Origin of the sequence: Falsiroseomonas sp. HC035, from assembly GCF_050563525.1 — a bacterium.
Lineage (GTDB): Bacteria > Pseudomonadota > Alphaproteobacteria > Acetobacterales > Acetobacteraceae > Falsiroseomonas.
Genome location: NZ_JBNXUN010000007.1, coordinates 1 through 55258 on the forward strand (window position 1 = coordinate 1; position 55258 = coordinate 55258).

Annotated in this window: 54 protein-coding genes (1 of these 54 cut by a window edge); 32 read left to right on the forward strand and 22 right to left on the reverse strand. The window is 71.1% G+C overall.

The window, feature by feature from the left end; genetic code table 11:
• Positions 1 to 735: 735 nt before the first annotated feature.
• Positions 736 to 1032, reverse strand: a complete 297-nt coding sequence (locus ACLF3G_RS15960; RefSeq protein WP_430670384.1) for a hypothetical protein — start codon at positions 1030 to 1032, stop codon at positions 736 to 738.
• A 91-nt stretch (positions 1033 to 1123) separates the two neighbouring features.
• Complete coding sequence (locus ACLF3G_RS15965) at positions 1124 to 1969, reverse strand: YgfZ/GcvT domain-containing protein (protein ID WP_430670385.1); 846 nt, start codon at positions 1967 to 1969, stop codon at positions 1124 to 1126.
• An 84-nt stretch (positions 1970 to 2053) separates the two neighbouring features.
• Between ACLF3G_RS15965 and ACLF3G_RS15970 the strand changes: the two genes are divergently transcribed.
• The 5 genes from ACLF3G_RS15970 to ACLF3G_RS15990 all read left to right on the forward strand — a co-directional run bounded on the left by ACLF3G_RS15970 (position 2054) and on the right by ACLF3G_RS15990 (position 8811).
• Positions 2054 to 2968: a glycosyltransferase family 9 protein gene (locus ACLF3G_RS15970; protein ID WP_430670386.1), complete on the forward strand. Its 915-nt coding sequence runs from the start codon at positions 2054 to 2056 to the stop codon at positions 2966 to 2968.
• 14 nt (positions 2969 to 2982) lie between these two features.
• A complete protein-coding gene (locus ACLF3G_RS15975; protein ID WP_430670632.1) occupies positions 2983 to 4017 on the forward strand; it encodes a glycosyltransferase in 1035 nt (344 codons plus the stop codon).
• Entirely contained in the window at positions 4017 to 5780 is a 1764-nt protein-coding gene (gene asnB / locus ACLF3G_RS15980) for an asparagine synthase (glutamine-hydrolyzing) (protein ID WP_430670387.1), read from the forward strand. Before ACLF3G_RS15975 ends, asnB begins: the two co-directional genes overlap by 1 nt.
• 60 nt (positions 5781 to 5840) lie before the next feature.
• Entirely contained in the window at positions 5841 to 7163 is a 1323-nt protein-coding gene (locus tag ACLF3G_RS15985) for a dihydroorotase (RefSeq protein WP_430670388.1), read from the forward strand.
• Positions 7164 to 7236: 73 nt separating this feature from the next.
• Positions 7237 to 8811 (forward strand): hypothetical protein, encoded by a 1575-nt coding sequence (locus ACLF3G_RS15990; RefSeq protein ID WP_430670389.1) that lies wholly within the window; start codon positions 7237 to 7239, stop codon positions 8809 to 8811.
• A 132-nt stretch (positions 8812 to 8943) separates the two neighbouring features.
• Here the strand turns inward: ACLF3G_RS15990 and ACLF3G_RS15995 are convergent, their stop codons facing one another.
• A complete protein-coding gene (locus tag ACLF3G_RS15995; RefSeq protein WP_430670390.1) occupies positions 8944 to 9246 on the reverse strand; it encodes a hypothetical protein in 303 nt (100 codons plus the stop codon).
• Positions 9247 to 9410: 164 nt separating this feature from the next.
• Between ACLF3G_RS15995 and ACLF3G_RS16000 the strand changes: the two genes are divergently transcribed.
• The 3 genes from ACLF3G_RS16000 to der all read left to right on the forward strand — a co-directional run bounded on the left by ACLF3G_RS16000 (position 9411) and on the right by der (position 12796).
• Complete coding sequence (locus ACLF3G_RS16000; RefSeq protein ID WP_430670391.1) at positions 9411 to 10061, forward strand: tetratricopeptide repeat protein; 651 nt, start codon at positions 9411 to 9413, stop codon at positions 10059 to 10061.
• Positions 10058 to 11389 (forward strand): PQQ-binding-like beta-propeller repeat protein, encoded by a 1332-nt coding sequence (locus tag ACLF3G_RS16005; protein WP_430670392.1) that lies wholly within the window; start codon positions 10058 to 10060, stop codon positions 11387 to 11389. The genes ACLF3G_RS16000 and ACLF3G_RS16005 overlap by 4 nt, the downstream gene beginning before the upstream one ends.
• Positions 11390 to 11461: 72 nt before the next feature.
• On the forward strand, positions 11462 to 12796 hold the full coding sequence (gene der / locus ACLF3G_RS16010; RefSeq protein ID WP_430670393.1) for a ribosome biogenesis GTPase Der: 1335 nt from the start codon (positions 11462 to 11464) through the stop codon (positions 12794 to 12796).
• Positions 12797 to 12813: 17 nt separating this feature from the next.
• On the opposite strand, the gene ACLF3G_RS16015 is transcribed toward der, so the two are convergent.
• From ACLF3G_RS16015 to radA, 5 genes are read right to left on the reverse strand one after another with little or no spacing between them, the layout of a single operon-like run.
• Complete coding sequence (locus ACLF3G_RS16015; protein ID WP_430670394.1) at positions 12814 to 13554, reverse strand: hypothetical protein; 741 nt, start codon at positions 13552 to 13554, stop codon at positions 12814 to 12816.
• Positions 13555 to 13570: 16 nt separating this feature from the next.
• Entirely contained in the window at positions 13571 to 14299 is a 729-nt protein-coding gene (locus tag ACLF3G_RS16020; protein WP_430670395.1) for an SDR family NAD(P)-dependent oxidoreductase, read from the reverse strand.
• Positions 14300 to 14301: 2 nt separating this feature from the next.
• On the reverse strand, positions 14302 to 15765 hold the full coding sequence (gene purF, locus ACLF3G_RS16025; RefSeq protein ID WP_430670396.1) for an amidophosphoribosyltransferase: 1464 nt from the start codon (positions 15763 to 15765) through the stop codon (positions 14302 to 14304).
• A gap of 9 nt (positions 15766 to 15774) precedes the next feature.
• Entirely contained in the window at positions 15775 to 16335 is a 561-nt protein-coding gene (locus tag ACLF3G_RS16030; RefSeq protein WP_430670397.1) for a CvpA family protein, read from the reverse strand.
• Between the two features lie 33 nt (positions 16336 to 16368).
• Positions 16369 to 17808, reverse strand: coding sequence for a DNA repair protein RadA (gene radA, locus ACLF3G_RS16035; RefSeq protein ID WP_430670398.1), 1440 nt, complete (start codon positions 17806 to 17808; stop codon positions 16369 to 16371).
• A gap of 141 nt (positions 17809 to 17949) precedes the next feature.
• Between radA and ACLF3G_RS16040 the strand changes: the two genes are divergently transcribed.
• Entirely contained in the window at positions 17950 to 19140 is a 1191-nt protein-coding gene (locus tag ACLF3G_RS16040) for an MFS transporter (RefSeq protein WP_430670399.1), read from the forward strand.
• Positions 19141 to 19159: 19 nt separating this feature from the next.
• Here the strand turns inward: ACLF3G_RS16040 and ACLF3G_RS16045 are convergent, their stop codons facing one another.
• From ACLF3G_RS16045 to rpsF, 10 genes are all read right to left on the reverse strand, one after another.
• Entirely contained in the window at positions 19160 to 19498 is a 339-nt protein-coding gene (locus ACLF3G_RS16045) for a four-helix bundle copper-binding protein (protein ID WP_430670400.1), read from the reverse strand.
• Between the two features lie 53 nt (positions 19499 to 19551).
• A complete protein-coding gene (locus tag ACLF3G_RS16050; protein ID WP_430670401.1) occupies positions 19552 to 20325 on the reverse strand; it encodes an ABC transporter ATP-binding protein in 774 nt (257 codons plus the stop codon).
• The gene (locus ACLF3G_RS16055) at positions 20322 to 21107 is read right to left on the reverse strand and encodes an MlaE family ABC transporter permease (protein ID WP_430670402.1); all 786 of its coding nucleotides are present in this window, start codon (positions 21105 to 21107) and stop codon (positions 20322 to 20324) included. Before ACLF3G_RS16055 ends, ACLF3G_RS16050 begins: the two co-directional genes overlap by 4 nt.
• A gap of 4 nt (positions 21108 to 21111) precedes the next feature.
• Positions 21112 to 22194, reverse strand: coding sequence for an alanine racemase (alr, locus tag ACLF3G_RS16060; protein ID WP_430670403.1), 1083 nt, complete (start codon positions 22192 to 22194; stop codon positions 21112 to 21114).
• Complete coding sequence (locus tag ACLF3G_RS16065; RefSeq protein WP_430670404.1) at positions 22184 to 23710, reverse strand: replicative DNA helicase; 1527 nt, start codon at positions 23708 to 23710, stop codon at positions 22184 to 22186. The genes alr and ACLF3G_RS16065 overlap by 11 nt, the downstream gene beginning before the upstream one ends.
• 77 nt (positions 23711 to 23787) lie before the next feature.
• On the reverse strand, positions 23788 to 25023 hold the full coding sequence (locus tag ACLF3G_RS16070; protein WP_430670405.1) for a class I SAM-dependent methyltransferase: 1236 nt from the start codon (positions 25021 to 25023) through the stop codon (positions 23788 to 23790).
• A gap of 115 nt (positions 25024 to 25138) precedes the next feature.
• Positions 25139 to 25711 (reverse strand): 50S ribosomal protein L9, encoded by a 573-nt coding sequence (rplI, locus tag ACLF3G_RS16075; RefSeq protein WP_430670406.1) that lies wholly within the window; start codon positions 25709 to 25711, stop codon positions 25139 to 25141.
• An 11-nt stretch (positions 25712 to 25722) separates the two neighbouring features.
• Positions 25723 to 26658 carry a hypothetical protein gene (locus ACLF3G_RS16080; protein WP_430670407.1) on the reverse strand — a complete coding sequence of 312 codons (936 nt, stop codon included), beginning with the start codon at positions 26656 to 26658 and terminating at the stop codon, positions 25723 to 25725.
• A gap of 10 nt (positions 26659 to 26668) precedes the next feature.
• Positions 26669 to 26956, reverse strand: a complete 288-nt coding sequence (gene rpsR / locus ACLF3G_RS16085; RefSeq protein ID WP_430670408.1) for a 30S ribosomal protein S18 — start codon at positions 26954 to 26956, stop codon at positions 26669 to 26671.
• Positions 26957 to 26962: 6 nt separating this feature from the next.
• Positions 26963 to 27454 carry a 30S ribosomal protein S6 gene (rpsF, locus tag ACLF3G_RS16090; RefSeq protein ID WP_430670409.1) on the reverse strand — a complete coding sequence of 164 codons (492 nt, stop codon included), beginning with the start codon at positions 27452 to 27454 and terminating at the stop codon, positions 26963 to 26965.
• Positions 27455 to 27675: 221 nt separating this feature from the next.
• Here rpsF and fabD point away from each other — a divergent pair, with 221 nt between their 5' ends.
• The 7 genes from fabD to ACLF3G_RS16125 all read left to right on the forward strand — a co-directional run bounded on the left by fabD (position 27676) and on the right by ACLF3G_RS16125 (position 33959).
• On the forward strand, positions 27676 to 28635 hold the full coding sequence (gene fabD, locus ACLF3G_RS16095; RefSeq protein ID WP_430670410.1) for an ACP S-malonyltransferase: 960 nt from the start codon (positions 27676 to 27678) through the stop codon (positions 28633 to 28635).
• Positions 28632 to 29534, forward strand: a complete 903-nt coding sequence (locus tag ACLF3G_RS16100; protein ID WP_430670411.1) for a GNAT family N-acetyltransferase — start codon at positions 28632 to 28634, stop codon at positions 29532 to 29534. The genes fabD and ACLF3G_RS16100 overlap by 4 nt, the downstream gene beginning before the upstream one ends.
• On the forward strand, positions 29534 to 30271 hold the full coding sequence (gene fabG / locus ACLF3G_RS16105) for a 3-oxoacyl-[acyl-carrier-protein] reductase (protein ID WP_430670412.1): 738 nt from the start codon (positions 29534 to 29536) through the stop codon (positions 30269 to 30271). The genes ACLF3G_RS16100 and fabG overlap by 1 nt, the downstream gene beginning before the upstream one ends.
• Positions 30272 to 30487: 216 nt before the next feature.
• The gene (locus ACLF3G_RS16110; RefSeq protein WP_092963667.1) at positions 30488 to 30727 is read left to right on the forward strand and encodes an acyl carrier protein; all 240 of its coding nucleotides are present in this window, start codon (positions 30488 to 30490) and stop codon (positions 30725 to 30727) included.
• A 37-nt stretch (positions 30728 to 30764) separates the two neighbouring features.
• Complete coding sequence (fabF, locus tag ACLF3G_RS16115; RefSeq protein WP_430670413.1) at positions 30765 to 32054, forward strand: beta-ketoacyl-ACP synthase II; 1290 nt, start codon at positions 30765 to 30767, stop codon at positions 32052 to 32054.
• A 40-nt stretch (positions 32055 to 32094) separates the two neighbouring features.
• On the forward strand, positions 32095 to 33078 hold the full coding sequence (gene mltG, locus ACLF3G_RS16120; RefSeq protein ID WP_430670414.1) for an endolytic transglycosylase MltG: 984 nt from the start codon (positions 32095 to 32097) through the stop codon (positions 33076 to 33078).
• Positions 33075 to 33959 carry a DMT family transporter gene (locus ACLF3G_RS16125; RefSeq protein WP_430670415.1) on the forward strand — a complete coding sequence of 295 codons (885 nt, stop codon included), beginning with the start codon at positions 33075 to 33077 and terminating at the stop codon, positions 33957 to 33959. The genes mltG and ACLF3G_RS16125 overlap by 4 nt, the downstream gene beginning before the upstream one ends.
• A gap of 41 nt (positions 33960 to 34000) precedes the next feature.
• On the opposite strand, the gene ACLF3G_RS16130 is transcribed toward ACLF3G_RS16125, so the two are convergent.
• Positions 34001 to 34795 (reverse strand): SDR family NAD(P)-dependent oxidoreductase, encoded by a 795-nt coding sequence (locus ACLF3G_RS16130; RefSeq protein ID WP_430670416.1) that lies wholly within the window; start codon positions 34793 to 34795, stop codon positions 34001 to 34003.
• A gap of 38 nt (positions 34796 to 34833) precedes the next feature.
• Between ACLF3G_RS16130 and ACLF3G_RS16135 the strand changes: the two genes are divergently transcribed.
• From ACLF3G_RS16135 to ACLF3G_RS16160, 6 genes are all read left to right on the forward strand, one after another.
• Positions 34834 to 35739 carry a YicC/YloC family endoribonuclease gene (locus tag ACLF3G_RS16135; protein WP_430670417.1) on the forward strand — a complete coding sequence of 302 codons (906 nt, stop codon included), beginning with the start codon at positions 34834 to 34836 and terminating at the stop codon, positions 35737 to 35739.
• Positions 35729 to 36370 carry a guanylate kinase gene (gene gmk, locus ACLF3G_RS16140; protein WP_430670418.1) on the forward strand — a complete coding sequence of 214 codons (642 nt, stop codon included), beginning with the start codon at positions 35729 to 35731 and terminating at the stop codon, positions 36368 to 36370. The genes ACLF3G_RS16135 and gmk overlap by 11 nt, the downstream gene beginning before the upstream one ends.
• A 6-nt stretch (positions 36371 to 36376) precedes the next feature.
• A complete protein-coding gene (locus tag ACLF3G_RS16145; RefSeq protein ID WP_430670419.1) occupies positions 36377 to 37309 on the forward strand; it encodes an AEC family transporter in 933 nt (310 codons plus the stop codon).
• On the forward strand, positions 37306 to 38706 hold the full coding sequence (locus tag ACLF3G_RS16150; RefSeq protein ID WP_430670420.1) for an amidohydrolase family protein: 1401 nt from the start codon (positions 37306 to 37308) through the stop codon (positions 38704 to 38706). The genes ACLF3G_RS16145 and ACLF3G_RS16150 overlap by 4 nt, the downstream gene beginning before the upstream one ends.
• A gap of 47 nt (positions 38707 to 38753) precedes the next feature.
• The gene (locus ACLF3G_RS16155) at positions 38754 to 39743 is read left to right on the forward strand and encodes a Bug family tripartite tricarboxylate transporter substrate binding protein (protein WP_430670421.1); all 990 of its coding nucleotides are present in this window, start codon (positions 38754 to 38756) and stop codon (positions 39741 to 39743) included.
• A gap of 475 nt (positions 39744 to 40218) precedes the next feature.
• Positions 40219 to 42825 (forward strand): nucleoside hydrolase-like domain-containing protein, encoded by a 2607-nt coding sequence (locus ACLF3G_RS16160; RefSeq protein ID WP_430670422.1) that lies wholly within the window; start codon positions 40219 to 40221, stop codon positions 42823 to 42825.
• A 51-nt stretch (positions 42826 to 42876) separates the two neighbouring features.
• Here the strand turns inward: ACLF3G_RS16160 and ACLF3G_RS16165 are convergent, their stop codons facing one another.
• The gene (locus tag ACLF3G_RS16165) at positions 42877 to 43872 is read right to left on the reverse strand and encodes a Bug family tripartite tricarboxylate transporter substrate binding protein (RefSeq protein WP_430670423.1); all 996 of its coding nucleotides are present in this window, start codon (positions 43870 to 43872) and stop codon (positions 42877 to 42879) included.
• 148 nt (positions 43873 to 44020) lie between these two features.
• Between ACLF3G_RS16165 and ACLF3G_RS16170 the strand changes: the two genes are divergently transcribed.
• The 9 genes from ACLF3G_RS16170 to ACLF3G_RS16210 all read left to right on the forward strand — a co-directional run bounded on the left by ACLF3G_RS16170 (position 44021) and on the right by ACLF3G_RS16210 (position 52353).
• Entirely contained in the window at positions 44021 to 44767 is a 747-nt protein-coding gene (locus ACLF3G_RS16170) for a maleate cis-trans isomerase family protein (protein WP_430670424.1), read from the forward strand.
• Complete coding sequence (locus ACLF3G_RS16175) at positions 44768 to 45205, forward strand: CoA-binding protein (RefSeq protein ID WP_430670425.1); 438 nt, start codon at positions 44768 to 44770, stop codon at positions 45203 to 45205.
• A 108-nt stretch (positions 45206 to 45313) separates the two neighbouring features.
• Positions 45314 to 46042: a DUF2076 domain-containing protein gene (locus tag ACLF3G_RS16180; protein ID WP_430670426.1), complete on the forward strand. Its 729-nt coding sequence runs from the start codon at positions 45314 to 45316 to the stop codon at positions 46040 to 46042.
• 76 nt (positions 46043 to 46118) lie between these two features.
• Positions 46119 to 46988: a LysR substrate-binding domain-containing protein gene (locus ACLF3G_RS16185; RefSeq protein ID WP_430670427.1), complete on the forward strand. Its 870-nt coding sequence runs from the start codon at positions 46119 to 46121 to the stop codon at positions 46986 to 46988.
• Positions 46985 to 48106, forward strand: coding sequence for a non-hydrolyzing UDP-N-acetylglucosamine 2-epimerase (wecB, locus tag ACLF3G_RS16190; protein WP_430670428.1), 1122 nt, complete (start codon positions 46985 to 46987; stop codon positions 48104 to 48106). Before ACLF3G_RS16185 ends, wecB begins: the two co-directional genes overlap by 4 nt.
• Entirely contained in the window at positions 48103 to 49368 is a 1266-nt protein-coding gene (gene wecC / locus ACLF3G_RS16195) for a UDP-N-acetyl-D-mannosamine dehydrogenase (protein ID WP_430670429.1), read from the forward strand. Before wecB ends, wecC begins: the two co-directional genes overlap by 4 nt.
• Before the next feature lie 25 nt (positions 49369 to 49393).
• Positions 49394 to 50389 (forward strand): calcium/sodium antiporter, encoded by a 996-nt coding sequence (locus ACLF3G_RS16200; RefSeq protein WP_430670430.1) that lies wholly within the window; start codon positions 49394 to 49396, stop codon positions 50387 to 50389.
• Positions 50390 to 50462: 73 nt separating this feature from the next.
• Positions 50463 to 51704 carry an MFS transporter gene (locus tag ACLF3G_RS16205; protein WP_430670431.1) on the forward strand — a complete coding sequence of 414 codons (1242 nt, stop codon included), beginning with the start codon at positions 50463 to 50465 and terminating at the stop codon, positions 51702 to 51704.
• Position 51705: 1 nt separating this feature from the next.
• Positions 51706 to 52353, forward strand: coding sequence for a trimeric intracellular cation channel family protein (locus tag ACLF3G_RS16210; RefSeq protein WP_430670432.1), 648 nt, complete (start codon positions 51706 to 51708; stop codon positions 52351 to 52353).
• A 54-nt stretch (positions 52354 to 52407) separates the two neighbouring features.
• Here the strand turns inward: ACLF3G_RS16210 and ACLF3G_RS16215 are convergent, their stop codons facing one another.
• Both ACLF3G_RS16215 and ACLF3G_RS16220 read right to left on the reverse strand, forming a co-directional pair.
• Complete coding sequence (locus ACLF3G_RS16215) at positions 52408 to 53508, reverse strand: alanine racemase (protein WP_430670433.1); 1101 nt, start codon at positions 53506 to 53508, stop codon at positions 52408 to 52410.
• Entirely contained in the window at positions 53505 to 54623 is a 1119-nt protein-coding gene (locus tag ACLF3G_RS16220) for a pyridoxal-phosphate dependent enzyme (RefSeq protein ID WP_430670434.1), read from the reverse strand. Before ACLF3G_RS16220 ends, ACLF3G_RS16215 begins: the two co-directional genes overlap by 4 nt.
• 51 nt (positions 54624 to 54674) lie before the next feature.
• On the opposite strand from ACLF3G_RS16220, the gene ACLF3G_RS16225 reads away from it, so the two are divergent.
• Positions 54675 to 55258, forward strand: partial view of a M20/M25/M40 family metallo-hydrolase gene (locus ACLF3G_RS16225; RefSeq protein WP_430670435.1) — the 5' portion only. The gene runs 523 nt beyond the window's last position; 584 of the gene's 1107 nt are visible here — the first part of the coding sequence; its start codon is at positions 54675 to 54677; its stop codon lies off the right edge, out of view.

Consider the following 55258-nt stretch of genomic DNA (forward strand, 5'->3'; position numbering starts at 1 on the left):
GCATGACATAGCCGAAGCTCTGCCCTGCGATGCCTTTCGATCAGGCTCCGCTCACCACTCTCGATGCTTACAGCACTTCAGGCCAAGCAAACCCAATGCTTCCTTACGGAAACCAGGCTTGATCGTCTGAAAGCGCCTATCTGCTTCCAAAAGACAGATGCAATTGTCAAAGACCGAAGCTCTCCGAACCCACATTGCTGTGGATCCGGAACACTGATGCCCAAGGACACAGTGCTTGATCACATGGCCGGATGAACCGGCCCGCTCGCCTTCCCAGTTCATCATCCAGCCACCCGAGGGCGCTGGTTCAAAACCCTGAAGACCCTCCCCGAAGGGACCACCTTGCGGCGGAGCGGGTAGATAACACTCAGAGGCTCCGGCTGCAAGACCCTATCGCCAAATTCGAGAAGCTAACCTGCCTTCGACATGGCATTCAGAGCGTTTGGCAACCGCCGGTCAAAATCCGCAAGTCTGGATTTCAACCATCCTTAGACAAACCCGGATGGTACCTCGCGGTCACCATCGCACCGCCGGCAATCTGGGTCTTCAACCCTCGTTGGGACTGCGCCAGCCCAAGTAAAATGCCAACGGCATCTTGCCAAGACCTTGCGCCCGAACACCAGGCCGACGACCCGCCTCGCGGCGGGCCGGCTACCTAGCCTAGCTTCAAGCCTGCTTCAAGAGGCTTCTTCTCGGCCAGCGGAGCTTGTCCGGCACATTTGCCTGGCGCCCCCCTCAGCGCAGTCCGAACCGGCTCGCCCAGGATGGCTTCGTCGGCGCCGCGGCCTCGCGCTGTACGGCCTGGAACCGCTTCGCCACATCCTCCGGCATCGCCACCGGACCGAAATAGCGTTCACCGGACATGTCGGATGGCGCGCAGATCACCACGCCGTCCTGCCATTCGCGCCGATCGACCGGCTCCGGCCAGTCATCGCCACGCCAGAGCAGCGGGCGCAGCCCGGCCGCATCCTCCACCCAGTGCCAGCCACTGGCCTCGGCCCGGACCGGCACGCCGTCCCAGAGGTTGTTCATGCGAGCTGCTCCAGGGTCCCGCGGACCATATGGCCCCTCATGCATGAAGGCGGTCGCGCGGGCAACAATATTGAAATCGGGTGAAACGGGCTCAGGACACCGCGACGCTTGCACCAGGCAGTCGCATCCACTCCGGCACCCGCGGCGTCAGCCGGGCTCCGCCAGCAGACAGGACAACGCCGGCGGCCACCGCGTCGATCCGCAGAAGGGCCAGCCCGAAGCCGTCCCGGGCGGATCGCAGCTCCCCCACCTCGACGCCATCCCGCAGCACCGGCGTGCCGGATGGAGGAAGTCCGCCCTCCACGGAGACCGGGAAGATGCGGCGCTTCAGCAGGCCGCGGTACTTCGTGCGGGCTGTCAGCTCCTGGCCCATGTAGCAGCCCTTGGTCCAGGACACGCCGCCGAGTTCGTCGAACCCGCCCTCCAGCAGCACGGATTTCTCCGGCTCCAGGTCGCGCGAGCCATCCGGCAGGCCGAGTCGCAGCCGGTGCAGGTCCCAATCGGCCTCGGAAGCATCCACCACGGGCGGCACCGCCGCCAGGATACGCCAGCCGGCCTCCGGCAGGCGCGGGTCCGGGGCCGCCAGGGTGCCAGCAGGCAAACCGCCCGGCGCCTCGCTGCCGCCCCAGGCCGCCATCACGGAAAACTCGGCCGAGGCGTCGCGCAGCGCCACCCTGGCACGCAGCCGGAAGCGCGACAGGCGCTGCACCAGCATCGCGGCTTGCGCGGCCTCCACATCCAGCAGCAGGCGCTCGCCTTCCGCCATGACGAAGAAGTCGGCCAGCCACTTGCCTTGCGGCGTCAGCAGCGCCGCCCAGACGGCGACGCCGGGCGCCACCTTGGACACGTCGTTGGAGACGAGACCCTGGAGGAAGCTGACCCGGTCTTCCCCGGTCACCTCCACCACGCCCCGTCCGGTGAGGAGGGCAATCGGCATCCTCCGGACATGGGACACGGCGGCGCCTGTTGCAACAGACCTGTCTGGGGCGTTTCCGGTGGGTGTGCTATGCGCCGCGCCTGCATGCGCATCCTTTTCGTCACCGCCACCCGGATCGGCGATGCGGTCCTGTCCACCGGGCTGCTGGACCACCTTCTCCGCACCCATCCGGGCGCGCGGATCACTGTTGCCTGCGGCCCGGCGGCGGCCGGAATCTTCGCGCGGATGCCGGGGCTGGAACGGCTGATCGTCGTCACCAAGCAGCCCTTGTCGCGCCACTGGCTCGGCCTGTGGGCCAAGGTGGCCTTCACCCGCTGGGACCTGGTGGTGGACCTCCGCGCCTCCGCGCTGGCCTGGATGGTGCCGGCGCGGCGGCGGCTGACGGGCAAGGGCGGCAGGCGGCCCGGGCACCGGCTTTCGCATCTTGGCGCGCTGATGGGGCTATCGCCGCCGCCGCTGCCGGTCACCTGGACCGCGCCACAGGACGAGGCACGCGCCGCGGCGCTGCTGCCGGGCGGCCCATGGCTGGTGGTCGGCCCCACCGCCAACTGGGCCGGCAAGGTCTGGCCGGCGGACCGCTTCGTGCAGGTGACGCGCGCCCTGGTCGCGCCGGACGGCGCGCTGGCCGGCGCCCGGATCGCGGTACTCGGCGGGCCGGGGGCGGAGGAGCGCGCCATGGCCGCCCCGGTGCTGGCCGCCTTTCCCGAAGCGGTGGATCTGGTCGGCAGCCTGGCGCTGCCGGAGGTCGCGGCGGTGCTGCGCCGGGCGGCGCTGTTCCTCGGCAATGATTCCGGCCTGATGCACCTGGCCGCCGCCGCCGGCGCCCCCACCATCGGCCTGTTCGGCCGCAGCAGCGCCGCCGAATACGGCCCCTCCGGCCCACGCGCCGTGGCGGTGGAAGCGGATGGCCCCCCGATGGATGCGCCGATGACCGACCTGCCCGCCTCCCGCGTGCTGGCGGCAGCCGAACGCCTGCTCGCGAACCGAGTGCCGGCGTGAGGGTCGCGCATGTCATGGCCGGCGCCGCGCAGGGCGGTGCCGAGGCCTTCTTCGAACGCCTGGTCCTGGCCCAGCATCGCGCCGGCCTGTCCGTGCTGGCGGTGATCCGGCGGGAGGCTGGGCGCGCCGCGCGGCTTGCGGCGGGCGGCGTCGTCCCGGTGCAGCTCGGCTTCGGCGGACCGCTCGACCTGCTGACGGCGCCGCGCCTCAGGGCCGCGCTGCGCGGCTTCCGGCCGCAGGTCACCGTGGCCTGGATGAACCGTGCAGCGCGGTTTTCGCGGGCCGCCACCGGGCGGGGCGCCGAGTGGGCGCTCGCAGGGCGGCTTGGTGGCGCCTACCCGCTGCGCCATTATGCCGGGTGCGACCTGCTGGCGGCGAATACGCGCGGCCTCTGCGACTGGATCGCGGCCCAGGGTTTTCCGCGCGAGCGCGTGCGACACGTGCCGAATTTCGCGGCCGACCTGCTCGGCGCGGCGCCGGCGACGCTGCCTTTCCCGCCCGGCGCGGTGCCGCTGCTGGCGATGGGCCGGCTGCACACCAACAAGGATTTTGGCACCCTGCTCCGCGCCATGGCGCTGCTGCCAACCCAGGTGCATCTGGCCCTGGCCGGGGAAGGCCCGGAACGGGCGACGCTCGAAAGCTTGGCGCACGAACTGGGGCTCGGCGCCCGCGTCGCCTTCCTCGGCTGGCGGCAGGATGTCGGCGCGCTGCTGGCGGCGTCCCGCCTGCTGGTGGTGCCGTCCCGCATCGAGCCCCTCGGCAATGTGGTGCTGGAGGGGTTTTCCGCCGCCCGCCCTGTCGTTGCCACCGCCGCCGATGGACCGCGCGAGGTGATCGAGCCCGGACGCACCGGCCTGCTGGTGCCGATCGGCGATGCCCCCGCCCTCGCCACTGCCATCACCGGGCTCCTGGCCGATCCGGCGCGGGAGGCTGCGCTCGCCGCCGCAGGCCGCGCCGCCTTCGAGGCGCACCATGCGGAGCCGGCGGCGCTGGCGGCCTGGGCCGGATTCCTGGACGAAGCCGCCGCCCGCAAGCGGGGTGCGGCCTGATGTGCGGCATCGCCGGCCTCGCTTTGCGCCACGGCCTGACGCCGGATGCGGCCATTCTGCGGGCGATGCTGGGCGCGCTGGCGCATCGCGGGCCGGATGGGGAAGGTGTGCACATCGCCGACAATGTCGGCCTCGCGCATAACCGCCTGGCGATCATCGACTTGGCCACCGGCGACCAGCCGCTGTTCTCCGGCCCCGCCACCCTCGTCGCCAATGGCGAGGTCTACAACTACATCGAGCTGCGCGAGGCGCATGCGCTGGTCTGCACCACCGGATCCGACTGCGAGCCGCCCCTGCACCTGTACCGGCGCGATGGCGCGGCGGCGACGGCGGAGGCGATGCGCGGCATGTACGCCATGGCGCTGCACGACCGCGCGACGCGCCGCGTGGTGCTGACGCGCGACCCCTTCGGCATCAAGCCGATGTACATCGCGGAGGTTTCGGGCGGCATCGCCTTCGCCTCCGAACCGCAGGCGCTGCTCGTGGCCGGGCTGGTGCAGCCGCGCATCCGGGCGGAGGCGCGGGACGAGCTGCTGCAGATGCAGTTCACCACCGGCGCCGAGACGATCTTCGCCGGCATCACCCGCATTCTGCCGGGCGAGACGGTGGTGATCGCCGATGGCGCCATCGTCGAGCGCCACCGCCGCGCCGCGCTGCCCGAGGGGGGCCCGCTGCCGGTGACGGAGGAGGATGCGCTGGCGCGCTTCGACGCCGCCTTCGAGGACAGCGTCCTCCTGCACCAGCGCAGCGACGTGCCCTATGGCCTGTTCCTGTCGGGCGGCATCGATTCCGGCGCGGTGCTGGCGATGATGGCGCGCCTGAACCAGCAGCCCGTCCGCGCCTTCACCGCCAGCTTCGACGTGCCGGGCGCCGCGGATGAGCGCGCGGCGGCGGCCGCGGCGGCCAAGACACATGGCGCGACCCATACGCTGGTGACGGTGACGGAAGCCGAGGTGTGGCGCGAGCTGCCGCGGATCGTCGCCTGCATGGACGACCCGGCGGCGGACTACGCCATCATCCCGACCTGGTTCCTGGCCCGCCGCGCCCGCGAACAGGTGAAGGTGGTGCTGTCCGGCGAGGGTGGCGACGAGTTGTTCGGCGGCTACGGCCGCTACCGCAGCGCCATGCGGCCCTGGTGGCTGTGGGGCCGTCGCCCGCGCGCCACCGGCGCCTTTGACCATGTGAAGGGCATCCTGCGCGACCCGCCCCGCACCTGGCGGGACGGCATCGCCGCCGCGGAGGCCGCCACCGCCCTGCCCGGCCGGTCGCGGCTGCAATCGGCGCAGGCGGCGGATATCGCCGATTGGCTGCCGAACGACCTGCTGGCGAAGCTGGACCGCTGCCTGATGGCGCATGCGCTCGAAGGCCGCACGCCGTTCCTGGACCCGGCGGTCGCGGCCGTCGCCTTCCGCCTGCCGGATTCCCTCAAGGTGCGCGGCCGCACCGGCAAGTGGCTTCTGCGGGCGTGGATGGCCCGGCACGCGCCGGCCGCGAAGCCCTTCGCGCCGAAGCAGGGCTTCACGGTGCCGGTCGCGGCCTGGATCGGCGGCGTTGGCGAACGGCTCGGCCCGCTGGTCGCGGCGCAGCCCGGCGTGGCGGAGGTGGCGCGGCCGGACCGTGTTGCCGCGCTGTTCCGCGCCGCCGCCGGCGACAAGCACCGCGGCTTCGCCGCCTGGCACCTGCTGTTCTACGCCCTCTGGCACCGCGCGCATGTCGAACGCCGGGATACCAGCGGCGATGTCTGGCAGGTGCTGGGCGGGTAGGCGTTTCGGGCCGGGCGACATGGTCTATAGAACCTCGACCCGTCACGAAGGATTCCGCCCATGTCCCAAGCCTTTGACCTGATCCTGCGCGGCGGCACGCTGGTGCTGCCCTGGGGTGTCGAGGTTTCGGACGTCGGCGTGCGGTCCGGCCGAATCGCCGCCATCGGCGATCTGCGCACCGCGACGGCGGCGGAGACGATCGACTGCGCCGGCCTGCACGTACTGCCCGGCCTGATCGACAGCCACGTCCACCTGCGCGAGCCCGGCGATCCCACAGTGGAGACCATCGAGACGGGGACCAGGGCCGCGGTGCTCGGCGGCCTGACGGCGGTGTTCGACATGCCGAACACAAACCCCTCCATCACCACGCGCGAAAAGCTGGACTGGAAGCGGGATTTCGTCGGCGGCCGCGCCTGGTGCGATATCGGCTTCTATGTCGGCGCCGCGAAGTCCAACATCGCCGAGTTGGCATCGCTGGAGGCGGAGCCGAACGTCTGCGGCGTGAAGGTCTTCGCCGGCAGCTCGACCGGTGATCTGCTGGTCGAGGACGATGCGAGTCTGGAAGCCGTGATGCGCAGCGGCCGCCGCCGCATCAGCTATCACTCGGAAGACGAGTACCGCCTGCAATCGCGCAAGCCGGCCTACACCACCGGCATGCCGCACCGGATGCACGCGGAATGGCGCGACGTGGAATGCGCCTTCCTCGGCACGCGGCGGCTGATGGCGCTGGCCCGCAAGACCGGGCGGCCGGCGCATATCCTGCACGTCAGCACGGCGGAGGAACTCGGCTACCTGCGCGACTACCGCGACGTCGCCACGGTGGAGGTGCTGCTGAACCACCTGACGCAGACCGACGAGGCCTATGACCGGCTCGGCGGCTATGCCGTGATGAACCCGCCGATCCGCGACGCGCGCCACATGGAAGCCGCCTGGGCGGCGGTGGCCGACGGCACGGTGGACAGCATCGGCTCCGACCACGCCCCGCACAGCCGCGCCTCCAAGGAGAAGCCCTGGCCGGACTGCGGCGCCGGGCTGACCGGCGTGCAGACGCTGGTGCCGCTGATGCTGGACCATGTCTCGGCCGGGCGGCTTTCGCTGTCGCGGCTGGCGGACCTGATGTCGGCCGGCCCGGCGCGGGTCTTCGGCGTGGTCGGCAAGGGTCGGCTGGCAGCCGGCTACGATGCCGATTTCACCGTGGTCGACATGAAGAAGGCGCGCACCATCGAGGAAAGCTGGATCGCCTCCCCCTGCGGCTGGACGCCCTTCGCCGGGCATCGCTGCCAGGGCTGGCCGGTGATGACCATCCTGCGCGGCAAGCCGGCGATGCGGGAGGATGCGGTGCTCGGCACGCCGGCCGGCGCCCCGGTGCGCTTCGCGCCCTGAGCGCCCGACATATCGGCGGTTGAGGCGGCAGGGTGCGGCTGGTAGAGCCGCAGGCTGGCATGGGGAGGCGGCGATGGCGGTACAGGACCCGGTCGGCATGGAGTGGGCTGCCAGGCTGATGGCCTCGCTCAGCCGGGACGCCGAACTGACAGCGCAGCGCCCGGAAGCACCGGCCGCTGCGGAGGACCCGGGCGGGGACGGGGCCGGTACGCTGCCCGGCAGTGCGACGCCCGACCTCGCCGGGCTGCTCTTGCTCGATCCGGTTTCGCCCGAACAGGCGCCCGCGCCTCCTGCCGCCGAGCCTGTGGGCCTGCTGTCGACCCTGAGCCCCGCCGCCGTTGCACCGGCGCGCCCCGCGGCGCTGGAAAGCCCGCTGCTCGAATTCCTTGATGGCGCGAAGCTCGCCTCGGTCCCGGCACCGCCGGAGGATCGGGGCGTTGACCTGGTCGAGGCCTCGCCGCTTCTGGCCTCGATGCGGGCGCGGGAGGCCGGGAAGCCGGTGGCCGAGGTCGGCGCGGCGCCCGGCGCCCCTGTGCCGGAGCAGCCCGTTCCGGCAGAAGCTGCCCCCGAAGCCATGATGGCTGCCGCGATGACGTCCATGCCGGAGGTGGAGGCAGCGACGGAGGCAGCGCCGGAGGCGGCACCGGAGGCGGAGGCAGCGACGGAGGCGGAGGCAGCGCCGGAAGCCACGATGCCCGCGCCCGAAGTCGCGGCAGTCTCCGCGCCTGAAACCCTGGCAGATACCGCACCTGAAGCCATGGCAGATGCCGCGCCGGAGGCTGCGGTCCCAGCACCCTCCGCGCCGGCCGAGCCAGATCCCGCCGCGTCGGAGCCCTCACCCGCCATCCCCGCAAGCGCCGCACCGGCCCGCGCCGACCAGGCTTCGCAACCGGAGCCCGTTGTACCCCGCGAACCCGAACCGCTTTCGCAATCGGCTCCCGCGACGACACCTGCCGCCGGGCCGGCGGGCCAGCAGCCGGAACCGACGACAGATCCGTTCGCCCACGCCTCCCTGGTCGCCGCCCAGGCCGCCCTTGCCCACCCGGCGGGCGCTGCTGGCGCTGCACTGGCGGCGGGCGACGGCCCGAGTTGGGTCGCGCTGCAACATAGCCTCGGATCCGCACGGTCCGTCTGGTCGGCGATGTTCCTGGGTGCTGCGGCCAGCACGGCGTTGCCGCTGCGCGGCGCCCAGGCCGCGCAGGCCCGGGGCCTGAAGCCCGTCCTGTTGGTGACGGAACAGAATCCGGAGCGGATGGCCAGGCTGCGTTCCGCCTTGGAGACCGCCGGGATGGATGGCGGCGATACCACGCTCGTGGCAACGCCGGTCGAGGCGGACCCGGCGAGACTTGGACCTCGCAGCGCGCTGGCGGCGGACCTGCTGGATGCGGCCGCAACCTGGGACCTGCTGCGGATCGGCCTGCTCGGCACCGCGGGCGTCCTGCTCAGCCTCGACATCAAGCTGCTGGCCCGGAAGGTCCGCTGGCTGATGCTGCTGCCGAACAGCCGTGCGGAGGAGGCGGAGGTGCTGTGCCACCTGCTGCGGGCGCGCTGGCGCTTGGTCGCCGAGCGGCCGGCCCTGCTCAACCCCGCCGCGCCCGCGGTCGCTTCCCGGCCCGGCGGGCAGTTGTGGCGCGGCCCGCTGGATTGAAGTCTGTCAGGCGCTGACAGAAGCGCCAGACAGCCTCGAGCGTATTGTCTGCGTGTGGTTCACGGCTTTCGGCAATTCCGCCTCAGACGAACACGCACTATGCGCATGCGCCAATCCCGAGGCTGGCTCGGCTCAGGGCGTCGGCGGGTCGGCGACCTGCCGACCGGCGCCCAGCGGTGGCACGGTCCAGCAATCCACGGCCCCGAGTGAGCGCGTGCAGAAGCTCGGCTCCGGCGGCGGCCCGGGGCGTGGGGCGCACCAGCCATGGCCGCGCTCCAGCCGCACCGCGGAACAGTCCCGCCCCGTCGCCAGGCTCGCCACATGGTCCACCGGGGTCCGCCCGGTCAGCACCAGGGAGGCGCCGCCCGCCACCAGCGCGGGACCAGCCGCCGCGCCGATGGCCGCCTCGCAACCGCAAAGCAGCAGCGGAATCAACCAGAAGGCTTTTCGGACCGGTGGTGGGAGAAGCGGTTGCGGGCGGCGCATGCCGCGAAGCTAGACCCACGGGCTTAACGTGACCTGTATGGGCGGCTATGGTCCGGCCCCGGCTTCCGGCCGGCGGATCACCCGCCTTGCGGCCGCAGATCAAAGGATGGCCCGTGCCCGACATCTTCGACGAGATCGAAGAAGACCTTCGCGCCGATCGCGCCCGCCGCATGGCGCGGCGCTGGGGCGGGCTTGGCCTCGGCGTTGTGCTGCTGGTGCTGGCCGCGGCCGGAGGCTTCCAGGGCTGGCGTTGGATGCAGGCGCGCGACGCCGCCGCCGCCGCCAATGGCTACCTGGCGCTGCACCGATCGACGGAACAGCAGGGCGCCGACTTGGCCGCGGCCGCGGAGGGCTTCGCCCGCCTGGCCGCGGAGGCCCCGGATGGGTACCGCACGCTCGCCCGCCTGCGCGCCGCGGCGCTGAAGGCGGAAACCGGCGACACCGCCGCGGCGCTCGCGATCTATGACCAGCTTGCAGGTGATGCTGCGGCGGAGCCGCTGTACCGCGACCTCGCCAACCTGCTGTACGTCGCGCATGCGCTGGAGACCGGGGATGCGGCGCAGCTTGCCGCCCGCATCGCGCCGCTGACCCAGCCCGGCAATGCCTGGCAGGCCCCGGCCCGCGAAGTGGCGGCGCTGGTGGCGATCAAGCGCGGCGACACGGCGGAGGCGCGGCAGCAATTGCAGGCGCTGGCCGCCGACACCGCGGCAACACCCGGGCTGCGCGAACGCGCGCAGCGTCTGGCGGCAGGGCTCGGCTCATGATGATGAAGACGCTTTCGCGCCGCGGCGCCCTGCTGGGTGCCGCTGGCCTGCTGTCCGGCTGTGGCGCCCTCGATGGCCTGTTCGGCTCCACCAAGACCCCGCTGCCCGGCGAGCGCCGCAGCGTGCTCACCGCCGATCCGCCGCTCGCGGCCGATACCGGCCTCGAAGGTCGCGCCGTGCAGTTGCCGGCGCCGGTCGCCCTGGCGGACTGGCCGCAGGCCGGCGGGCCGCCGAGCCACGCGCCCGGCCACGTGCTGTTCTCCGCCGAGCCCCGCCAGGCCTGGCGCGCCTCCGCCGGCAGCGGCTCCGGCTACCGCCAGCAGCTCACGGCGGGCCCGGTGATCGCCGGGGAGACCGTCTACGCCGTCGATTCGACCGGGGAGGTCGCGGCCTTCGCGCTTGCCGATGGCGGCCGCCGCTGGCGCGTCGAGACGACGCCGGCGGATGAAAGTGCCGGCCGCGTCGGCGGCGGCGCCGCCTTCGCCGATGGCGTGCTGTATGTGGCAACCGGCATGGCGGAAGTGCTGGCGCTGTCGCCGGAGGATGGTGCGGTGCGCTGGCGCGTCCGTACCGCCTCCCCCAGCCGCGGCGCGCCCACCGTCGCCGGCGGCCGCATCTTCGTCGTCACGCTGGAGAACCACCTGGTGGCGCTGTCGATCGAGGATGGCCGCACCTTGTGGTCCCACCGCGCCGGCGCCCTTTCCACCATCCCGCTCGGCCTGCCCGCGCCGGCGGTGGAGGGCGAGACGGTGGTGGCGGGCTTCGGCACCGGCGAGTTGACGGCGCTGCGGGTCACCGATGGCCGCGTGCTGTGGTCGGAGGGCCTCGGCCTGATCGGCGCGACCAGCCTGGCCGACATCGTCGGCATCACCGGGCTGCCGGTGATCGACCGCGGCCGTGTCTTCGCTTCGGGCCTCGCCAACACCACCATCGCGGTGGACCTGCGCAGCGGCCGTCGCCTGTGGGAACGCAGCTTCGGCAGCGGCAACGGCGTCGCCTCGGCCGGGGATTGGGTGTTCGCCCTGACCCGGGCCGGGGAAGCTGTAGCGCTGGGGCGGGAGGATGGCCGCATCCGCTGGGTGTCCGAGCTGGACCCCGCGCCGGAGGGCCGGCGACGCGGCGAGGCGGCGCGCTTCGGCCAGCCGATCCTGGCCGGTGGCTTCGTCCTGGTGCCCTCCAGCCGCGCGGAACTGCTGATGCTAAACCCGGCGACCGGCGCCATCGCCGGCCGCACCGGGTTGTCCTCCGGCGTCACCCTGCCGGGGGCGCTGGCGCAGGGCACGCTGGCGCTGCTCGGCGAGGATGGGACGCTGATGGCGCTGCGTTGACGCGCGCCGTGCTATGAGGGCCAGCCGCGCCCGGCCGGTTGTATGGGGCGCGGATTGGAACTCGAGAAAATCATGCAGACCGTTGCCATCATGGGCCGGCCCAACGTGGGCAAGTCCTCCGTCTTCAACCGCCTCGCCGGCCGCAAGATCGCGCTGGTGGACGACACCCCCGGCGTCACCCGCGACCGCAAGCAGGTGGAGGCCGAGATCGGCGGCGTGCCCGTCACGCTGATCGACACGGCAGGGCTGGAGGAAGCGGCGCCCGATACGCTGGCCGGCCGCATGACCGCGAGCAGCGAGGGCGCGCTGCGCCAGGCAGACCTGGTGCTGTTCGTCGTTGATGTCCGCACCGGCCTGACCGCCGCCGACCGAGCCTTCGCGCAGTGGCTGCGCAAGGCGCCGGTGCCGGTGCTGCTGGTCGCCAACAAGGCGGAAGGCCGGCTTGGCATGCAGGCGGCGATGGAGGCCTATGAACTCGGCCTCGGCGATCCCATCGCGGTAAGCGCGGAGCACGGCGACGGCTTCGGCAACCTGCACGACGAGGTGCGCGACCGACTGCATGCCGAGCCTCGGCGCGGGCGCGAGGACCGGGAAAGGCCGCTGCGCCTGGCAATCCTCGGCCGCCCGAACGCCGGAAAGTCCACGCTGCTGAACGCCCTGGTCGGCGAGGAACGCATGATCACCGGGCCGGAGCCTGGCCTGACGCGCGACTCCATTGCGGTGGAGTTCCGCGACGCCGAGGGCCTGATCCGGCTGGTCGATACCGCTGGCCTGCGCAAGAAGGCGCGCATCGAAAAGCTGCTGGAGAAGATGTCCACCGAGGCCAGCATCGCCGCGCTGAAGGAGGCCGAGGTGGTGATCCTCGTCGTCGATGCGCTGCAGGGCATGGACGAGCAGGACCTGCGCATCGGCCGGCTGGCGGAACGCGAGGGCCGCGCGCTGGTCATCGCCTTCAACAAGTGGGATGCGGTGGAGGACCGCAACGCGACGCGGAAGAAGCTTGAGGACACGCTCACCAGCAGCTTCGCGCAGATGAAGGGCATCGCCGTGGTGCCGATCTCGGCCGCGAACGGGCGCGGCCTGGACAAGCTGATGCCGACGGTGCGGGAGGTCTATGCGCTGTGGAACCGCCGCGTGCCGACCGGTGAGCTGAACCGGTGGTTCGAGGCGATGAAGGACCGCCACCAGCCGCCGCTGGTGGAAGGCAAGCGCATCAAGCTGCGCTACGCCACCATGCCGAAGGCCCGCCCGCCGACCATCACCGTGTTCGGCACCCGGGCAGAGATGCTGCCGGAGGACTACCGACGCTACCTGGTGAACAGTTTCCGGGAAAAGTTCGACATGCCGGGCGTGCCGATCCGGCTGCATCTGCGAGGGACGGACAATCCCTACGGGGAGGAGGAGTAGTCCGGCAGCGCGGCCGCTCAGCCCCCGGCGTAGCTGCGGTAGATGCGCGCCGCCGTACCATCGGCCTCCAGCCGCGCCATGGCCGCGCGCAGCGCCGCAATGGGCAGGTCGCGCGGGTCGGGATGGGTCGCGAGCCAGGCGGCGGCGGTCTGTAAGGCGGGCCCGGTACGGACGCCGCCGGGGCGACCGATCGCCTCGAACTGCGCGATGATCTCGGGCTCCGTCGCGTACCACCCGTCGATCCGCTCTTCCGCCAGGGCCAGCGCCAGATCGCGGCCGGTTTCCAGCACCACCAGGTTGCCGAAGCCGTTCTGCCGCAGGAAGACCTCCTGCAACCCGTTCCGCACCACCCCGATCCGCGGCAGCGCGCGCGCGGCCACCAGATCCGCCACCGGCCGCCCCGCCAGCGTGCCCATCGCCTGCGGCACGTCGACGACCTTCGCCACCCAGCCGAACTGCGCCTCCCGCGTCGCGGTGCGGCCGATCGGGCAGAGCAGGGTGCCGGGGATCTGGCGGGTGCGGTCCACCGATTCGCCGAAGCTCAGGAAGGTGAAGACCGGTGTGCGGCCAATGGCGGCGACGGCCGCGGCCAGGATATCGAGAGTGATGCCGCGCCGGTCGGGGCCCGGGAAGGACAGCGGCCGGATGTCGGAGGTGAGGACCTCCAGCGGCGCCGCGGCGCGTGCCCGGCCCGGCAGCGCGCTGGCGGCGGCGAAGCTGGCGACGCCGGCCAGGCTCCGGCGGGTGAGGCGTGCCATGCCGGCTGTCCCTGGTTCAGTGCGCTGCGACGGGGGCGAACAGGACCCTCTCGCCATGCCGGGTCTCGCCCGGCAGGCATAGGGCCGCGAGTGCTGGCGCAACCTCCGCCGGCTGGGTCAGGCCGGATGGCTCCTCGCCCGGCATCGCCTGCGCGCGCAGCCTGGTGGCCACCACGTCAGGGTCGAACAGGTTCACCCGCAGCGGGGTCTTGGCGACTTCCTCCGCCCAGGTCAGCACCAGGTGTTCCATCCCGGCCTTGGTCGCGCCGTACATCCCCCAATAGGATTTCGGCCGCAGCACCCGCCCGGTGGTGACGAAGACGGCGCGGCCGGCGTCGGAGGCGCGCAGCGGCGGGTCGCAGGACCGGATCAGGCGCCAGGCGGCGGTCAGGTTCACGCCGACGGTCTGCGCCCAGTCCTTCGGCTCGATATGCGCCACCGGCGTCAGCTTGTTCAGCACGCCGGCATTGTGCACCAGGACATCCAGCCGCCCGAACCGCTCCAGGATGGAAGGCCCGACCAGGTCGAGCTGCTTCTCGGCGTCCCGGTGCAGATCCAGCGGCAGCAGCGTGGCGCCGCGGCCGGAGGCGGCGCGGATTGCGTCATCCGTCTCCTCCAACCCACCCTGGGTGCGGGCGACGAGGACGAGCTGCGCCCCCAGCCGCGCGAGTTCCACAGCCAGCGCCGCGCCGATGCCGCGGGAGGCGCCGGTGACCAGCGCCACGCGATCCTGCAGGGGAAGCATGGTCAGCGATTCGCCACTTGCAGCAGCGGCAGCGGCCGCTCGGAATTGTCGCCGAGGTCGGTCAGCGGGATGGCGTAGTCCCCGGTGAAGCAGGCGTCGCAATAGGCCGGCGCCGCCGCATCCCGCCCGCTGCGGCCCAACGCGCGGTACAGGCCATCGAGCGAGATGAAGCCGAGGCTGTCGGCGCCGATGATCCGCGCCATCTCCGCCACGTCGTGATTGGCGGCGAGCAGCTTGGACCGTTCCGGCGTGTCGATGCCGTAGAAGCAGGAATGCGTGGTGGGTGGGGAGGAGATGCGCATATGCACCTCGGTCGCCCCGGCCTGGCGCACCATCTCCACGATTTTCCGACTTGTCGTGCCGCGGACGATGGAATCGTCCACCAGCACCACGCGCTTGCCCTCGAGCATGGAGCGGTTGGCGCTGTGCTTCAGCTTCACGCCAAGGTTGCGGATCTGGTCGGTCGGCTCGATGAAGGTGCGGCCGACATAGTGGTTGCGAATGATGCCGAGCTCGAACGGGATGCCGGCTTCCGCCGCATAGCCCATTGCCGCCGGCACGCCGCTGTCCGGCACCGGCACGATGACATCCGCCGGCACGCCGGATTCGCGCGCGAGTTCCGCGCCGATGCGCTTGCGCGTGTCGTAGACCGGCGTGCCCTCCACGATGGAATCGGGCCGGGCGAAGTAGATGTATTCGAAGATGCAGAAGCGCGACTTCTCCCGCCCGAAGGGGCGGATGGATCGCACGCCGGCATCGTCGATCATGACGATCTCGCCGGGCTCCACGTCGCGCACGAAATCGGCGCCGACGATGTCGAGCCCGCAGGTCTCGGAGGCCAGCACATGCCCGCCGGCCGGCAGCTTGCCGAGGACCAGCGGACGGACACCAAGCGGGTCCCGCGCCCCGATCAGCGCGCCGTTGTGCAGCGCGACCAGGCTGTAGGCGCCCTGCACCTGCTTCAAGGCGTCGATCAGCCGGTCCATCACGGTGGAATACAGGCTGATGGCGATGAGGTGGATGAACACCTCGGAATCCGTGGTCGACTGGAACAGGCAGCCCCGCCGCACCAGGGTGCGCTTCAGGACATGCGCGTTGGTGAGGTTGCCGTTGTGCGCCACGGCGAAGCCGCCGAATTCGAAATCCGCATAGAGCGGCTGCACGTTGCGCAGCGCCGTCTCGCCGGTGGTGGCGTAGCGGTTGTGGCCGAGGGCGGCGTGGCCGGGCAGGCCCGCTATCACCGCCGCATTGCTGAAATTGTCGCCGACGAGGCCGCGGCCCTTGTGCGCGTGGAACTGCCCCTGGCCCGCAAGCGAGACGATGCCGGCCGCTTCCTGGCCCCGGTGCTGCAAGGCATGCAGCCCCAGCGCGGTCAGCGCCGCGGCGTCGGCGCTTCCCCAGACTCCAACAACGCCGCATTCCTCATGCGGATGGTCGTCGTCACCTATATCCCATTGCTGGCTCATAAACGTCCTTCAGAGCCGGCTCCGCGCGGGAGGGCGCAGCAGCTGGTCCATGCTGGGGTCCTGGCGGCCCGTGCCTTCCGGCAGGCGCGGGCGGAATTCTTCGGGCAGATGCGCCACCACCCAGGCTGCCCCATCGGCGGCCAGCGGCAGGGACCGCGCCTGGCGAACCGGGTCCGGCCAGCTTTCGACGGCAGGCAGCACCAGTCCACCGACGATATAGGCGATCACGACCACGAAAGCACCCCGCGCCAAGCCGAAGACCAGCCCCAGCACGCGATCCACGCCACCCAGGGCCGATCGCTGCACATGGCCGGCGAGCCAGGCGATCAGCAACTTGAGGATGACCAGCACCACCAGAAACACGACGCCGACCGCGACGCCAGTCGCGAGCCAGGGCGGGTCCACATACTGCGCGACCATCGGCGTGACGGCAGGCTCCGCCAGAATGCCGAGCACGATCGCGCCCGCCCAGGCGCCGACGCCCAGAACCTCGCGCACCAGGCCGCGGAAATAGGCGAGTCCCGCCGAGAGCAGGAGCACCGCGAGGACGACGCCATCAACCCAGGTCATTGGGGATGCGTATAGCGGGCGGGGGGGCGGGTGTCATGCCTGCCCGGCTGCGGCCTCCTCCCCTTGTTTCCCGCCCCCCGGCCGCCGCTTCGTGGTCTGCGCCGCGAAGATCGCGACCAGGTCGGCCAGATGCCCGGTCTCGGTCAGCTTCAGCCCGGGAATGGGCGCTGGCGCCGTGCTGCCGCGCGCCACGCGGCGGGGCAGCGTGGCAGCGGTGAAGCCGAGCTTCTGGGCTTCCCGCAGCCGCACCTCGGCCTGGCTCACCTGCCGCACCTCGCCGGAAAGGCCGACCTCGCCGAAATACACAGCGCCGGGATCGGTCGGCCGGTCCGTCGCCGCCGAGACCAGCGCCGCGGCCACGGCGAGATCCGCCGCCGGTTCGGCGATGCGCAGTCCTCCGGCGACGTTGAGGTAGACGTCATTCATGCCGACGCCGAGGCCACAGCGGGTCTCAAGCACCGCCAACAGCATCGCCAGCCGCCCGGAATCCCAGCCCACCACCTGCCGGCGCGGGCTGCCGCCCGAACTCGGCGAGAGCAGGCATTGCACCTCGACCAGCACCGGGCGCGTGCCCTCGATGCCGGCAAAGACCGCGCTGCCGGAGACATTGCCGCGGCGCTCCGCCAGGAACAGGGCGGAGGGGTTCGCCACCTCCATCAGCCCGCGCTCCGTCATCTCGAACACGCCAATCTCATCGGTGGCGCCGTAGCGGTTTTTCACAGCTCGCAGGATGCGGAACTGGTGGCCGCGGTCGCCTTCGAAATACAGCGTTGCATCCACCATGTGCTCCAGCACGCGCGGACCGGCCAAGGTGCCTTCCTTCGTCACATGCCCGACCAGCACGATGGCGAAGCCGCGTGCCTTCGCCAGCCGGATCAGCTCCGCCGCGCAGGCGCGCACCTGGCCCACCGTGCCCGGCGCGCTGTCCAACGCATCGAGCCAGACGGTCTGGATCGAATCGATGATGACCAGGGCGATATCCGGTTCACCCTCCAGGCTGGCCACGATGTCGCGCAGGCTTGTGGCGGCGGCCAAGCCCATCGGGCTGTCCGTCAGGCCGAGCCGGGCGGCGCGCAGCCGCACCTGTTCCACCGCCTCCTCGCCCGAGATGTACAGGCTGCGGCGCCCGGCGCTGGCGATGCGGGCCGCGGCCTGCAACAGGATGGTGGATTTGCCGATGCCGGGATCGCCGCCGACCAGTACGGCGGAGGCCGGCACCATGCCGCCGCCGAGCACCCGGTCCAGCTCCGCGATCCCGGTCAGGATTCGGGCCGGCGGCGCGGTGCGGCCCTTGAGGCCGACGAATTCCACGCGTCGTCCGCCAGCGGCCTTGCCAGCCGGCCCGGGGCCGCGCTGTTCGGTGACTTCCTCGGCCAGCGTGTTCCACTCGCCACAGGCATCGCAGCGCCCCTGCCACTTGGTGTGGGGGGCGCCGCAGGCCTGGCAGACATAGCGGGTGACGGGCTTGGCCAAGCAGGGCGTCCTTCAGCACGAAACAGGAACACGTCACACATACCACGCATCGCAACAGGTGAAACACCTTTCGCCGCCGCGCGACACCACCACGCAATCCCATGGCGCCAGGATTCCGGCCGAACAGAAGGGCGCTGTGCCATGCCGAGGCGGTTGCACCACGGCTGGGTCATCGTCGCCGCCGTCGCGACGATCCTTGCCATCGCGATGGGCCAGTTGGTTAACGGCCTGTCGGTCTTCTTCGTGCCCCTGGAAGCGGAGTTCCACTGGCCCCGCGGCGGGATCGCGTTGATCAACGCGGCGGGCCTCCTCGGGCTCGCGATCGGCGGCATCGTCATGGGACGGATCGCGGACGGCACCCCGATCCGCACGGTCTGCCTCGTGGGCGTGGTCATGGTCGGCGCCTGCGTCACGCTGGCATCGGGTGCGGACCGCCTGTGGCAGTTCTACCTGTTGTTCTTCCTTGCGGGGTGCTTCGGCGCGGCGCTGTTCGCGCCGCTGATCGCCCTGGTCGGAAGCTGGTTTCCGGCGGGCGCGGGGCTTGCGATCGGGCTCGCCTCGGCCGGGCAGGCGCTCGGCCAGGGCGGGGTGCCCTTCGCCACCGCCTACCTGATCGAGGCGGTCGGCTGGCGTGGCGCCTTCCTGGCGCTGGGCCTCGCGTCGCTCGCCCTGATGGTCCCGCTCGCCGCACTGGTGCGGGAGCCGCCGCGCGCGGCCGGCGGGGCGGCGATGCGGGTGGAAGGCACGCCGCCGATCCCACCGCGGCTGGCGGTGGTCTGGCTCAGCGCGTCCGTCCTGCTGTGCTGCGCCTGCATGGCGGTGCCGCTGATGCACCTGGTGCCGCTGCTGCAGGGGCTGTGCATTTCCGGCACCGATGCCTCCGGCGTGCTGCTGTCCATGCTGCTGGCGGCGATCCTGGGCCGGGTCGCCTTCGGCAAGCTGGCCGACATTATCGGGCCGATCCCGGCCTACATGGCAGCCTCCGCCTGGCAAACCGTGGCGGTGTTCGCCTTCACCCAGATCCAGGACCTGGGCCACTTCTTCGTCTTCGCGCCGATCTACGGCTTTGGCTATGCGGGGGTGATGACCGGCGTGCTGGTCACCGCGCGCGCGCTGACCCCGGCGCCGCGACGCGCCACGCTGATGGGCGTGATCCTGGCCTTCGCCTGGCTCGGCCACGGCATCGGCGGCTTCCAGGGCGGCTACTTCTTCGACCTGACCGGCGCCTATACGGTGAGCTTCGCCAATGCGGCGCTGGCCGGGGTGGTCAACCTGCTGCTGATGGGCACGCTGTTCCTGGCAATCCGGCAGCGGCGGGTGGTGGCGGCCTGAAGCGGTCCGCCACTGCAGATCAATGCGCGCGCGGCCGCGCCATCTTGCCGCATTCCTCGGCGCAGCGACGGCACATCTCCGCGCAGGCGCGCATCGCGGCATCGGCATCCGGATGCCCGGCGCAGTTCTTCTCGCATTCGCGGCAGATCTCCGCGCATTCGGCACACAGATGCGGATGGTGCGCGGAGCCACGGATCATGAAGTCGGCGCTGACGGCGCAGATCTGCGCGCAATCCATCATGATGCGGATGTGGCCCGGTTCGGCATGATGGCCGCCGAGGCCGAGGCAATGCGCCACGGTCGCAAGGCAGCTCCGGTGGCAGTCGAGGCAGGCGGCGATGCAGGAATCGAGATTCATGGTGAGATCCTCCCACCCCTCTCCACGCCCTGCGGAGGCGCGGGTTCCCTTGCCTACTTCCGCAGCTCCATCTGGATCGGCCCCTCGCGCTCGCCGCGCGCGAACTGGTCCACCATGGCGTTGCCGGTCTCACCCAGCGTCGCCGCCTGGCCGCGCCAAATGATCTGGCCCTTGTGGATCATCGCCGCGTCGTCGCCGATGCGGCGCGCGCTGGCCATGTCGTGGGTGATGGAGACGGCGGTGGCGCCAAGGCGCTTCACCACGTCGACGATCAGGCCATCGATCACCGCGCCCATGATCGGATCGAGGCCGGTGGTCGGCTCGTCGAAGAAAATGATGTCCGGCTCCGCCGCGATGGCGCGCGCCAGGCCGACGCGCTTCTGCATGCCGCCCGAAAGCTCGGCTGGGGACAGGTCGCCGACGCTGGCGGCCAGGCCGACCTGCGCCAGGACCTGCGCCGCCTTGTCGCGGGCGGCGCGGCGCGTGATGCGGCCCTGCGCCAGCAGCTTGAAGCAGACATTCTCCCAGACCGGCAGGCTGTCGAACAGCGCGCCGTTCTGGAACAGCATGCCGATCCGGTCATTTACGGCCTCCCGCTCCCGCCTGGAGAGGCTGGCGACGTTCCGGCCGTCGATCTCAATGGTGCCCGAGTCCGGCGTGATCAGGCCGAGGATGCATTTCAGGGTAACCGACTTGCCCGACCCCGAGCCGCCCAGGATCACCATGGAATGCCCGGCCCGGATATCCAGGTCGACGCCGTCCAGCACCTGCTTCGCACCGAAGGCCTTGCGCAGGCCGGTCAGGCGGATCTTCGGGACGGTGCTCATCGGCTGAACAGGATCGCGGTCAGGATGTAGTCCACCGCCAGGATCAGGATCGAGGAGGCGACGACGGCGGAGGTGGTGGCCCGGCCCACGCCCTGCGCGCCGCCTCCCGAGGTATAGCCGGACCAGCAGCCCATGAGCGTGATGATGAAGCCGAACACCGCCGCCTTGATCAGGCCGGACACCACATCCGCCACCTGCAGGAAGTCGAAGGTGGCCTTGAGGTAGGCGCCCGAGCCGAAGCCGAGCTGCTGCGTGCCGATCAGCCAGCCGCCCATCACGCCCAGGCTGTCCGCCACGATCACCAGCAGCGGCAGCGCCAGCGTGCCGGCCAGCAGCCGCGGCGCCACCAGGTACTTCATCGGGTTGGTGGACAGCGTGGACAGCGCGTCGATCTGGTCGGTCACGCGCATGGTGCCGATCTCGGCGGCGAAGGCGGCGCCGATGCGGCCGGCGACCATCAGCCCGGCCAGCACCGGGCCGAGTTCACGGGTGATCGACAGCACCACCACATTGGCGACGGCACCTTCCGCGTTGAAACGGGAGAAGCCCGTATAGGATTGCAGCGCCAGCACCATGCCGGTGAACACCGCCGTCAGCGCCACCACCGGCAGGCTGAACCAGGCGATCTCGATGAAGGCCTTGAGGAACAGGCGGCCGTAGAAGGGCGGGCGGAACAGGTGGCTCACCGCCTCCGCCGCGAACAGCGCGATGGCGCCGGTGCCGCGCAGCAGCCCGATGACGGCCCGCCCGAGGGCCGCGACAAAGTCCAGGATACGATCCAAGGCCTCAGGTGCCGCCCAAGGAGGATGTCACATGGGCGCGGTGGTAGCGCTGGCCGAGGCTTGTCAGCACCTCGTAGCCGATGGTGCCGCAGCGGGCGGCGATGTCATCCGGCGTGTTCGCGTCACCACCGACCAGCATCAGCCGGTCGCCGGGGCGCAGTTCGGGAAAATCCGTCACGTCGAACGTCGTCAAATCCATCGAGACCCGGCCTATGAGCGGCACGGCACGCCCCTGGAACAGCGCCAGGGACCGGCCGGACAGGCTGCGAAGGTAGCCATCGGCATAGCCCGCCGCAACGGTCGCCACCCGTGACGTGACCGGGGCGGTGTAGCTGGCGCCGTACCCCACCGTGTCGCCGGCCTGGATTTCCCGGATCTGCAGCACCGGCACCTCCAGCGTCACCACCTGGCGCATCGGGTTCGGGGCGCCGGGGGTCGGGTTGATGCCGTACAGGGCGCAGCCGGGCCGGGCGAGGTCGGACCGGAAATCCGGGCCCAGGAACAGACCGGAGGAATTGGCGAAGCTGGTCGGCACGCCTGGGGCGACCATTCGCGCGGCAGCCGCGAAGCGGGCGGCCTGGAGCGTGTTCAGCGGGTGGTCCGGCTCATCGGCGCAGGCCAGATGGGTCATGACGAAGCGCAGCGCGAGCCCGGCCAGCAACACCGGGTCCGCCGCCAGCGCCGCCTGTTCCGCGGCATCCAGTCCGAGCCGGGACATGCCGGTGTCCAGGTGCAGCAGCGCCGGCCCGCGCCCGGCCCAGGCGGCAGCGTCGCCCAGGCTGTTCAGCACCGGCAGCAGGGATGCGTCCTCGTCCGCCCCCGGCGGAAAGCCATTCAGCACGATGATGTCCGGCCCGGCGCCCAGCGCCTGGCGCAGCGCCATCCCCTCACTCAGGTGGGCCACGAAGAAGTGCCGGCAGCCGGCATCGCGCAGCGCCCGCGCCACCGGCCCGGCGCCAAGCCCATAGGCATCCGCCTTCACCACCCCGGCGACCGCCGCGCCGTGCCGCGCGCCAAGGTCGCGCCAGTTGGCGACGATGGCACCGAGATCGACGGTGAGGACGCCCTGCCCCGGGTTAATCCCCATAGCCGCCGTCATGCTGAGTATCGAGGTCCCCGAAGCGGGTGAACTCAGCCTCGAAGAACAGGCGGATGGTGCCGGTCGGGCCGTGGCGCTGCTTGGAGACGATGAGCTCCGCCTTGTTGTGGGCGTCCTCCATGTCCTTCTGCCACTTCTCCACGGCTTCCGAGAATTTCTGGGGATTGTCGAAGGTGAGTTCCTTCGGCTGGCGCTGCTGCAGGTAGTATTCGTCGCGGTAGATGAACATCACCACGTCCGCGTCCTGCTCGATCGACCCCGATTCGCGCAGGTCGGACAGCTGCGGCCGCTTGTCCTCGCGCTGTTCCACCGCGCGCGAGAGCTGCGACAGCGCGATGACCGGGACGGACAGCTCCTTGGCGATGGCCTTCAGCCCCTGGGTGATCTGGCTGATTTCCTGCACCCGGTTTTCCGGCTTGCTGCCCGCCGCGGGGCGCATGAGCTGGAGGTAGTCCACGATGATCAGGTTCAGCCCCTTGGTCCGCTGCAACCGCCGGCAGCGGGTCCGCAGCGCGGAGATGGTGATGGCCGGCGTGTCGTCGATGAACAGCGGCAGCGCCTGCAATTCGCGGCTGACCTCCAGGAACTTGTCGAAGTCGCGCTGGCTGATCTCGCCGCGGCGGATGCGGTCGCCGGAGATGCGGCTTTCCTCGGACAGCAGGCGGGTGGCGAGCTGGTCGCAGGACATTTCGAGCGAGAAGATCGCGACGCCGCCACGCGGGATGGCGTTGGGGTCCTTCTCCCGCGCCGCGCGCAGGGTCGCCCGCGCCGCACCGAAGGCCACCTTCACCGCCAGCGCCGTCTTACCCATGCCGGGCCGGCCGGCCATGATCAGAAGGTCGGAGGGATGCAGGCCGCCGAGCTTGGCATCCAGGTCGCGCAGCCCGGTCGACAGGCCGGCGACGCCGCCGGGGTTCGAGAACGCCTTCTCCGCATGCTGCACGGCGGTGGCCAGCGCACGTTCGAAGGAGACGAAGCCGCCGCCCGATTCGCCGGCCTTCGACAGGTCGAACAGCGCCTGCTCGGCGCTTTCCATCTGCAGCTTGCCGTCGAGTTCGGGCTCCGCCCCGAAGGCGCGGTTCACCATGACCTCGCCAAGGTCCACCAACTGCCGGCGCAGCCAGGCATCGTGGATGACGCGGCCATACTCGCCGGCATTGATGACGCCGACCATCGCCGTCAGCAGCTGGCCGAGATAGGGCGAGCCGCCGACCTCATCCAGCAGCCCGGAATGCTCGAACTCGGCGCGCAGCGTCACCGCATCGGCGAGCTGCCCGGCCTCGATCCGCCGCTGGATCGCGGAGAAGATGCGGCCGTGGATGGCGTCCGCGAAATGCTCCGCGGCAAGAAATTCCGAAACCCGTTCATAGGCTTTGTTGTTGGCCAGCAAAGCACCGAGCAGCGCCTGCTCAGCTTCAAGGTTGGCGGGCGGCAGGCGCTGGGACAGGCCGAGAAGGCCGTCGCCGGCACCGAAGGACGCGGTCGCGGGACCGAAAGTGTTCATGCTCCCATCCTAGCCCGCCTTCGCCCGTCGCGCGCCCCTCCGTGCCTGTGGATGGCTGTGGATAACGGGGGTGGATTTCAGACGGGCAGCAGGGAACGTTCCGCCTCCTGCATGTAGTCGCGGGTCAGCGGCAGGGTTTCAACATTCCGGGTGAGCTGCAATTGCCAGTTGATCAGGCCGCCGTGGCGGAAGGATGCCTCGCTGGCGGCGAGATAGAATTCGAACATGCGGCAGAAGCGCTCGTCATACAGGGATTGGATGGCATCCCGGTTCGCGGCGAAACGGCGCCGCCATTCGCGCAGGGTCAGGGCATAGTGCAGGCGCAGGATCTCGAGGTCCGTGACCCACAAGCCGCTGCGCTCCACAACCGGCAGCACCTCCGACAGGGCCGGGGAGTAGCCACCGGGGAAGATGTATTTCGTCAGCCAGGGGTTGGTGCTGCCCGGCCCGTCGCTGCGGCCGATGGCATGCACCAGGGCGACACCGTCCGGGCGCAGCGCCTGGTGGATCATCCGGAAGAAGCGGCCGTAGTGGGTGATGCCGACGTGTTCGAACATGCCGATGGACACGATGCGGTCCACCGGCCGGGTCCATTCGCGGAAATCCATCAGCTCGAAGCGGCAGGTGTCGGACAGGCCGGCCTCCGCCGCGCGCCGGCGGCATTCCGCCAGTTGCTCCCGCGACAGGGTGATGCCGGTGACATGGGCGCCAAAATCGCGTGCCAGGGTCAGCGCCATCCCGCCCCAGCCGCAGCCGATGTCCAGCACCTCCAGCGGCGGCGCGCCGGGCGGGCGGTCGAGGCGCAGCTTGGCGGCGATGTGCCGCTTCTTGGCGGCCTGGGCTTCCTCCAGCGTCTCCGTCCCGGTGCGGAAATAGCCGCAGGAGTAGTTGCGGTCCCGGTCCAGGAACAGGGCATAGAGGCGACCGTTGAGATCGTAGTGGTGCGCGACGTTGAGCCGGGCTCGCGCCGCCGGGTTCAACTGGTCGATCCGCCGGCGTGACCAGCGCCCGAACTCCAGCGCAGCCTCCACAGGGTGCGTCACCCGGCGGTGCATGTTCCGCATCAGCAGGTCGAGCAGCTCGATCAGCCCACAATCCCGTGGCTCGATCTCTCCGGACATGTAGGATTCGCCGAAGGAGAGGCCGGGGTTGGCGACAAGGCGCCAGGCGGCGCGGCGCGTGCCGATGCGGAAGCCCGCTTCCGGGCCACTATCGTCGCCGTAGCGGCGGATGCGGCCATCCGGATACTCGACGGCCAATCGGCCATGGCGGATGGCGCGGGCGAGCATGGCATCGAGGACGGCATGGAGCATGGCACCCCCCTCTCGGGGCCACGCATGGCATCCAGCCGGGCCCCGGCGGAGCCGATATTGGCAATCCGCCGGGCGAAATCCAGCGGGCGGGCCGAGCGGCCCACCCGCCGGCGGGTCAGTCGCGGTCGGCGGCGGCGCCGAGTTCGGCGAGCTCAGCGGCCAGCTCGGCCTCCAGGCTTTCCTCCTCGGCCTGGTCGGCGGCGCGCAGATCCTCGCCGCGGGCCTGCTTCTCGGCTTCCTCGAGGGAGCGGGCGATGTTGACGCCCACCTCGATCACCACTTCCGGGTGCAGCGCGACGCGCACCTGGGACAGGCCGAGCTGCTTGATCGGCTGCTCCAGCAGGATCTGGCTGCGCTCCAGCGTCAGGCCGGACTCCTTGCACGCGTCGGCGATGTCGCGGCCGGAGACGGAGCCGTACAGGCCGCCACTCTCGCCGGCAGAGCGGATGAGGGTGACGGTCAGGCCGTGCACCCGTTCCGCCACGCGCTCGGCCTCGCCGCGGCGCTTCAGGTTCTGCGCCTCGAGCTGGGCGCGCTCACGCTCGAACCGCGCCAGGTTGTCCTTGTTCGCCCGGATGGCCTTGCCGCCGGGGAGGAGGAAGTTGCGCGCATAGCCGGGCCGGACCTTCACCAGCTCGCCCATCTGGCCGAGCTTCTCGACCCGCTGCATCAGGATGACTTCGATCATGGCTGCACCGTTCAGCTTCGGGGAGGCGCAGCGCGCCGGGCCCGGTTTCCATTGAGAATATCGTAGAAGCCGTAGCCGGCGACGCCGAGCGCCACAGGCACGGAAATCAGCAGCAGCGCCATGTAGGCGCCGCCCAGCACGAATTGACGGCCCCGGAGGGCCTGGGTGGCGCGGTGGAGGCCGGCCAGCCCATGCAGGAAGACCGGCACCAGCAGCACCAGCACCAGCGACAGGGTCACGGCATCGCCGCCTTCCTCCGCCGCCAGCCAGAAGCCGCAGGCGATCGCCGGCAGCAGCGGATACCAGCCGGGCAGCCGCGCCTCGCGCCAGGCCGGCGCGGCCGGGATGACCCCGGTGCGCACCAGCACGGACGCGGCGGCAGCGGCGTTCACCAGCAGGGCCATGGCGACCCAGAAGCCGATGGCGGCTGCCTTCACCCGCACCAGCTCCTCAACCAGCCCGTCGGAGACCGGCAGGCCCATGCGGGCAAGACCAACCTCCGCCGCCTCCCGCATCGCGCCTTCCAGCCCGCCATCGGCATCGGCCAGCAGCACGGCCGCCAGCAGCACGCCGGCCGCCGGGATCAGGCCGAGCAGGGCGAAGGACAGGCCGAGCGACCGGTCCCGCCCCGCCGCCAGCACCAGCAGCGCCACCGGCACGCCGAACAGCGCCAGGTACAGGCCAAGCCCCAGGCTGCTGCCGACCAGCAGCAGCGCCAGCCCGGCGACGCCGAGCGCCGCCAGCAGCGCGAAGCCGCCGAAGCCGATACCCGCCATGAACAGCGGCAGGGAGACCAGCCACAGCGCGAAGGCCCCGCCCGGCAGGCCGCGGAAGGCCCAAAGCGCCAGCGTCGCGGAGATCAGGCCGGCGGCGATGGCCGCGAGCAGGCGCGGGTCGGACGCGATGCGTCCCCCCTGGCCAGTCCCGCGGTCCATCTCGTCGGCCATCACGCGAAGCCTAGTCGTTGATGACGTAGGGCAGCAGCGCCAGGAAGCGGGCGCGCTTGATGGCGTTGGCCAGCTCGCGCTGCTTCTTGGCGGAGACCGCCGTGATGCGGCTCGGCACGATCTTGCCGCGCTCGCTCAGAAAGCGGGACAGCAGGCGCACGTCCTTGTAGTCGATCTTCGGCGCGTTCGGGCCGGAGAAGGGGCAGGACTTGCGGCGGCGGTAGAACGGCCGGCGGGCGCCGACGGCCGGGCGCCGCATCGCCGGGTTGAGGGAGATCTCTTCGTTGCTGTCGGACATGGCTGCTTATTCCTCGCCCATCTGGCCGCCCATCGGGCCGCCGTCCATCTCGTCGCGCGGACGTGCACGGTATTCCTCGCGGTCGTCGCGCTCACGCCCGCCGGTGCGGCCGGAGCCGAAGCGGCCGGCCGGGCGCGGGCCGCGGAAGCCACGGTCCCGCTCGCGGTCGTCGGACCGGCGCGCGAGGATGGCGGAGGGCGCCTCGTCGATCGCGTCGATCCGCAGCGTCAGGCTGCGCAGGACGTCCTCGTTCAGGCCGAGCTGGCGCTCGACCTCGAGCAGCGCGGACGGCGTGGCGTCCAGGCCGAGCAGCATGTAGTGGGCCTTGCGGTTCTTCTTGATGCGGTAGGCGAGGCCACGGAGGCCCCAGTATTCCCGCTTCTTGATCTCGCCGCCGTTGAGTTCGGTGAGCGTCGCCTGCATCTGGTCGGCGATCGCCTCGACCTGTGCCTGCGTGACGTCGTTGCGTGCAATCAGCACGCATTCATACAAGGGCATCCGATTCCCTCCGGCTGTCTCAGCCCCGCGGCCCCGGGCACCATGCCTGGAACGCGCACGAATGGGCATAGCCGGGACCGATGCCTCGGGTCCCGGCAGGGGAGGGCGGCGTAAAGCATGGCGGGGGCGGCGAGTCCAGGATTGGATTTATCCGGGTTGACGGCCCCCCCGCGCCGGCCCTAGGCCGCGCGGACGGTTTGGACAGGGTCAAGTACACAAAAATGGCGCTCGCCTTCACCTTTCCCGGCCAGGGCAGCCAGGCGCCCGGCATGGGGCGCGACCTCGCCGCCGCCTTCCCGGCCGCCCGCGAAGTGTTCCAGGAGGTCGACGAAACCCTGAAGCAGAAGCTGTCCAAGCTGATGTTCGAGGGGCCGCCGGAAGACCTGACCCTGACCGCCAACGCCCAGCCGGCGCTGATGGCGATGTCCCTCGCGGTGCTGCGGGTGCTGGAGACGGAGGGCGGCTTCGACCTGAAAGCCCGCGTCGCCCTGGTCGCCGGCCATTCGCTCGGCGAGTATTCGGCACTGGCCGCCGCCGGCAGCCTGTCGCTTGCCACCGCCGCCCGGCTGCTGCGGCTGCGCGGCGATGCCATGCAGCAGGCGGTGCCGGCCGGCGAGGGCGCCATGGCGGCGCTGCTCGGCGCCGAGCTCGAACAGGCCCGCGCGATCTGCGCCGAGGCCGCGCTGGACCCGCTGACCGAGGCGCGGCAGGTGGTCGAGATCGCCAACGACAATGGCGGCGGCCAGATCGTGATCTCGGGCCACGCCGCCGCGGTGGACCGCGCCATCGAGGGCGCCAAGGCGGCCGGCGTGAAGCGCGCCATGAAGCTGCCGGTCTCCGCCCCCTTCCACTGCGCGCTGATGGCGCCCGCCGCAGATGCCATGGCCGAGGCGCTGGCCGGGGCCGACCTGCGCGCGCCGCTGGTACCGCTGGTCGCCAATGTCTCGGCTGCCAAGGCCACTGACCCCACCATGATCCGCGACCTGCTGGTGCGCCAGGTGACCGGCACGGTTCGCTGGCGCGAATGCATCCTGGCCATGGGTGCCATGGGCTGCGACCAGTTCGTCGAGATCGGCGCCGGCCGGGTGCTGACCGGACTGATGAAGCGCCTGGCTCCGGAGGCGAAGGCCAGTGCCATCGGCGGGCCGGCGGAGATCGAAGCCTTTCTCCGGTCGCTGTGACGGCGATTTGGTATGACCTGACCTCGCAGCCGAGCGAGGCCGAGGAAGCCGCGGCGCGGGAGGCGCTGCGCGCCTTCAACACCGACTCCGGCTTCCCGCATGATGGCCGCAAGCTGGCGGTGCTGCTGCGGGACGGGTCGGCGCAGGTGATCGGCGGGCTGGTCGGCCGCACCGCGTGGTCCTGGCTGTATGTGGAGAACCTCGCCGTTCCGCCGGCGCTCCGCGGCGCCGGATGGGGCAGCCGGCTGCTGGCGGCGGCGGAAGCCGAGGCACTGCGGCGCGGCTGCATCGGCGTGCGGCTGGACACCTACACCTTCCAGGCGCGCGGCTTCTACGAGCGGCAGGGTTTTCGCCTGGTTGGGCAGATCGACGATTGCCCCCCAGGCCAGACCCGATTCAGCATGGCGAAGCGCCTGGATACCGCGCTCTCCGCGGCCGAGCCCTGGCCCGATGCCGCCGCGCCGCGCGTCACCATCACCGAATCCGCGGCGGAGGCCGATCCGGCGATCCCGGTGCTGCTCGCCGGCCTCTCCGCCCATGCCGAGCCGCAGGCCGGGCCCGGCAACCCCGCGAGCCTCACCCTGGTGGTCCGCCGGCCCGGCGAGGCGGCGGCGCTCGGCGGGCTTAATGCGCGCATCTTCTATGGCTGGATGTATGTGAACCTGCTGCACCTGCCCGAGGACCTGCGTGGCCAGGGGCTTGGGCGGGTGCTGATGCGGCGCGCGGAGGCGGTGGCCCGCGCGCGCGGCTGCACCGGCATCTGGCTGGATACCTTCAGTTTCCAGGCCCGGCCGTTCTACGAATCGCTCGGCTTCCGGCTGTTCGCGACGCTGGAGGACTATCCGCCCGGCCACAGCCGGCACTACCTGATGAAGCGCCTGACGGACGGAGACGCCTGATGTTCGACTTGACCGGCAAGGTGGCCCTCGTCACCGGCGCCACCGGCGGCATCGGCGCCGCCATCGCCACCGCACTGCATGCCCAGGGTGCCAAGGTCGCCATCACCGGGCGGCGGGAGGCGGAGCTGGCCTCGCTGGCCGCGTTGCTGGGAGACCGGGTGCATGTGGCGCCCGCCGATCTCGCCGACCCCGCCGCGCCGGCGGCGCTGGTGGAGGCGGTGGAGGCCGCGCTCGGGCCGCTCGACATCCTGGTGAACAATGCCGGGATGACGCGGGACATGCTGGCGCTGCGCATGGGCGATGCCGACTGGAACGCGGTGATCGAGGTGGACCTGACGGCCCCGTTCCGCCTGGCCCGCGCCGCGCTGCGGGGGATGATGAAGCGCCGGTCCGGGCGGATCGTGTCCATCGCCAGCATCGTCGGCGTCACCGGCAATGCCGGCCAGGCCAACTATGCCGCCGCCAAGGCCGGGCTCATCGGGATGAGCAAGTCGCTCGCCCAGGAAGTTGCGACCCGTGGTGTCACGGTGAACGTGGTGGCGCCGGGCTTCGTGAAGACGGCGATGACGGATGCACTGCCGGAGGCCGCCCGCACCGCCCTGCTGACGAAGATCCCGACCCAGCGGATGGGGGCGCCAGAGGATGTGGCGGCCGCCGTCGCCTACCTGGCCAGTGCCGAGGCGGGGTGGGTCACCGGCCAGACCATCCATGTGAATGGCGGCATGGCGATGATCTGAAGGCTCGTCGCGAAACCCGGAGGAATGATTTGTCACCCCATTGCGCCGAAAAAGCAGGCAAGCCATCCGCCGGCCCGCTTGCGTCGCAGGGGCGCCTAGGCCAAGTGACGCTTCCATGTTAAGCCGCGCCGCCCCCGGAACCCATGGTCGACCCATGGACTGGACCCCGGCGGCGAGATGCGCGGCACGGCACCGACCAGCAGGAGACATCGCGGGATGAGCGACACCGCCGACAAGGTGAAGAAGATCGTTGTGGAACACCTCGGCGTCGAGGAGTCGAAGGTGACCACCGAGGCGTCGTTCATCGACGATCTAGGCGCGGACAGCCTCGACACCGTCGAGCTGGTCATGGCCTTCGAGGAGGCTTTCGGGGTCGAGATCCCGGACGACGCCGCCGAGAAGATCACGACCGTGAAGGACGCGATCGACTACATCGAGAAGCAGAAGTCCGCCTGACTTCAATGGCTGGCGTAGGCAGGTAGGGGAAGCAGCGGTGTTCGGTCATCTCGTTGCGCCGCGGCGCGTTGTCGTCACGGGCATGGGTATCGCCTGCCCCCTCGGCCTCGGGGTCGAGAATGTCTGGAAGCGCATGCTGGCCGGCGAAAGCGGGCTGGCGGCGATCCAGAACTTCGACGTCAGCGCCCTGACGGCCAAGATCGCCGGCCAGATTCCGGTCGGCACCAAGGCCGAGGGCAAGCTCGACATCAACGAGTGGATCCCGACCAAGGACCAGAAGAAGATGGACCGCTTCATCCAGCTCGCGCTGGTGGCGGCCACCGAGGCGGTCGAGGACAGCGGCTGGATGCCCGGCGAGGATGCCGAGGAGGACCGCTGCCGTACCGGCGTGATGATCGGCTCCGGCATCGGCGGCCTGCCGACGATCTACGAAGCGTCGACGCTGATCGCCCAGGGCAAGACTCGGCGCATCTCGCCCTTCTTCATCCCCTCCGCGCTGATCAACCTGGCCTCCGGCCATGTCTCCATCAAATACGGCTTCAAGGGCCCGAACCACGCGGTGGTCACGGCCTGCGCCACCGGCGTGCATGCGCTGGGCGACGCGGCGCGGCTGATCGCGCTGAACGACGCCGACGTGATGGTGGCAGGCGGCGCCGAGGCCGCGGTGGCGGAAATCGGCATGGCCGGCTTCTGCGCCTCCCGCGCCCTGTCCACCGGCTTCAACGACAACCCGACCAAGGGCAGCCGCCCCTGGGACCGCGACCGCGACGGCTTCGTCATGGGCGAGGGTGCCGGCGTGGTGGTGCTCGAGGAACTGGAGCACGCCAAGGCGCGCGGCGCCAAGATCTACGCCGAGGTGATCGGCTACGGCATGTCCGGCGACGCCTACCACATCACCTCCCCCACCGAGGATGGCGACGGCGCCTATCGCGCCATGCGGGCCGCGCTGAAAAGCGCCAACATCGCACCGACCGACATCCAGTACGTCAACGCGCACGGCACCTCGACGCCGATGGGCGACGATTTGGAATTGCAGGCGGTGGAGCGGCTGTGGGCGGAGGATGCCAAGGGCCTCGCCATGTCCTCGACCAAATCGGCCATCGGCCACCTGCTCGGCGCGGCCGGCGCGGTGGAGGGCATCTTCTCCATCCTGGCGATCCGGGACGGGGTGGCGCCGCCGACGCTGAACCTGGACAATCCATCGCGCGAAAGCGTGATCGATCGGGTGGCGCATGAGGCGCAGCCGCGTCCCATCGACACGGTGCTGTCCAACAGCTTCGGCTTCGGCGGCACCAATGCCAGCATCATCTTCCGGAAGGCGGCCTGAGGTCGTCGGGTGTGATGCCGGGTAGCGGCATGATTTATCCATGCGCCGGCTGATCGCCCTTCTTCTGTTCGTCCTGCTTCTCGGCGCCGGGGCCGGTGGTGCCTGGTGGTACGCCCTGCGCGAATGGCAGGCGCCGGGGCCGCTGGCGGCGCCGGCGCAGGTGGTGGTGCCGCGCGGCGGCACCGCGGCGATCGCCGATGCGCTGGCGGAACGCGGCATCATCGACCAGCCCATGGCCTTCCTCGCCGCCACCTGGCTGACCCGTGGAGAGGGCCCGATCCGCGCCGCCGAGTTCCAGTTCCCTGCCCGCGCCAGCCTGCGCCAGGTGCTGGAAGTGCTGCGCGAGGGCCGCCCGGTGCAGCGCCGCCTGACCATCCCGGAAGGCCTGACCGCTCGCCAGATCGCCACCCTGCTGGAACAGGCCGAGGGCCTGGTGGGCGAGATTCCGCCGGTGGCGGAGGGCGAGATCCTGCCCGAGACCTATGCCTACCAATGGGGCGACAGTCGCGCCGCCGTGGTGCGCCGCGCGAAGCAGGCGATGGATCGCGCCTTGGCCGAAATCTGGGCCGAACGCGCGGAGAACCTGCCGCTGGAGACGGCGCGGGAGGCGCTGATCCTGGCCTCCATCGTCGAGCGCGAGACCGGCCGCGGGGAGGAACGCGCGCAGGTCGCCGGCGTCTTCGTCAACCGGCTGCGACGCGGCATGATGCTGCAGTCGGACCCGACCACCGCCTATGCCGTGGCCGATGGCGGCGTGCTGGACCGGCCGCTGACCCGCGCCGACCTGGAACGCGACCACCCCTTCAACACCTACCGCATCCGCGGCCTGCCGCCGGCGCCGATCGCCAGCCCGGGACGCGACAGCCTGCGCGCCGTGGCCCGGCCGGCAGCGCATGACTACCTGTACTTCGTCGCCGACGGCACCGGCGGGCACGACTTCTCCCGCACGCTGGAGGAGCACAACCGCGCCGTCGCCCGCTGGCGGCAGATCGAAAGGTCCCGCGCTCCGGCGCCGACCCGATGAACCCAGGTCCGATGCTGACGGGGCCGGCGCTGTGGTGGCGGCTGCTGGTGATCGGCGGGCTGTGGGGCTGTTCCTTCCCGCTGCTGCGGCTGGTGGCGGCGGAGATGTCGCCCTTCGCGCTGGCCGCGGTGCGGGGCGGCTTCGCGGCGCTGGCCGTTGTCGCCTTCCTGGCGGCGTCCGGCCAGTTGCGCGGGGGGTATCGGCGCTACCTGATCCCGGCCCTGGTGCTCGGCACCTGCAATGGCTGGATTCCGAACCTACTGACCGCTTTCGCCCTCGGCCACATCGAGGCGGCGCCGGCGGCGCTGATCCATGCCAGCACGCCCTTGCTGGTGGCGCTGATCGCGGTGCCGGTGCTGCGGGACGAATTGCCGGGCTGGCGCGGCGTGGCAGGGCTGTTCCTCGGCTTCTGCGGCATCGCGGTGATCATCGGGCCGGATGCACTGGCCGGCGGCGCCTCGCTCACGGGTGGCGTGCTGATCCTGGTGTCCTGCGTGTCCTACGCCACCGGCACCGTCTATGCCCGCAAGGCACGGATCGGCGCGGCGCCACAGATCGTGCTGGGGCAGCAGGTGGTGGCGGGGCTGGTCGCCGGGATGCTGTCCATGCCCTTCGGCGGCGCCGAATCCTACGTGCAGCCGGGCTGGGTCTATGGCGTGCTGGCGGTGCTGGGCATCGCCACCTCCGCGCTGCCGCTGACCATGTTCCTGCGGCTGGTGGCCCGCGCGCGGGTCACCGACGCCGCCATGGTCGGCTACATCCAGCCGCCCTTCGCCGCCGGGATGGGTGCGCTTCTGCTGGGCGAATGGCCCTCCGTGTTGGTGTTGGCCGGCGGCGCGGTGGTGCTGGCGGGGGTGTGGCTAGGGACCTCCCGGCGGTAGCAGGGCACAGAGGCCCTCATCGCTACACGGGGGAGAGGGCTTCACACGCTTTGTGGCTTCGCCGGGAACAGCGTCATCAGCCTGTTGCGCAGCCCCGGCGGCAGGGCGCCTACCAGCCGCGACATGGCATAGAGCCGGAGCGGGAAGGCGATGCGGAGGTGGCCGGTGGCCAGGCCCTTCAGCGTCCGCGCCGCCGCCTGCTCCGGCGTCATCAGCAGCGGCATGGGAAAGGTGTTTACCGCCGTCATCGGGGTGCGGACATAGCCCGGGCAGATCGCGTGCAGGCGGATGCCGCGCCGGCGCTCGGTGGCGTCCAGCGCCTCCGCCCAGCGCTGCACCGCCGCCTTGCTGGCGCAATAGGCCGGCGCGTTGGGCGCGGCGACGAAGGCTGCCAGCGACGCCACCACCGCCACCCGTCCGCGCAACCCATCCGCCCCCAGCGCCTGCCCCGCCATTTTCTCGAGCGCCGGCAACGCCGTGTTCAGCACGCCGCCAAGGTTCGTTGCGAAAATTCGTGAAACCTGCGCCGCCGGTTCGCCATCGCCGCCGGTGCCGCCCGAGATCCCGGCATTGGCGATCACCAGGTCCAGCCGCCCGGCCGCCGCCACCCAATCCGCCATCGCCGTCGCATCCGTCACGTCCAGCACCTTGGCCTGCACCGTGGCGCCGCGCGCCGCGCAGGCGGCTTCGGTCGCCGCCAGCCGGGCCGGGTCGCGGCCGGACAGGTGAAGGGTCACGCCCGGCGCCGCGCAGGCTTCCGCCAGCGCCCGGCCGAGGCCGGAACTGGCGCCGGTGATCAGCACGCCCTGCCAGGGATGCCAGGGGTGATCTTGCATGCCTTGCCCTTCCTCACGGACCGGAGGACAAGGCCCGCATGAGCATCCTCGCCTCGATGACCGGTTTCGCCCGCGACAGCGGGACGCTGCCGGACGGGTCCTCCTTCGTCTGGGAGCTTCGCAGCGTCAACGGGCGCGGGCTCGACCTACGCCTGCGGCTGCCGCCGGGACTGGATGCGCTCGAGGCCGGGCTGCGGGAGGCGGTGGGCCAGCGCGTCAAGCGCGGCAACATCTCCGCCACCCTGACCCTGAAGCGGGAGGACCGGGCGCCACGGCTGACGCCGGACCCGGTGGCGCTCGAATCAGCCATCGCCCTGGTGCTGGCGGTTTCCGCCCGCCTGCCCGGCGCGCCGGTGCCGAGCGCGGAGGCGGTGCTGTCCCTGCCCGGCGTGCTGCGGGCCGAGGAACAGGTGCCGGACGAGGCCGCCGAGGCCGCCCGACGCGCCGCCCTGGCCACGTCCTTCGCCGTGGCGCTGGATGGACTGGTCGCGTCCCGCGCCCGCGAGGGCGGGCAACTCGCGAAAATCCTGGACACGCTGCTGGAGGAGATCGCGACGCTGCGCGACGCCGCCGCGGTGGAGGCGCGCGACCAGCCGGTGGCGCAGCGTGCCCGCCTGCTGGAAAATCTGGCGAACCTGCTCGGCGAGGGCGACGCCCGCGCCCGGGTGCCGGAGGAACGCCTGGCGCAGGAGGTGGCGATGCTGGCGCAGCGCTCCGACGTGCGGGAGGAGTTGGACCGGCTCGGCGCCCATGTCACGGAGGCGCGGACCCTGCTGGCCTCCGGCAAAGCGATCGGGCGCAAGCTCGAATTCCTGACGCAGGAATTCGTGCGGGAGGCCAACACGCTGTGCAGCAAATCCGCCAGCATCCCGCTGACCCGGGTGGGGCTGGAGCTGAAGGCGGCGATCGAGCGGCTGCGGGAACAGGCGGCGAATGTCGAATAACCCCCACCACGCGCCCCGGCGCGGCGTCTGCCTGGTGCTGGCCTCGGCGCCCGGCGTCGGCAAGACCAGCGTCTCCCGCGCCTTGCTGGAGATGGAGCCGGAGCTGTCGCTGTCCGTCAGCGCCACCACCCGCGCGCCGCGGCCCGGGGAACTGGAGGGGGTGCATTACTTCTTCCGTACCCAGGACCAGTTCGACGCCATGGTGGCGCAGGATGACTTCCTGGAGTTCGCGAAGTTCATCGGCCGGTCCTACGGCACGCCCCGCGCCGCGGTCGAACAGGCGCTGGCCGAGGGCCGCGACGTGCTGTTCGACATCGAGTGGCAGGGCCACCTGCAACTGCGCGAAAGGCTGCCCGGCGATGTCGTCGGCGTCTGCCTGCTGCCGCCTTCCATGGCCGAACTGGAACGCCGGCTGCGCGGCCGGGCCCAGGACAGCGAGGCGGAGATCGCCCGCCGCCTGGTCGCGGCGCGGGACGAGATCGCCCACTGGGCGGATTTCGACCATGTTCTGGTGAACCGCGACTTCGACCGTACGGTGGCGGAGGTGCGCGCCATCCTGCACGCTGCCCGCAACACCCGCGCAAGGCAGCCCTGGCTGCCGGAGTTCATCGCCGGGCTGATGCGGGGGTAGCGCCTCATGGGCGGCGTGGTGGAGGTGGTGATCCCGGTCTTCGCCATGATCGCGCTCGGCTACGGCGCGGCGAAGCGGAAACTGGTGTCGGAGGAAGGCTTTCGCGGCCTGACCATGTTCGTCTTCGGCCTGGCCGCGCCCGCGCTGCTGTTCGCCGGCGGCACGCGGCCGCATGAGGGTGGCGGTGGGGCGGCGGTCGCGATCCTCAGCGCCTCCATCCTGGTGTTCGCGCTGTCGCTGCTGGGCGCGCGGCGGGTGTTCCGGCTGAACCTGGCGGAGGCGGCGCTGTTCGCGCTGGCCTGCGTGTTCGGCAATTCGGTGATGATGGGCGTGCCGATCATCTTCGCGGCCTACGGGCCGCCAGGGGTGCCGCCGATGCTCGGCATCCTGGCCCTGCAGACCATGATCCTGCTCGGCATGGCGACCATCGTGACGGAGGTCGGGCTGCATGCGAACGCGCCCTGGCGCCGCGTGCTGAGTGCCAGCCTGACCGGCATCCTGAAGAACCCGGTGGTGCTCTCCGTGATCGCGGCCTTCATCTGGATGCTGTTCGGGCTGCCGGTGCCGGGGGTGGTGCGGCGGACGCTGGAACTGGTGGGCGCGGCGGCGCCGGGCGTGGCGCTGTTCTGCCTCGGCGGCGGGCTGGCCGGGATCTCGGCGGCGGCGGCGTGGAAGGAAACCACCGCCATCGTCGGCGTGAAGCTGCTGGCGCTGCCGGCGCTGACCTGGGGCCTGGCGCTGCTGGTCGGCGCGACGCCGATCGAGACCGCGGTCGCCGTCACCATGGCGGCGCTGCCGACCGGGGCGAATGCCTTCATCCTGGCCCGGCGCTACGCCACGGGTACCGACCGGTCAGGCGCCGCGGTGGTGGTCTCCACCGCTATCTCCGTCCTCACTCTGTCCGCTCTGATCGGGCATTTCCGGGGGATTCTGCCGTGACTCTCGTCATTCAGCCGGGCTGGGTCTGGGACGCCGATCACGGCCTCCGCACCGGCCATTCCGTCATCGTGCGGGATGGGGTGGTGGCGGATGTCGTGCCCAATGGGCCGGGTCAGGCGCCGACGCTGGATGCGGAGCGCATCGTCGCCCCCGACGCGCTGCTGCTGCCGGGCTTCATCAACCTGCACAACCACGCCCTGTCCGCGCCGCTGTTCCGCGGGCTGGCGGACGACATCGCGCCGGGCGACCTGCCGGGCCACATCGTCTATTCGCTACTGATGCCACTCGGCGACGTGGCGGCGCAGGTGATGACGGAGGAGGAAATCGGCGACGCCGCCGAGATGGCGCTGCTGGAGGGCCTGCGCAGCGGCACCACGGCGTTGCTCGACGTGTACCGCGTGGCGCAGTGGCCCTTCATCGAACGCGCGAAGCGGCTCGGCCTGCGGTCCTGGTCCTGCCCCTACCTGTTCTCCGCGCCGGTCGGCATGACACCCGATGGCAAGCCGACCTACAGCCCCACCGCCGATACCGGCTTCGAGGCGATCCTGCGGCTGTTCGAGCGCTTCGACGAAGGCCCGCGCGGCGTCACCCGGGTCGGCTTCGGGCCACATGGGCCGGATAGCTGCACGCCCGAATTGCTGCGCGCCATCGACTCCAAGGCGCGGGAGCTGGAGACCATCATCTCGATCCACGCGGCGCAGAACCTGATCGAGATCGAGAAGGTGCGCGCCGCGCACGGCCGCGGCTCCATCGACCACATCCGGGAGATGGGCCTGCTGCGGCCGGGCGTGGTGCTGGCACATGGCATGTTCGCCACCGACGAGGAGTTTTCGACCATCGCCGCCTCCGGCGCGGCGCTGGCCTCCTGCCCGCTGGCCTTCGCCCGGTCGGGCCGCTTCGTGCCACTGGCGCGGATGGAGGCGGCCGGCCTGCGGCTGGGCATCGGCACGGATGGCGTGACCCTCGACATGCTGCACGAGTTGAGGACGGCGTCGGCGTTTGCAAAAACCCAATCGGGCACGCCACACGGGCTGGCGGCGGCGCTCATCCTGCGGGCGGCGACGCGGGATGCGGCGCTGGCGCTGGGGCGGGACGACCTTGGATTGGTGGCGAAGGGCGCGCGGGCGGACCTGATCATGTTCGACCTCGGCTCCTCCCGCTACCAGCCGGTCTGGGACCCGCTGAAGTCGCTGATCACCAATGGCAGCGCGGCCGACCTCAGCCTCGCCATGGTGGAGGGCCACGTGCTGCTGCGGGACGGCCGGGTCCTGACTGCCGATGCCGCCGCCGTCACCCGCCGCGGCCGCACCGCCATCGAGCGGGTGTGGCGGGAAGCCGCGCGGCGCGGCGCGATTCCGGGGTCCATCGCGGCGCGGGCGGCGTTCCCGTTGCACTGAGGCACCATCCCTTCCTATCGTCGCGCAACGAACGGGAGACTTCACCGATGGCCAACCTCACCGCCGGCCGGCGCGCCGTGCTGCTGGGCGCGCTTGCCGCGCCTTCCCTGGCGTATGGCCAGACCCGCCGGCCCCTGCGGCTGGTGGTCCCCTTCCCGCCCGGCGGCGGCGTCGACAGCCTGGGCCGGCTGCTGGCCGAGCGGTTGGCACCGCTGCTGGAAGGCCAGCAGGTGCTGGTGGAGAACCGCAGCGGTGGCGGCGGGCTGATCGGCGCCGATGCGGTGGCCAAGGGGCCGGCCGATGGCACCATCCTCGGCATCATCGGCGCCGCGACGCTGTGCGCGGCGCCCTTCATCCAGCCCACCATGCCCTTCGACGTGACCAAGGATTTCCGGGCGATCAGCCAGATTTCCGACAGCGCCGTGGTGCTCGCGGTCAGCGGCAAGCTCGCGCAGGAGCGCGGCTGGACGGACATGGCGGCGCTGCTGGCCTGGGTGCGGGCCAATCCAGGCGGCGTCCGGGTCGGCAATGCGGGCGTCGGCACGGTGACGCACCTGGCGCTGTCCGCCATCAACAGCGCCGCCGGGGTGGAGTTGACGCCGGTGCCCTATCGCGGCGGTGCGCAGCAGGCGGTGGACCTGCTGGCCGGCACGCTGGAGGGTTCGGTCGACCTGCCGGCGGCGCTGCTGCCGCATATCCAGTCCGGCGCAGTCAAGGCGATGGGCGTCACCTCCGGCACCAGGCTCGGCCTGATGCCGCAGGTGCCGGCGCTGGCCGAGACACCGGGCCTCGCCGGCATCGACATCCGGTCCTGGAACGTCATCCTGGCGCCGGCCGCGACGCCGGAGGCCGAGGTGCAGCGGCTGTTCACGGCGATCCGCCGGGTCGGCCAGGACCCGTCCTTCGGCCAGGCGCTGCGGCCCTTCGGCTATGATGCGGTGGTCAGCGAGAGCCCGGCGGCGATGACGGCGAAGATCGCCGCCGAGACGCCGGTCTGGCGCCGCCTGGTCGAGGTTTCCGGCGCCGCGCGCCAGTAGCACCTGCCTCATCGTTGAACTCGCCAAGGCTGGTCCCGCAAGGGGCCGGCCCGCGACGCGTTCGAGTGAAAGATGAGATACTTTTCATGCAAGCCACACAAGCTCCGGCCAGCAACATCAACCCAGGTTCTGATTAATCCACGTCCGCACACTGAAGTCATTCCGATGTCAGAAATCGTAATGCTTATATCTCTCTTCGACATGATCAGAATAAGGCATCATCAAGGCACGTTGTTATAGCTTTGCAACGTAGATCTGATGCGAAGATGCCAGAAAAAATCGCGGGACTATTGAATAGGTACTTGCCGGACCTGAAAGCTTCAACGATGGTGCGGCCGTCACCGTCTGGTGAGCCAGTCACGTCCCATCGGGATGGACTGCACGACCACCGCTTTCTGGTTGTGTCCTTGGACGGCCCGGCATGACCCGGCCGTACGCTGCAAGGAGCTCGCCCTGTTCAGGAAAGAGCCGCTTGATGAGCAATCCGCGCGTCTTCGTGACCACCGATATTGGTGGCTTCGACAAAGATGACGACCAGTCCATGGTCCATCTGCTGATCTACGCCGACAAGCTGGACATCGTCGGCCTCGGCTCCGCCGCCCCCGGCCCCGGACGCGCCGCCGACATCCACCAGGTCATCGATGTCTACGCCAAGGACTTCGCGAACCTCAGCACCCATTCCGCCGACTATCCGACACCGGATGCGCTGCGCGCCGTGGTGCATCAGGGCGCGACCAGCATGGCCCCCGCCGGCGGCATCGCCAGCCCCACCGACGCCTCCAAGGCCATCATCGCCGCGGCCCGCGCCGGCAGCGCCTCGGACCCGCTGTATGTGCTGACCTGGGGCGCTGTCGGCGACGTGGCGCAGGCGCTGCACGACGCGCCGGACATCGCCAACAAGATCCGCCTGATCTCGATCGGCCGGGACCAGCAGGACCCGAATGCCGGCCAGTACCTGATGGACAACTGGAAGGGGAAGGTCTGGTGGATCGACAACCAGGACAGCTTCCGCGGCCTGTTCGTGCCGGAGAATGGCTCCAACACCCCGATCGCCGGCTGGCCCGAAGCCAACCTGTCCGGCCACGGCGCGCTGGGCGACTACTTCGTGGCGCAAAGCCGCGACCTGTACGGTGACCGTGACGGCGCCAGCAGCGTCAACGGCCTGAAGATGGGCGATGCGCCGACCACGCTGTACCTGATCGACGGCGCCAACAACAACGACCCGACCGCCGACAGCTGGGGCGGCGACTTCGTGCAGCAGGGCCCGAACTACTGGACCGACAACCCCGCCCCCTCCCTCGCCATGGGCCCCTATGCCGGCGCGCGCACGGTCGCGGAGGACCGGCAGGCCTTCCTGTCCGACTTCGTCGCGCGGATGGACCGCGCCCAGGCCCCGGCCAACGGCCCGGCGCCGACCCCCAGCCAGCCCTCGCAGCCCGAGCCCGCCCGTCCCGAGCCCTCGGAGCCCGCGCCGCCGTCCACCGGCGCGACCATCGGCCTCGGCACGACGGAGCTGGACCGGCTGGCCCTGTCCGGCTTCTCCGTGGAACAGCACGGCAAGCCCTCCGGCGGCGCCTGGCTGGCCACCCGCGGCGAAGGCACCGCCACCGGCACCTTCGCCGGCGCCGATGGCACCTATGCCGTCAGCGTCAGCTACCTGGACGAATTCGACGGGCAGTCGCCCATGTCGATCTCGGTGAACGGGCAGGTGGTGAAGTCCTGGGTCGCCTCGGTCGATGACGAGCAGATCAAGTCCCAGTCGGTGAACGTCGCGCTGAAGTCGGGCGACAGCATCAGCGTCGCCGGCACCTCCGACTGGGGCGAGTATGTCCGCTTCGACACCATCACCGTCAGCGCCACCGGCAATGCGCCGGCGCCGACCCCCAGCCAGCCCTCGCAGCCCGAGCCCGCCCGTCCCGAGCCCTCGGAGCCCGCGCCGCCGTCCACCGGCGCGACCATCGGCCTCGGCACGACGGAGCTGGACCGGCTGGCCCTGTCCGGCTTCTCCGTGGAACAGCACGGCAAGCCCTCCGGCGGCGCCTGGCTGGCCACCCGCGGCGAAGGCACCGCCACCGGCACCTTCGCCGGCGCCGATGGCACCTATGCCGTCAGCGTCAGCTACCTCGACGAATTCGACGGGCAGTCGCCCATGTCGATCTCGGTGAACGGGCAGGTGGTGAAGTCCTGGGTCGCCTCGGTCGATGACGAGCAGATCAAGTCCCAGTCGGTGAACGTCGCGCTGAAGTCGGGCGACAGCATCAGCGTCGCCGGCACCTCCGACGGCGGCGAATATGTCCGCATGGACACCATCAAGATTGGTGCCGCCGGCAGCGCGCCGGAGCCCTCTCCCACCCCGGCACCCACGCCGACCCCCACGCCACCGCCGGTGGCAGAGGCGCCGCTGGCACGCGCCGACTACGACCTGTTCGCCTTCGCCGGCCAGTCCAACGCGGCCGGGCATTTCTACACGCGGCCCGGCGACCCGACCGGCGGGCCGCTCGGCAACGACGTGTTCGAGGCGGCACTCTCCAAGGCGATGGGTGGCGGCCCGGTCACGGCCGTCAACGTCGCGGTGTCCGGCAGCGGGTCCAACCAGTATGCTGATGCCAACCTGTATTGGTGGGACATCAACGGGGACCGTCCCTCCAAGCTGCTGGTCGACGCGGTGGCGAAGCTGAAGGCGGCCGAGAGCGGCGGCCGACAGCTGGATGGCCTGATCTGGGCGCAGGGCGAGGATGATGCGCGCCAGGCCCATGGCTCGCAGAAGGCCGCCGTGGTGAATCGGATGGTGGAGTCGACGGAAAGCGTCTTCGCCTACATCCGGGACCAGCTGGACGACCCGGACCTGCCGATCTTCATCCAGCAACTCGGCAACTTCCCGAACGACACCCCGGCGGACCGCTACGAGGCGATCCGTGGTGGCCACGCCCAGATCATCGCCGAGGATCCCTACACCTACATGGGCGCCACGACGACCGACCTGAACCAGCACCACCCGGACAACGTGCACTACAGCAACGCCGAATACGGCGTCATCGCCAACCGCCTGGCGGACGGCGTGTCGGACGTGCTGATCGGCTGAGGGGTCCGCCCCCAGCCAGTCCTCTCCCCCCTGAAGCGGGGGGAGAGGCGCTCAATCGACCGAGGCGCCCACCGCCTCGATGACCACGCGCCACTTGGCGCTTTCCTCCGCCATGAACTTCGTGAACTCGGCGCGGCCCATCGGGCGCGGGATGGCACCGCTGGCCGAGAGCCGCTCGGCCAGCGACGCGTCGCGCACGATGCCCTGCAATTCCTCGTCCAGCCGCGCCAGGATCGGCTCCGGCACCCCGGCCGGGGTGCACAGGCCGAACCAGCCGGTGGAGGTGATGTCGACACCCTGCTGCTGCATCGTCGGCAGGTCGGGGAAGGCGGCGACGCGGCCGGTGCCGCTGACCGCGATCGGGCGCATCCGCCCGGCCTGCGCCATCTGCGTGACGGCGGAGATGGATTGGAACAGCATGTCGAGGCGGCCCTCCATCAGGTCGGAGTTCATCTGGCCGCTGTTGGTGTAGGGCAGGTGCTGCAGCGGCACGCCGGTGATGACCTGGAACTGCGACCCCGCCAGGTGCTGCGAGGACCCGGCGCCAACCGAGCCGAAGTTGATCGGCCGGTTCTGCGCCCGCGCCCAGGTGATGAATTCCTGCAGCGTGCGCGCCGGCACCGTAGGCGGGATCACCACGATGTTCGGCACCAGCGCGATCAGCCCGACCGCGGCGAAATCCTTTTCCGGGTCGAAGGGCATGTTGCGGTACAGCCACTTGTTCGCGGCATTGGCGGCGATGGTGGCCAAGCCCACCGTGTAGCCATCCGGCGCCGCGCGGGCGACCTGGGTCATGCCGATGTTGGTGCCGGCGCCTGGCCGGTTGTCCACCACCACTGGCTGGCCGAGCCGGCCCTGCAGCCGGTCCGCGATGAAGCGGGAGATGACATCCCCGGCGCCGCCGGCCGGGCCGGGGTTCACCCAGCGGATCGGCCGGTTCGGCCAGTCGCCCGTCCCGGTCCCCGTTTGCGCGGAGGCGCCAATGGGCAACGCCGCGGCGGCCAGGCCGAACAGCGCGGTGCGGCGCGGCAGGATGGGAAGGGACATGGCCTGAGGTCTCCGGAAGGTTGGTGAAGGAGACGTTGCGGCGGGGCTTCGCGCAAGATGCAATCGGCCGGATTGCACCGGCCCGGGTCTGGCGCCTGCCGCGCGCTGTGGCAGGCTGCCTGCAATCCAACGGATGGGCGGGTGCAGGATGGGCGACGTATTGGGCTGGCGCTGCAAGTTCGGCGTGATGGGTCCCTCCACCAACACGGTGGTGCAGCCGGATTTCGACATGATGCGGCCGGCCGGCGTCACCAACCACTACAGCCGGATCTTCACGCCGAACGCCGATGCGGTCTCCAACGAGACGTTTCGGGCCGGCGCCGAGCTTATCGGCCGCAACACGCTGGATGCGGTCCGGTCCGTGATGACCTGCAAGCCGGACCACCTGGTGATGGGCATGTCGGCGGTGACGTTCTTCGACGGCGCCAAGGGCGCCGACCGCTTCGTGCGGGAGGTGGAGGACCTGTCCGGCCTGAAGATCAGCGTCGGCAGCCACGCCTGCACGGCCGCGCTGAACGCGCATGGCGGGGTGAAGCGCCTGGCGGTGATGTCGCCCTACTGGCCGGCGATGAACACCGAGGTGGCGCGGTATTTCGGCGACATGGGCTTCTCCGTGGTGCGGGACACGGCGTTCCAATGCCCGTCCTGGACCGCGATTGCGGAAACCACGCCGGCGCGCTGCGTTCAGGGCATCAAGGAGATCGACGGCGACGACGTCGACGCCATCGTCCAGGTCGGCACCAACCTGTCCATGGTGAAGCTGGCGGCGATGGCGGAGATGTGGCTCGGCAAGCCGGTGATCGCCATCAACACGGCGACCTACTGGCACGCGCTGCGGGCGCGTGGGATCACGGACAAGGTGGCGGGATGCGGCAGCCTGCTGGAGAGATTCTGAATGACCGACGAGGACGCCACAATCCGGGACCTGCTGCTGCGCACCCGGCGCATCGCCGTGGTCGGCGCCTCGGACCGCCCCGACCGGCCGAGCCACGGCGTCTTCGGCTTCCTGCTGGCCCGCGGCTACGACGCGGTGCCGGTGAACCCGGTGCGCGCCGGGCGCACCGTGCAGGGCCAGCCGGTGCTGGCAGGCCTCGCCGAGGCGGCGCCGCTCGACATGGTGGACGTGTTCCGCCGCAGCAGCGAGGCCGGTGCGGTGGTGGACGAGGCGGTGCGGCTGGGCGCGAAATCCGTCTGGCTCCAGCTTGGCGTGGTGGATGAAGACGCGGCGGCGCGGGCGCGGGCTGCGGGGGTCACGGTGGTGATGGACCGCTGCCCGGTGATCGAGTGGCGCCGGCTCGGCCTGCCGCCTAGAATAGGGCAACAGGCGCCATGATTGCGCCGCTTGAAAACGCCTAGGCTGCGGGCCAGCTAGGGCGACGGATGACAGGCTGGTAATGAAGATCGGCCGTGACATTGCCCGTATGAGAGGAACCGAGGGACCATGACCGACGAGGAACGCCGGATCATCACCGGCTATGTGGAGCGGGTGAGCGGCGCTGCAGGTGCGGCCCCGCCGCGCCCGGCCTCGCCGTGGGGCGCCATGGGCGGCGGCCAGCAGCAGGCGCAGGCGCCGCTGCCGCCGGTGGACCCGGAAGCCGACCGGCTGATCGGGGACCTGTTCTCCCGCTACCCGGAAGCCCGCTACCGCATCACCCAGACCGCCTTCGTGCAGGAGCATGCGGTGGTGGAGATGCAGAACCGGATCCAGCAGCTGGAGTGGGAGCTGGAGCAGGCGCAGAGCCAGGCGCAGCAGGCCCAGCAGCAGCCGGCGCAGCGCGGCGGCCTGTTCGGCGGCATGTTCGGCGGTGGCCAGCAGCAGCCGCAGCGCCCGATGATGCGCACCCGGCCGCAGCCGCAGCCGCAGTACCCGCCGGGCTACAACCCGCAGGCGCTGCAGCAGGGCCAGAGCGGCGGCTTCATGCGCACCGCGATGATGACGGCGGTGGGCGTCGCCGGCGGCATGATGCTCGGCAATGCGCTGATGGGCGCGCTCGGCGGCGGGGCCGCCGCGGCCGCGACACCGACCGCGGACGCTGCCGGCGGATTCGGGGAGGAGGCGGTGCCGACCTCCTCGCCGTGGACCGAGCCGGGGGCGCAGGACGGCGCGCAGAGCTACCAGGACGATGCCTCCGCCTATGACGATGGCGGCGGATACGACGAGGACATCTGAATGCCGGACCCCGGGCTGAGGCGCTATTCAACCCGGGGTTGCTAGTTGAACGCCGATTAATCATCATCGGGGGACCATGCGGATCCCCGACCTCGACCTGGACCTGCTGCGCTGCTTCGTGATGGTCGCCGAACAGGGCGGCTTCACGACAGCCGGCCTGTCGCTCGGGCTGACGCAATCCGCCGTCAGCCTGAAGGTGAAGCGGCTGGAGGAGCTGGTGCGGCGGCCGGTGTTCCGGCGCACCAGCCGCAAGGTCGAGTTGACCGCGGAAGGCGAGACGCTACTCGCCTACGCCCGCCGCATGCTGGCACTGAACGACGAGGCGGTGCGGCGGATGGTGGCGCCGCCCGTCGCCGGCCGCCTGCGGCTCGGCGTCGCCGACCACTTCGTGCCGCGCAGCCTGGCGCATATCCTGGCCCGCTTCGCCCGCACCTACCCCGAGGCACGGCTGGAGGTGGAGGTCGGCCGCAGCCACGAACTCCGCACCAAGCAGGCCGCCGGCGGACTGGACCTGGTGCTCGGCAAGCGGCGCGATGGCGAGACGGCGGGCGTGCGGATCTGGACCGAGCCGGTGGTCTGGGCGGCCTCCCCCGATTGGGTGGCGCCGGAAGGCCGCCCGCTGCCGCTGGCGCTGCTGCCGGAGGGCTGCATGTTTCGCGAACGCGCGCTGCGCGCCCTGGCCCGCGCCGGCCTTCCCTTCGAGGCCGTATTCACCTGCGACAGCCTGCTGGGCCTCGCCGCCGCCGCGCAGGCCGGCTTCGCGCTGACCGTGCTTGGCCGCAGCGGTTTCCCGGACGGGCTGCGGGAGGTGGCGGGGCTGCCGGAGCTCGGCGTGGTGGAGATGGCGGTGTTCGGCGATGCCGAGGGCCGCAGCCAGGTGGTGGCGCCGCTGGTCGGCTTCATCCGTGAAACCCTGGGGCGCGAGACCCTCGGAAGAACCGCGTGAGCGACCGCCCCTGCCGCGTCCTGGTTGTGTTCGGCACGCGGCCGGAGGCCATCAAGATGATGCCGGTGCTGGCAGCGCTGCGGGCGCGGCCCGGCGTGGCGGCACTGGCCTGCGCCACCGGCCAGCACGGCACGCTGGTGGCCGATGTGCTGGCGGAATTCGACGAACGGGCCGACATTGATCTCGGCGCCATGCCGGCCGGCATCGGCCTGCCGCTGCTGACCGGCTACCTGCTGACCGCGCTCGCCGCGGCCATCGCCGCCGCCGCGCCGGACCTGGTGCTGGTGCAGGGCGATACGCTCAGCGCCTTCGCCGCGGCGCTGGCGGCGCACCAGGCGCAGGTGCCGGTGGGCCATGTCGAGGCCGGGCTGCGCTCCGGCGACCTGGCGAACCCATGGCCGGAGGAGTTCCACCGCGTCGCCATCGATGCGCTGGCTGCGTTGCGCTTCGCGCCGACCGCGGCGGCGGCAGCCAACCTCGCCGCGGAATACGGCAGCGGACGGGTGCTGGTCACCGGCAATACCGGCATCGACGCGCTGTTCCGCGCCCGCCGCACCGGCGTGGTGCCCATCGCGGTGCCGCAGGGTCGCCGGCTGCTGCTGGTGACGGTGCATCGGCGGGAGAACTGGGGCGCGCCGCTGGCCCGGGTCGCAGAGGCCGTGGCGACGCTGGCGCGGCGCGGGGATGTCGAGGTCGCCTGGCCGCTGCACCCGAACCCCCAGGTGCGGGGGCCGGTGAAGGCGCGGCTCGGGGGCCTGCCGGGCATCCATCTGCTCGGGCCCCTGCCCTTCTGCGACAACGTCGCGCTGATGCGCGCGGCGCATCTGGTGCTGACCGACAGCGGCGGGATGCAGGAGGAAGCGCCGGCGCTCGGCCGCCCCGTGCTGGTGCTGCGGGAGGTGACCGAGCGGCCGGAGGTGGTGGAGGCCGGCGCGGCGCTGCTGGTGGGTACCGCGACCGGCAGCATCCTGGCCGCTGCCGGCCGCCTGCTGGACGACCCGGCGCTGTATGCCACCATGGCCCGGCCGGTGTTTCCCTATGGCGACGGCCAGGCGGCCCGGCGGATCGCGGAGGCGGTGGGGGCCTGGTGGACGGCGACATGCCCGGTGCCGGCTTGAGCGATGCCCGCTTGAGGGATGTCTGCGTCATGGGCCTCGGCTATGTCGGCCTGCCGGCGGCGGCGATGCTGGCCGGCCGCGGGCACCGGGTGGTGGGCTGCGACACCGACCCGCGCGTGGTCGCCGCCGTCGCCGCCGGCCAGGCGCATTTCCGTGAACCGGACCTCGACATGCTGCTGGCCGCAGCGCTGAACACCGGGCGGCTGCGGGCGCAGGGCATGCCGGCGCCGGCGGACGTCTTCGTCATAGCGGTGCCAACGCCGTTGGGGCCCAGCAACCGGCCGGACCTGTCGCGCGTCAGCATGGCAATTGCCGCCATCGCGCCGCTGCTGAGGCCAGGCGACCTGGTGTTGCTGGAATCGACCTGTCCGGTCGGCACGACGGAGGCGCTGGCCGCCCAGATTGCCGCCAGTCGGCCGGACCTGGTGCTGCCCCGGCGCGGCGCCCCGGCGCCGGCGGGCTGCGTCCACCTGGCGCATTGCCCGGAACGGGTGCTGCCCGGGTCCATGCTGCGGGAACTGGTGGCGAATGACCGCATCATCGGCGGCCTGACGCCGGGCTGCGCCGAACGCGCGCGCGCTGTCTATGCCAGCTTCGTCACCGGGCGCTGCTGGCTGACCGACAGCCGCACCGCGGAGCTGGCGAAGCTGGCCGAGAACGCGTTCCGGGACGTGAATATCGCCTTCGCCAATGAATTGGCCTCGGTCTGCCAGGCGCTGGAGGTGGACCCCTGGGCCGCGATCGCGCTGGCGAACCGGCACCCGCGTGTCACGATCCTGCAACCCGGAGCCGGCGTCGGCGGGCATTGCATCGCGGTGGACCCCTGGTTCCTGGCCGATGCGGCGCCCGGGCGCACCGCACTGATCCAGACCGCCCGGGCGGTGAACGACGCACGGCCGGGACAGGTGGCGGCGCAGGTGCGGGCGCTGGCGGAAGGCCTTGTCGACCCGGTCGTGGCCTGCCTCGGCCTGACCTACAAGGCGGATGTCGAGGATCTGCGCGGCAGCCCGGCGCTGGCGATCGCGGACGAATTGTCTCGCGACAGGACGATGCGCCTGCTGTGCTGCGACCCGCTGCTGGCCGCGCTGCCGCCGCCGCTGGCTGGACGTGCCAATGTGGCACTGGCCGGGGTGGAAGCGGCGCTGGCGCGGGCCGATATCCTGGCGATCCTGGTGCCGCACCGCGCCTTCCGGGAGATCGACCCGGCGCGGTTGCGCCAGCGGCCAGTGCTGGATGCGGTGGGGCTGCTGGCGCCGCGCTGACGCCATTCGAGGAGACGAGAGACTGATGCCTACGCCGCTGCTGATCCTGCTCGGCCTCATCCTGCTGGTCGTGGGTGGCGAGTTGTTCGTGCGCGGCGCCGTCCGCATCGCCGAACGGCTCGGCGTCTCGCCGCTGATGATCGGGCTGACGCTGGTCGGCTTCGGCACCTCGATGCCGGAGCTGGTGACCAGCGTGCAGGCCTCGCTGGCCGGCGCGCCGGGCATCGCGGTGGGCAACATCGTCGGCTCCAACATCGCCAACATCCTGCTGATCCTGGGCCTCTCCGCACTGATCTTCCCGATCGCCGTGCCCTCCGCGGCGCTGCGGCGGGATGGCGTGCTGGGCGCGGCGACGTCGGCCGCGCTGGTGGCGGTGGCGCTGGGCTGGACGCTGGACCGCTGGGTCGGCGCGGCCTTCCTGGCTGGCCTCGCCGCCTACATCGCCTATGCCTGGCGGCAGGAGCGCCTGCCGACGCCTGACCACACCGCCGCCTTCGAGAAGGCGCAGGCCTTCGAGGAGGTCCACCCCCCCGGCAGCCTGCATCCGGCCGACCCCGCGGCGCCCGGCTGGCGCGGCACGCCGCTTTCGGTGGGCTTCGTCCTGGTGGGCCTGGTGCTGGTGGTGCTGGGCGGCGGGCTGCTGGTGGAAGGTGCTACGGCGCTTGCGCGCAGCCTGGGCGTGGCGGAGAGCATCATCGGCCTGACCATCGTGGCGGTCGGCACCTCGATGCCGGAGCTGGTCACCTCCGTCGTCGCGGCGCTGCGACGGCATGCGGATGTGGCGCTGGGCAACGTGCTGGGGTCCAACATCTACAACGTGCTGGGCATCGGCGGCGCCACCGGGCTGATCGCGCCCACCGTCATACCGGCCGACATCGCCGGCTTCGACGTCTACGTCATGCTCGCCGTGTCGCTGCTTCTGCTGGTCTTCGCGCGCACCGGCTGGCGGATCGGCCGGCGGGAGGGGGCGCTGCTGATGGCGTGCTACGCCGGCTACATCGCCTGGTCCTGGCCCGCCTGATGAGCGCGCGGGCTGATTGACCACCCCGCCGCAGGGGCGCAATTTCACGGCGAAGACACGGAGCCTGCCTGCCATGGCCGCCGCCGCCCCTGCCGAAGCGCCGCCTGCCGCCGGCCATGACGCCCGCATCCTGGCGCTGATCGGCACCGGCCACTTCCTCAGCCATTTCTACATGCTGTGCCTGCCGCCGCTGTTCATCGCCTGGCGGGCGGAATTCGATGTCTCCTACGCCGCGCTCGGTCTCGCCTTCGCGCTGATGAGCGCGACGACGGCGGCGTTGCAGACCCCGGTGGGCTTCCTGGTGGACAAGCACGGCGCGCGGCCCTTCCTGGTCGGCGGCGTGCTGCTGATGGCGCTGTCCATCGCGGCGATGTCGGTCGCGCCCGGCTACTGGGCGATCCTGCTGCTGGCGGTGCTGTCCGGGGTGGGCAATTCGGTGATCCACCCGGCGGACTACGCGATTTTGGGCGGGTCGATCCACCCGAGCCGCATCGGCCGCGCCTTCGCCATGCACACCTTTACGGGCAACCTCGGCTTTGCCGCGGCACCGCCCACCGTGGCCGCGATGCTGCTGGTGATGGACTGGCGGCCGGTGCTGCTGATCCTCGGCCTGCTCGGCGTGCCGGTGGTGCTGGCGATCCTGTGGCAGAGCCGCATCCTGCGGGACCAGGCGAAGCCGAAGGCCAAGCCGGGCCAGGCGGCCGGACCGAGTGGCCGGGAATTGCTGCTGTCCCGGCCGATCCTGCTGTTCTTCGGCTTCTTCCTGCTGTCTGCCATGGCGGGGTCCGTCATCCAGACCTTCACCATCACGGTACTGGGGGAGCTGTGGGGCACGCCGGTCGCCGTCGCCTCCTTTGCGCTCACCGGCTACATGGTGGGGGCGACCAGCGGCACGCTGGTGGGCGGCTGGTTCGCCGACCGCTCGCAGAAGCATATGCCCTTCGTCATCATCCTGACCTCGCTGGCCGCGCTGATCCTGGTGTTCATCGGCGCGGTGCCGGTGCCGGAATGGCTGCTGCCGCTGCTGGCCGGCGCCGCGGGGCTCGCCATGGGATCCTCCCGCACGCCCCGCGACGTGATGTTGAAGAACGCCATCCCGCCGGGGCAGATGGGCAAGGTGTTCGGCTTCGTCTCCTCCGGCCTGCCGCTCGGCGGCGCCATCACGCCGGTGCCGCTGGGCTGGCTGATCGACCTGGGACTGGCCTGGATGGTGCTGCCGATCGCGGCGCTGCTGCTGCTGGGGTCGCTGCTGTGCATGGGCGGCGCCAACGGGGCGGCACGCGCCGCCCGGCCGCTCGCGGTTCCGGCCGAGTAGCTTGGGCGGCTTCGACAGCGCGCTGCGGGTTCTCGACCTGCTGGGCATCGCGGTGTTCGCGGCCTCCGGCGCGCTGGTCGCCAGCCGGAAGCAATTGGACGCGGTGGGCTTCGTGCTGATCGGCGTCATCACCGGCATTGGCGGCGGCACGGTGCGCGACCTGATGCTCGGCCGCACCCCGATTTTCTGGCTGAACCAGCCCGAAATTCCCGCCATCGCCGCCGCCGCAGCGCTGCTGGTGTTCTTCTTCGCGCATCTGATCGAGAGCCGGTTCAAGGCGCTGCTCTGGGCGGACGCGCTGGGGCTGGCGCTGTTCGCGGTGATCGGGGCGGAGATCGCGCTGATCCGCGGCGCGGAGCCCTGGGCCGCGGTGCTGCTCGGCACCATCACCGCGACCGCCGGCGGCATTCTCCGGGATGTGGTCTGCAACGAGCTGCCGCTGATCCTGCGGCGGGAGATCTACATCACCGCAGCGGCGGCGGCGGCGCTGACTTACGTCGCGCTGCGCCTGGCACCGCTGCCGCGTGATGTTTCGCTGATTGCGGGCATCGCGGTGGGCTTCGGGCTGCGTGGCGCGGCGATCTGGCGCGGCTGGTCGCTGCCGACCTACCGGGCGCGTCCGGCGCGGGATTATCCGGACCAGCGTTAGCGCGTTTTCGAGGCAGGCGACTTCGCCTGACGGTTCGGAAAACGCGCCAAAAAACTACCAGCCATTCACCCTCTGCCACACCGCGACGACGCGCCCCGTCTCGTCCAGCACGTGGTAGTGCGCATACGCCGCCGCCGTCAGGCAGACATGGTTCGGCGCGATGCGCAGGCGCGTGCCGACCGGCAGGCGCTCCAACGGCAGGTCGTCGCCGCGCACCTCGCCATGTTCCTGGTGCACCCGCACCACCATCGCCTCGCCGAGACTTGGCTTGCCGTCACGGTCGAGCACGCGGCCGAACTTCCAGTCCTTCGGCGCCGCTTCCGTGCTGCGGTCCTTGGACAGCGCCAGCGCCCCGGCATCGACCAGCACGGCGCCGCGCGCCGGGTAGCGGCCAATCACGCTGGTCAGCACGGTGACGGCAATATCTTCCAGCGGATGCACGCCAAGCTGCGCCTGCAGCAGGTCGCCCATCATGTAGACGCCGGCCCGCATCTCCGTGACGCCATCCAGATGCGCGGCGAACAGCGCGGTGGGGGAGGCACCGGCGGAGACGATCTTTACCGCGCAGCCGGCATCGCCCAGCCGCGTTGCCGCCTGGACGATGCCGGCACGCTCGACCTCGGCCAGGTCGCGCATCACCTGGTCGGACCGCCCGGCATAGGAATGCCCGGAATGCGACATCACGCCGGCCAGCTTCGGGCCGAGCGCGCGGCCGATCCCGAGCAGCACGTCGCCGTCTGGCGCCACACCGGCGCGGCCTTCGCCGACATCGACCTCGATCAGGGTGGGCAGGTGGCCGGGGTGCGCGGCGATGGCCTTGGCCGTGTCCAGGTCATCGGTGATGATCTTCACCTGGGCGCCCTCGGCGTTCAGCGCCGCCACCGCATCCAGCTTCGCCGGCACGATGCCCACGGCATAGATCTGGTCGCGGAACCCGTGCGCGGCGAAGTAGCGCGCCTCGGCCAGGGTGCTGACGGTGATCGGGCCGCCGCCGGGCGCGGCCAGTTCGGCGACGGCGGCGGATTTCGCCGTCTTCATGTGCGGCCGCAGCACCACGCCGGGGTGGCGCGCCACCGCTTCCGCCATCCGGGCGATGTTGCGCTTCAGCGTGGGCAGGTCGAGCAGCAGGCAGGGGGTCGGCAGTTGGTCGATCACAGCGCCACTCCCAGCATCTCGGCATAGCGCGGCGTGGCCTTCAGGCCGGTGCCGGTGAGGACGACGATGGTGGTCTCGCGTTCCGCGATGCGGCCCTGCGTCCGCAGCAGGTCGTAGGCGGCGGCGGCCTGGGCGCAGGTCGGCTCGACATAGATGCCGGTGCGGGCCAGGGCGAGCGCGGCGGCGGCGATCTCCGCTTCCTCCACCAGCACGGCGCCGCCCTGCGATTGCCGCAACGCGTTCAGGCATTCGGCCAGGCGGATGGGCTGGGCGATGGCAGTGCCCTCCGCGATGGTGGGCTTCGCCTCCACCGCCGGCAGGCCCAGCGCGGCGCGCGCGATCGGCCCGCAATTCGCCGGCTGCGCCGCCCAGATGCGCGGCAGCTTCGCGATCTGGCCAATTCGGAAGAGTTCGGAGAATCCGAGCCAGCAGCCGAGCACGTTGGACCCCGCGCCGCAGGGCACGATGACGTTGTCCGGTGCCCGAAAACCGAGATCCTCCCAGAGTTCGTAGGCCAGGGTCTTGGTGCCCTCCAGGAAGAAGGGCTGCCAGTTGTGGCTGGCGTAGAACAGGTTTGCGGATTCGCGCAGCGCCGCGTCGGCGCAATCCTGGCGGGAGCCGGGGATGAGCCGGATGGTGGCGCCAGCTGCCCGCGACTGCACGGTCTTCGCCGGGCTGGTGCTGTCCGGCACGAAGATCGTCGCCGCCAGGCCGCCCGCCGCGGCATAGGCGGAAACAGCGGCGCCGCCATTGCCGGAGCTGTCCTCCAGCACCGCGGTGATGCCCTGGTCGGCCAGCAGCGACAGCATGACGGAGGCGCCGCGGTCCTTGAAGCTGCCGGTGGGCATGAACCACTCGCATTTCAGCAGCGCGGTGCCCTGGCCCAGGCGGCGTTCCACCAGCGGCGTGCAACCTTCCCCCATGGTGATCGGCGCGCGCGGCTGCCAGGGCAGCGCGGCGGCGTAGCGCCAGATGCTGCGGCTGCCGGTGGCGATGTCGGCGCGGGAGATGCCGTTGCGCGGCGTCAGCAGCAGCGGCGCCTGGCCGTCACCGCACCAGCGGGGGGTGTCGAGCGGCCAGGTCTGGCCGCTGCTTGGGTCGAGGTAGCTTTGCATGGCGCGCATCCTCCCTTGCCCGGCGGGTCGCGGCAAGCGACCCTGCCGCGCATGGACACACAGGACCCCGTGCTGCGCCTCGCAGCCGACCTCATCGCGATCGACAGCCGATCCACCCTCTCCAACCTGCCCGTCGCCGAGCGGATCGAACAGGAACTTTCCGGCTTCGAGGTCGAGCGAATCGACTATGTCGATGCGAACGGAATCGCCAAGCGTGCACTGGTTGCGCATCGCGGGCCGAAGGGCGGCCATGCGCTGTCCGGGCACATGGACACGGTGCCGGCGACGGGGTGGGAAAGCGCGCCCTGGACGCCGCGCCTCGATGCGGCGGGAATGCTGCACGGATTGGGCAGCGTCGACATGAAGGGGCAGGTCGCGGCGGCGATCGTCGCCGCGCAGCGCGCGCCCGCCGATGTGCCGGTGACGCTGCTGATCACGACGGATGAGGAGACCACGAAGCAGGGCGCGCTGCGCATCGCCCGCGACAGCGCCTTGGCAAGATCGCTCGGGCTGCGCGGCATCTTCGTGGTGGAGCCGACCGGGCTGGTGCCGGTGCGCGGGCACCGCAGCCACATCGCCTTCACCGCCACGGCGCATGGCGTGCAGGCGCATTCCTCGACCGGCAAGGGCACGAA

What these genes read in the sequence shown, in the direction of transcription:
- ACLF3G_RS15960 (WP_430670384.1), bottom strand. Translation starts at nt 1,032, where the DNA reads ATGAACAACCTCTGGGACGGCGTGCCGGTCCGGGCCGAGGCCAGTGGC.
- ACLF3G_RS15965 (WP_430670385.1), bottom strand. Translation starts at nt 1,969, where the DNA reads ATGCCGATTGCCCTCCTCACCGGACGGGGCGTGGTGGAGGTGACCGGG.
- ACLF3G_RS15970 (WP_430670386.1), top strand. Translation starts at nt 2,054, where the DNA reads ATGCGCATCCTTTTCGTCACCGCCACCCGGATCGGCGATGCGGTCCTG.
- ACLF3G_RS15975 (WP_430670632.1), top strand. Translation starts at nt 2,983, where the DNA reads ATGGCCGGCGCCGCGCAGGGCGGTGCCGAGGCCTTCTTCGAACGCCTG.
- asnB (WP_430670387.1), top strand. Translation starts at nt 4,017, where the DNA reads ATGTGCGGCATCGCCGGCCTCGCTTTGCGCCACGGCCTGACGCCGGAT.
- ACLF3G_RS15985 (WP_430670388.1), top strand. Translation starts at nt 5,841, where the DNA reads ATGTCCCAAGCCTTTGACCTGATCCTGCGCGGCGGCACGCTGGTGCTG.
- ACLF3G_RS15990 (WP_430670389.1), top strand. Translation starts at nt 7,237, where the DNA reads ATGGCGGTACAGGACCCGGTCGGCATGGAGTGGGCTGCCAGGCTGATG.
- ACLF3G_RS16005 (WP_430670392.1), top strand. Translation starts at nt 10,058, where the DNA reads ATGATGATGAAGACGCTTTCGCGCCGCGGCGCCCTGCTGGGTGCCGCT.
- der (WP_430670393.1), top strand. Translation starts at nt 11,462, where the DNA reads ATGCAGACCGTTGCCATCATGGGCCGGCCCAACGTGGGCAAGTCCTCC.
- ACLF3G_RS16015 (WP_430670394.1), bottom strand. Translation starts at nt 13,554, where the DNA reads ATGGCACGCCTCACCCGCCGGAGCCTGGCCGGCGTCGCCAGCTTCGCC.
- ACLF3G_RS16020 (WP_430670395.1), bottom strand. Translation starts at nt 14,299, where the DNA reads ATGCTTCCCCTGCAGGATCGCGTGGCGCTGGTCACCGGCGCCTCCCGC.
- purF (WP_430670396.1), bottom strand. Translation starts at nt 15,765, where the DNA reads ATGAGCCAGCAATGGGATATAGGTGACGACGACCATCCGCATGAGGAA.
- ACLF3G_RS16030 (WP_430670397.1), bottom strand. Translation starts at nt 16,335, where the DNA reads ATGACCTGGGTTGATGGCGTCGTCCTCGCGGTGCTCCTGCTCTCGGCG.
- ACLF3G_RS16040 (WP_430670399.1), top strand. Translation starts at nt 17,950, where the DNA reads ATGCCGAGGCGGTTGCACCACGGCTGGGTCATCGTCGCCGCCGTCGCG.
- ACLF3G_RS16045 (WP_430670400.1), bottom strand. Translation starts at nt 19,498, where the DNA reads ATGAATCTCGATTCCTGCATCGCCGCCTGCCTCGACTGCCACCGGAGC.
- ACLF3G_RS16050 (WP_430670401.1), bottom strand. Translation starts at nt 20,325, where the DNA reads ATGAGCACCGTCCCGAAGATCCGCCTGACCGGCCTGCGCAAGGCCTTC.
- alr (WP_430670403.1), bottom strand. Translation starts at nt 22,194, where the DNA reads ATGGGGATTAACCCGGGGCAGGGCGTCCTCACCGTCGATCTCGGTGCC.
- ACLF3G_RS16065 (WP_430670404.1), bottom strand. Translation starts at nt 23,710, where the DNA reads ATGAACACTTTCGGTCCCGCGACCGCGTCCTTCGGTGCCGGCGACGGC.
- ACLF3G_RS16070 (WP_430670405.1), bottom strand. Translation starts at nt 25,023, where the DNA reads ATGCTCCATGCCGTCCTCGATGCCATGCTCGCCCGCGCCATCCGCCAT.
- rplI (WP_430670406.1), bottom strand. Translation starts at nt 25,711, where the DNA reads ATGATCGAAGTCATCCTGATGCAGCGGGTCGAGAAGCTCGGCCAGATG.
- ACLF3G_RS16080 (WP_430670407.1), bottom strand. Translation starts at nt 26,658, where the DNA reads ATGGCCGACGAGATGGACCGCGGGACTGGCCAGGGGGGACGCATCGCG.
- rpsR (WP_430670408.1), bottom strand. Translation starts at nt 26,956, where the DNA reads ATGTCCGACAGCAACGAAGAGATCTCCCTCAACCCGGCGATGCGGCGC.
- rpsF (WP_430670409.1), bottom strand. Translation starts at nt 27,454, where the DNA reads ATGCCCTTGTATGAATGCGTGCTGATTGCACGCAACGACGTCACGCAG.
- fabD (WP_430670410.1), top strand. Translation starts at nt 27,676, where the DNA reads ATGGCGCTCGCCTTCACCTTTCCCGGCCAGGGCAGCCAGGCGCCCGGC.
- fabG (WP_430670412.1), top strand. Translation starts at nt 29,534, where the DNA reads ATGTTCGACTTGACCGGCAAGGTGGCCCTCGTCACCGGCGCCACCGGC.
- ACLF3G_RS16110 (WP_092963667.1), top strand. Translation starts at nt 30,488, where the DNA reads ATGAGCGACACCGCCGACAAGGTGAAGAAGATCGTTGTGGAACACCTC.
- mltG (WP_430670414.1), top strand. Translation starts at nt 32,095, where the DNA reads ATGCGCCGGCTGATCGCCCTTCTTCTGTTCGTCCTGCTTCTCGGCGCC.
- ACLF3G_RS16125 (WP_430670415.1), top strand. Translation starts at nt 33,075, where the DNA reads ATGAACCCAGGTCCGATGCTGACGGGGCCGGCGCTGTGGTGGCGGCTG.
- ACLF3G_RS16130 (WP_430670416.1), bottom strand. Translation starts at nt 34,795, where the DNA reads ATGCAAGATCACCCCTGGCATCCCTGGCAGGGCGTGCTGATCACCGGC.
- ACLF3G_RS16135 (WP_430670417.1), top strand. Translation starts at nt 34,834, where the DNA reads ATGAGCATCCTCGCCTCGATGACCGGTTTCGCCCGCGACAGCGGGACG.
- gmk (WP_430670418.1), top strand. Translation starts at nt 35,729, where the DNA reads ATGTCGAATAACCCCCACCACGCGCCCCGGCGCGGCGTCTGCCTGGTG.
- ACLF3G_RS16145 (WP_430670419.1), top strand. Translation starts at nt 36,377, where the DNA reads ATGGGCGGCGTGGTGGAGGTGGTGATCCCGGTCTTCGCCATGATCGCG.
- ACLF3G_RS16155 (WP_430670421.1), top strand. Translation starts at nt 38,754, where the DNA reads ATGGCCAACCTCACCGCCGGCCGGCGCGCCGTGCTGCTGGGCGCGCTT.
- ACLF3G_RS16160 (WP_430670422.1), top strand. Translation starts at nt 40,219, where the DNA reads ATGAGCAATCCGCGCGTCTTCGTGACCACCGATATTGGTGGCTTCGAC.
- ACLF3G_RS16165 (WP_430670423.1), bottom strand. Translation starts at nt 43,872, where the DNA reads ATGTCCCTTCCCATCCTGCCGCGCCGCACCGCGCTGTTCGGCCTGGCC.
- ACLF3G_RS16170 (WP_430670424.1), top strand. Translation starts at nt 44,021, where the DNA reads ATGGGCGACGTATTGGGCTGGCGCTGCAAGTTCGGCGTGATGGGTCCC.
- ACLF3G_RS16175 (WP_430670425.1), top strand. Translation starts at nt 44,768, where the DNA reads ATGACCGACGAGGACGCCACAATCCGGGACCTGCTGCTGCGCACCCGG.
- ACLF3G_RS16180 (WP_430670426.1), top strand. Translation starts at nt 45,314, where the DNA reads ATGACCGACGAGGAACGCCGGATCATCACCGGCTATGTGGAGCGGGTG.
- ACLF3G_RS16185 (WP_430670427.1), top strand. Translation starts at nt 46,119, where the DNA reads ATGCGGATCCCCGACCTCGACCTGGACCTGCTGCGCTGCTTCGTGATG.
- ACLF3G_RS16200 (WP_430670430.1), top strand. Translation starts at nt 49,394, where the DNA reads ATGCCTACGCCGCTGCTGATCCTGCTCGGCCTCATCCTGCTGGTCGTG.
- ACLF3G_RS16205 (WP_430670431.1), top strand. Translation starts at nt 50,463, where the DNA reads ATGGCCGCCGCCGCCCCTGCCGAAGCGCCGCCTGCCGCCGGCCATGAC.
- ACLF3G_RS16220 (WP_430670434.1), bottom strand. Translation starts at nt 54,623, where the DNA reads ATGCAAAGCTACCTCGACCCAAGCAGCGGCCAGACCTGGCCGCTCGAC.